The 54,224-nt window shown below is 72.1% G+C and carries 59 protein-coding genes and 1 pseudogene (1 of these 60 cut by a window edge); 24 read left to right on the top strand and 36 right to left on the bottom strand.

The window, feature by feature from the left end:
* The 4 genes from ACIRSS_RS00595 to ACIRSS_RS00580 all read right to left on the bottom strand — a co-directional run.
* Positions 1–135, bottom strand: partial view of a DUF1330 domain-containing protein gene (locus ACIRSS_RS00595; protein ID WP_400888972.1) — the 5' portion only. It extends 207 nt beyond the left edge of the window; the window shows 135 of its 342 coding nt (coding positions 1–135); the start codon lies at positions 133–135; its stop codon lies off the left edge, out of view.
* Between the two features lie 74 nt (positions 136–209).
* A complete protein-coding gene (priA, locus tag ACIRSS_RS00590; protein ID WP_400888969.1) occupies positions 210–947 on the bottom strand; it encodes a bifunctional 1-(5-phosphoribosyl)-5-((5-phosphoribosylamino)methylideneamino)imidazole-4-carboxamide isomerase/phosphoribosylanthranilate isomerase PriA in 738 nt (245 codons plus the stop codon).
* Between the two features lie 36 nt (positions 948–983).
* Positions 984–1,601 (bottom strand): imidazole glycerol phosphate synthase subunit HisH, encoded by a 618-nt coding sequence (gene hisH / locus ACIRSS_RS00585; RefSeq protein ID WP_400893307.1) that lies wholly within the window; start codon positions 1,599–1,601, stop codon positions 984–986.
* 32 nt (positions 1,602–1,633) lie between these two features.
* The gene (locus ACIRSS_RS00580; protein ID WP_400888967.1) at positions 1,634–2,488 is read right to left on the bottom strand and encodes a hypothetical protein; all 855 of its coding nucleotides are present in this window, start codon (positions 2,486–2,488) and stop codon (positions 1,634–1,636) included.
* Between the two features lie 170 nt (positions 2,489–2,658).
* On the opposite strand from ACIRSS_RS00580, the gene ACIRSS_RS00575 reads away from it, so the two are divergent.
* From ACIRSS_RS00575 to ACIRSS_RS00565, 3 genes are read left to right on the top strand one after another with little or no spacing between them, the layout of a single operon-like run.
* Entirely contained in the window at positions 2,659–2,835 is a 177-nt protein-coding gene (locus ACIRSS_RS00575; RefSeq protein ID WP_400888964.1) for a hypothetical protein, read from the top strand.
* A 48-nt stretch (positions 2,836–2,883) separates the two neighbouring features.
* The gene (locus ACIRSS_RS00570) at positions 2,884–4,059 is read left to right on the top strand and encodes an acyl-CoA dehydrogenase family protein (protein ID WP_400888962.1); all 1,176 of its coding nucleotides are present in this window, start codon (positions 2,884–2,886) and stop codon (positions 4,057–4,059) included.
* Between the two features lie 24 nt (positions 4,060–4,083).
* A complete protein-coding gene (locus ACIRSS_RS00565) occupies positions 4,084–4,623 on the top strand; it encodes an NIPSNAP family protein (protein WP_400888960.1) in 540 nt (179 codons plus the stop codon).
* Here the strand turns inward: ACIRSS_RS00565 and ACIRSS_RS00560 are convergent.
* Positions 4,609–5,208 (bottom strand): NUDIX hydrolase, encoded by a 600-nt coding sequence (locus ACIRSS_RS00560; protein WP_400888957.1) that lies wholly within the window; start codon positions 5,206–5,208, stop codon positions 4,609–4,611. The two genes, ACIRSS_RS00565 and ACIRSS_RS00560, sit on opposite strands and share 15 nt — an antisense overlap.
* A 282-nt stretch (positions 5,209–5,490) precedes the next feature.
* Between ACIRSS_RS00560 and ACIRSS_RS00555 the strand changes: the two genes are divergently transcribed.
* Both ACIRSS_RS00555 and ACIRSS_RS00550 read left to right on the top strand, forming a co-directional pair.
* Positions 5,491–6,468 carry a hypothetical protein gene (locus tag ACIRSS_RS00555; RefSeq protein ID WP_400888955.1) on the top strand — a complete coding sequence of 326 codons (978 nt, stop codon included), beginning with the start codon at positions 5,491–5,493 and terminating at the stop codon, positions 6,466–6,468.
* Positions 6,414–6,614: a hypothetical protein gene (locus tag ACIRSS_RS00550; protein WP_400888952.1), complete on the top strand. Its 201-nt coding sequence runs from the start codon at positions 6,414–6,416 to the stop codon at positions 6,612–6,614. Before ACIRSS_RS00555 ends, ACIRSS_RS00550 begins: the two co-directional genes overlap by 55 nt.
* Here the strand turns inward: ACIRSS_RS00550 and ACIRSS_RS00545 are convergent.
* Together ACIRSS_RS00545 and ACIRSS_RS00540 are read right to left on the bottom strand one after the other, a co-directional pair.
* A complete protein-coding gene (locus ACIRSS_RS00545) occupies positions 6,592–7,476 on the bottom strand; it encodes a transketolase family protein (protein ID WP_400888950.1) in 885 nt (294 codons plus the stop codon). The two genes, ACIRSS_RS00550 and ACIRSS_RS00545, sit on opposite strands and share 23 nt — an antisense overlap.
* The gene (locus ACIRSS_RS00540; protein ID WP_400888947.1) at positions 7,476–8,168 is read right to left on the bottom strand and encodes a thiamine pyrophosphate-dependent enzyme; all 693 of its coding nucleotides are present in this window, start codon (positions 8,166–8,168) and stop codon (positions 7,476–7,478) included. The genes ACIRSS_RS00545 and ACIRSS_RS00540 overlap by 1 nt, the downstream gene beginning before the upstream one ends.
* A 53-nt stretch (positions 8,169–8,221) precedes the next feature.
* Between ACIRSS_RS00540 and soxR the strand changes: the two genes are divergently transcribed.
* Entirely contained in the window at positions 8,222–8,683 is a 462-nt protein-coding gene (gene soxR / locus ACIRSS_RS00535) for a redox-sensitive transcriptional activator SoxR (protein WP_400881227.1), read from the top strand.
* Positions 8,684–8,716: 33 nt separating this feature from the next.
* Positions 8,717–9,250, top strand: a complete 534-nt coding sequence (locus ACIRSS_RS00530; RefSeq protein WP_400888944.1) for an RNA 2'-phosphotransferase — start codon at positions 8,717–8,719, stop codon at positions 9,248–9,250.
* A gap of 3 nt (positions 9,251–9,253) precedes the next feature.
* Here ACIRSS_RS00530 and ACIRSS_RS00525 read toward each other — a convergent pair whose 3' ends face one another.
* Positions 9,254–9,844 (bottom strand): TetR/AcrR family transcriptional regulator, encoded by a 591-nt coding sequence (locus tag ACIRSS_RS00525; RefSeq protein WP_400888941.1) that lies wholly within the window; start codon positions 9,842–9,844, stop codon positions 9,254–9,256.
* A gap of 205 nt (positions 9,845–10,049) precedes the next feature.
* On the opposite strand from ACIRSS_RS00525, the gene ACIRSS_RS00520 reads away from it, so the two are divergent.
* On the top strand, positions 10,050–12,245 hold the full coding sequence (locus ACIRSS_RS00520; protein ID WP_400888938.1) for an MMPL family transporter: 2,196 nt from the start codon (positions 10,050–10,052) through the stop codon (positions 12,243–12,245).
* Here the strand turns inward: ACIRSS_RS00520 and ACIRSS_RS00515 are convergent.
* Genes ACIRSS_RS00515 through hisD form a run of 5 tightly spaced genes read right to left on the bottom strand, consistent with a single transcriptional unit; the run spans position 12,242 to position 16,831 of the window.
* Positions 12,242–13,621, bottom strand: a complete 1,380-nt coding sequence (locus ACIRSS_RS00515) for an RNA polymerase subunit sigma-70 (RefSeq protein ID WP_400888935.1) — start codon at positions 13,619–13,621, stop codon at positions 12,242–12,244. The genes ACIRSS_RS00520 and ACIRSS_RS00515 overlap by 4 nt on opposite strands.
* Positions 13,622–13,657: 36 nt before the next feature.
* Positions 13,658–13,816 carry a hypothetical protein gene (locus tag ACIRSS_RS00510; protein ID WP_400888932.1) on the bottom strand — a complete coding sequence of 53 codons (159 nt, stop codon included), beginning with the start codon at positions 13,814–13,816 and terminating at the stop codon, positions 13,658–13,660.
* On the bottom strand, positions 13,813–14,412 hold the full coding sequence (gene hisB, locus ACIRSS_RS00505) for an imidazoleglycerol-phosphate dehydratase HisB (protein ID WP_400888929.1): 600 nt from the start codon (positions 14,410–14,412) through the stop codon (positions 13,813–13,815). Before hisB ends, ACIRSS_RS00510 begins: the two co-directional genes overlap by 4 nt.
* Complete coding sequence (locus ACIRSS_RS00500) at positions 14,409–15,509, bottom strand: histidinol-phosphate transaminase (RefSeq protein WP_400888927.1); 1,101 nt, start codon at positions 15,507–15,509, stop codon at positions 14,409–14,411. Before ACIRSS_RS00500 ends, hisB begins: the two co-directional genes overlap by 4 nt.
* On the bottom strand, positions 15,506–16,831 hold the full coding sequence (gene hisD / locus ACIRSS_RS00495; protein WP_400888924.1) for a histidinol dehydrogenase: 1,326 nt from the start codon (positions 16,829–16,831) through the stop codon (positions 15,506–15,508). The genes ACIRSS_RS00500 and hisD overlap by 4 nt, the downstream gene beginning before the upstream one ends.
* 84 nt (positions 16,832–16,915) lie before the next feature.
* Between hisD and ACIRSS_RS00490 the strand changes: the two genes are divergently transcribed.
* From ACIRSS_RS00490 to ACIRSS_RS00480, 3 genes and pseudogenes are all read left to right on the top strand, one after another.
* Positions 16,916–17,710 carry a carbon-nitrogen hydrolase family protein gene (locus ACIRSS_RS00490; protein WP_400888921.1) on the top strand — a complete coding sequence of 265 codons (795 nt, stop codon included), beginning with the start codon at positions 16,916–16,918 and terminating at the stop codon, positions 17,708–17,710.
* Positions 17,711–17,712: 2 nt separating this feature from the next.
* Positions 17,713–17,895: a leucine zipper domain-containing protein gene (locus tag ACIRSS_RS00485; protein WP_400888918.1), complete on the top strand. Its 183-nt coding sequence runs from the start codon at positions 17,713–17,715 to the stop codon at positions 17,893–17,895.
* A 47-nt stretch (positions 17,896–17,942) separates the two neighbouring features.
* Positions 17,943–18,299, top strand: a pseudogene (locus ACIRSS_RS00480) (DDE-type integrase/transposase/recombinase); the annotation flags it as partial.
* Between the two features lie 9 nt (positions 18,300–18,308).
* Here the strand turns inward: ACIRSS_RS00480 and ACIRSS_RS00475 are convergent.
* The 3 genes from ACIRSS_RS00475 to eccB are packed head-to-tail and all read right to left on the bottom strand — an operon-like array spanning position 18,309 to position 21,096.
* Positions 18,309–18,971 carry a response regulator gene (locus tag ACIRSS_RS00475; RefSeq protein WP_400888915.1) on the bottom strand — a complete coding sequence of 221 codons (663 nt, stop codon included), beginning with the start codon at positions 18,969–18,971 and terminating at the stop codon, positions 18,309–18,311.
* Positions 18,968–19,663: a response regulator gene (locus ACIRSS_RS00470; protein WP_400888912.1), complete on the bottom strand. Its 696-nt coding sequence runs from the start codon at positions 19,661–19,663 to the stop codon at positions 18,968–18,970. Before ACIRSS_RS00470 ends, ACIRSS_RS00475 begins: the two co-directional genes overlap by 4 nt.
* A gap of 11 nt (positions 19,664–19,674) precedes the next feature.
* Positions 19,675–21,096: a type VII secretion protein EccB gene (gene eccB / locus ACIRSS_RS00465; protein ID WP_400888909.1), complete on the bottom strand. Its 1,422-nt coding sequence runs from the start codon at positions 21,094–21,096 to the stop codon at positions 19,675–19,677.
* A gap of 140 nt (positions 21,097–21,236) precedes the next feature.
* Here eccB and ACIRSS_RS00460 point away from each other — a divergent pair, with 140 nt between their 5' ends.
* Entirely contained in the window at positions 21,237–22,283 is a 1,047-nt protein-coding gene (locus tag ACIRSS_RS00460; protein ID WP_400888906.1) for a type VII secretion protein EccE, read from the top strand.
* A gap of 161 nt (positions 22,284–22,444) precedes the next feature.
* Here the strand turns inward: ACIRSS_RS00460 and eccD are convergent, their stop codons facing one another.
* The 6 genes from eccD to ACIRSS_RS00430 are packed head-to-tail and all read right to left on the bottom strand — an operon-like array spanning position 22,445 to position 27,834.
* Positions 22,445–23,815, bottom strand: coding sequence for a type VII secretion integral membrane protein EccD (gene eccD / locus ACIRSS_RS00455; protein ID WP_400888903.1), 1,371 nt, complete (start codon positions 23,813–23,815; stop codon positions 22,445–22,447).
* Positions 23,815–24,135 carry a YbaB/EbfC family nucleoid-associated protein gene (locus ACIRSS_RS00450; RefSeq protein WP_086674669.1) on the bottom strand — a complete coding sequence of 107 codons (321 nt, stop codon included), beginning with the start codon at positions 24,133–24,135 and terminating at the stop codon, positions 23,815–23,817. Before ACIRSS_RS00450 ends, eccD begins: the two co-directional genes overlap by 1 nt.
* Complete coding sequence (locus ACIRSS_RS00445) at positions 24,132–24,602, bottom strand: hypothetical protein (RefSeq protein ID WP_400888900.1); 471 nt, start codon at positions 24,600–24,602, stop codon at positions 24,132–24,134. The genes ACIRSS_RS00450 and ACIRSS_RS00445 overlap by 4 nt, the downstream gene beginning before the upstream one ends.
* Complete coding sequence (locus tag ACIRSS_RS00440; protein ID WP_400888897.1) at positions 24,602–25,963, bottom strand: WXG100 family type VII secretion target; 1,362 nt, start codon at positions 25,961–25,963, stop codon at positions 24,602–24,604. The genes ACIRSS_RS00445 and ACIRSS_RS00440 overlap by 1 nt, the downstream gene beginning before the upstream one ends.
* Before the next feature lie 2 nt (positions 25,964–25,965).
* Positions 25,966–27,027, bottom strand: a complete 1,062-nt coding sequence (locus ACIRSS_RS00435; RefSeq protein ID WP_400888894.1) for a hypothetical protein — start codon at positions 27,025–27,027, stop codon at positions 25,966–25,968.
* A gap of 30 nt (positions 27,028–27,057) precedes the next feature.
* Positions 27,058–27,834 (bottom strand): WXG100 family type VII secretion target, encoded by a 777-nt coding sequence (locus ACIRSS_RS00430; RefSeq protein ID WP_400888891.1) that lies wholly within the window; start codon positions 27,832–27,834, stop codon positions 27,058–27,060.
* A gap of 143 nt (positions 27,835–27,977) precedes the next feature.
* Between ACIRSS_RS00430 and eccCa the strand changes: the two genes are divergently transcribed.
* Positions 27,978–31,904, top strand: a complete 3,927-nt coding sequence (gene eccCa, locus ACIRSS_RS00425) for a type VII secretion protein EccCa (protein WP_400888888.1) — start codon at positions 27,978–27,980, stop codon at positions 31,902–31,904.
* Here the strand turns inward: eccCa and ACIRSS_RS00420 are convergent.
* Positions 31,901–32,206 (bottom strand): hypothetical protein, encoded by a 306-nt coding sequence (locus ACIRSS_RS00420; RefSeq protein WP_400888885.1) that lies wholly within the window; start codon positions 32,204–32,206, stop codon positions 31,901–31,903. The two genes, eccCa and ACIRSS_RS00420, sit on opposite strands and share 4 nt — an antisense overlap.
* 10 nt (positions 32,207–32,216) lie before the next feature.
* Positions 32,217–32,849 carry a hypothetical protein gene (locus ACIRSS_RS00415; RefSeq protein ID WP_400888882.1) on the bottom strand — a complete coding sequence of 211 codons (633 nt, stop codon included), beginning with the start codon at positions 32,847–32,849 and terminating at the stop codon, positions 32,217–32,219.
* Positions 32,850–33,032: 183 nt separating this feature from the next.
* Between ACIRSS_RS00415 and ACIRSS_RS00410 the strand changes: the two genes are divergently transcribed.
* From ACIRSS_RS00410 to ACIRSS_RS00400, 3 genes are read left to right on the top strand one after another with little or no spacing between them, the layout of a single operon-like run.
* On the top strand, positions 33,033–33,737 hold the full coding sequence (locus tag ACIRSS_RS00410) for a S1 family peptidase (protein ID WP_400888879.1): 705 nt from the start codon (positions 33,033–33,035) through the stop codon (positions 33,735–33,737).
* Positions 33,738–33,792: 55 nt separating this feature from the next.
* Positions 33,793–34,104 carry a YdeI/OmpD-associated family protein gene (locus tag ACIRSS_RS00405; protein WP_400888877.1) on the top strand — a complete coding sequence of 104 codons (312 nt, stop codon included), beginning with the start codon at positions 33,793–33,795 and terminating at the stop codon, positions 34,102–34,104.
* On the top strand, positions 34,101–34,586 hold the full coding sequence (locus tag ACIRSS_RS00400; RefSeq protein WP_400888874.1) for a nucleotidyltransferase domain-containing protein: 486 nt from the start codon (positions 34,101–34,103) through the stop codon (positions 34,584–34,586). Before ACIRSS_RS00405 ends, ACIRSS_RS00400 begins: the two co-directional genes overlap by 4 nt.
* Here ACIRSS_RS00400 and ACIRSS_RS00395 read toward each other — a convergent pair.
* Both ACIRSS_RS00395 and ACIRSS_RS00390 read right to left on the bottom strand, forming a co-directional pair.
* Positions 34,583–36,013 (bottom strand): AMP-binding protein, encoded by a 1,431-nt coding sequence (locus ACIRSS_RS00395; protein WP_400888871.1) that lies wholly within the window; start codon positions 36,011–36,013, stop codon positions 34,583–34,585. The genes ACIRSS_RS00400 and ACIRSS_RS00395 overlap by 4 nt on opposite strands.
* Positions 36,014–36,044: 31 nt before the next feature.
* Positions 36,045–37,013: a hypothetical protein gene (locus ACIRSS_RS00390; RefSeq protein ID WP_400888869.1), complete on the bottom strand. Its 969-nt coding sequence runs from the start codon at positions 37,011–37,013 to the stop codon at positions 36,045–36,047.
* 216 nt (positions 37,014–37,229) lie between these two features.
* On the opposite strand from ACIRSS_RS00390, the gene ACIRSS_RS00385 reads away from it, so the two are divergent.
* The 6 genes from ACIRSS_RS00385 to ACIRSS_RS00360 all read left to right on the top strand — a co-directional run bounded on the left by ACIRSS_RS00385 (position 37,230) and on the right by ACIRSS_RS00360 (position 41,423).
* A complete protein-coding gene (locus ACIRSS_RS00385) occupies positions 37,230–37,574 on the top strand; it encodes a WXG100 family type VII secretion target (protein ID WP_086856673.1) in 345 nt (114 codons plus the stop codon).
* A gap of 18 nt (positions 37,575–37,592) precedes the next feature.
* Positions 37,593–37,895: a hypothetical protein gene (locus ACIRSS_RS00380; RefSeq protein ID WP_020644701.1), complete on the top strand. Its 303-nt coding sequence runs from the start codon at positions 37,593–37,595 to the stop codon at positions 37,893–37,895.
* A 100-nt stretch (positions 37,896–37,995) separates the two neighbouring features.
* A complete protein-coding gene (locus ACIRSS_RS00375; protein ID WP_086678248.1) occupies positions 37,996–38,382 on the top strand; it encodes a hypothetical protein in 387 nt (128 codons plus the stop codon).
* Positions 38,379–39,689, top strand: coding sequence for a WXG100 family type VII secretion target (locus ACIRSS_RS00370; RefSeq protein ID WP_400888866.1), 1,311 nt, complete (start codon positions 38,379–38,381; stop codon positions 39,687–39,689). Before ACIRSS_RS00375 ends, ACIRSS_RS00370 begins: the two co-directional genes overlap by 4 nt.
* A gap of 25 nt (positions 39,690–39,714) precedes the next feature.
* Positions 39,715–41,055, top strand: coding sequence for an alpha/beta hydrolase (locus ACIRSS_RS00365; protein WP_400888864.1), 1,341 nt, complete (start codon positions 39,715–39,717; stop codon positions 41,053–41,055).
* Positions 41,052–41,423 carry a hypothetical protein gene (locus tag ACIRSS_RS00360; RefSeq protein WP_400888862.1) on the top strand — a complete coding sequence of 124 codons (372 nt, stop codon included), beginning with the start codon at positions 41,052–41,054 and terminating at the stop codon, positions 41,421–41,423. The genes ACIRSS_RS00365 and ACIRSS_RS00360 overlap by 4 nt, the downstream gene beginning before the upstream one ends.
* 255 nt (positions 41,424–41,678) lie before the next feature.
* Here ACIRSS_RS00360 and ACIRSS_RS00355 read toward each other — a convergent pair whose 3' ends face one another.
* From ACIRSS_RS00355 to nadA, 4 genes are all read right to left on the bottom strand, one after another.
* Entirely contained in the window at positions 41,679–42,839 is a 1,161-nt protein-coding gene (locus tag ACIRSS_RS00355; RefSeq protein ID WP_400888859.1) for a S8 family serine peptidase, read from the bottom strand.
* Positions 42,840–42,912: 73 nt separating this feature from the next.
* A complete protein-coding gene (nadC, locus tag ACIRSS_RS00350) occupies positions 42,913–43,806 on the bottom strand; it encodes a carboxylating nicotinate-nucleotide diphosphorylase (protein WP_400888856.1) in 894 nt (297 codons plus the stop codon).
* The gene (locus ACIRSS_RS00345; RefSeq protein WP_400888853.1) at positions 43,803–45,446 is read right to left on the bottom strand and encodes an L-aspartate oxidase; all 1,644 of its coding nucleotides are present in this window, start codon (positions 45,444–45,446) and stop codon (positions 43,803–43,805) included. Before ACIRSS_RS00345 ends, nadC begins: the two co-directional genes overlap by 4 nt.
* Complete coding sequence (nadA, locus tag ACIRSS_RS00340) at positions 45,443–46,453, bottom strand: quinolinate synthase NadA (RefSeq protein WP_400888850.1); 1,011 nt, start codon at positions 46,451–46,453, stop codon at positions 45,443–45,445. Before nadA ends, ACIRSS_RS00345 begins: the two co-directional genes overlap by 4 nt.
* A 112-nt stretch (positions 46,454–46,565) precedes the next feature.
* Here nadA and ACIRSS_RS00335 point away from each other — a divergent pair, with 112 nt between their 5' ends.
* Positions 46,566–47,198, top strand: a complete 633-nt coding sequence (locus ACIRSS_RS00335) for an NUDIX domain-containing protein (RefSeq protein ID WP_372668903.1) — start codon at positions 46,566–46,568, stop codon at positions 47,196–47,198.
* 40 nt (positions 47,199–47,238) lie between these two features.
* Entirely contained in the window at positions 47,239–47,955 is a 717-nt protein-coding gene (locus ACIRSS_RS00330; RefSeq protein WP_400888847.1) for an LON peptidase substrate-binding domain-containing protein, read from the top strand.
* A gap of 1 nt (position 47,956) precedes the next feature.
* On the opposite strand, the gene ACIRSS_RS00325 is transcribed toward ACIRSS_RS00330, so the two are convergent.
* The 6 genes from ACIRSS_RS00325 to ACIRSS_RS00300 form a co-directional block, all read right to left on the bottom strand.
* Complete coding sequence (locus ACIRSS_RS00325) at positions 47,957–48,997, bottom strand: M48 family metallopeptidase (RefSeq protein ID WP_400888844.1); 1,041 nt, start codon at positions 48,995–48,997, stop codon at positions 47,957–47,959.
* Positions 48,998–49,063: 66 nt separating this feature from the next.
* Complete coding sequence (locus ACIRSS_RS00320; protein WP_400888841.1) at positions 49,064–49,660, bottom strand: DUF2567 domain-containing protein; 597 nt, start codon at positions 49,658–49,660, stop codon at positions 49,064–49,066.
* 109 nt (positions 49,661–49,769) lie between these two features.
* A complete protein-coding gene (locus tag ACIRSS_RS00315; protein WP_400888839.1) occupies positions 49,770–49,973 on the bottom strand; it encodes a hypothetical protein in 204 nt (67 codons plus the stop codon).
* Complete coding sequence (bioB, locus tag ACIRSS_RS00310) at positions 49,960–50,973, bottom strand: biotin synthase BioB (protein ID WP_400888836.1); 1,014 nt, start codon at positions 50,971–50,973, stop codon at positions 49,960–49,962. The genes ACIRSS_RS00315 and bioB overlap by 14 nt, the downstream gene beginning before the upstream one ends.
* A 72-nt stretch (positions 50,974–51,045) precedes the next feature.
* Positions 51,046–51,765, bottom strand: a complete 720-nt coding sequence (bioD, locus tag ACIRSS_RS00305) for a dethiobiotin synthase (RefSeq protein WP_400893306.1) — start codon at positions 51,763–51,765, stop codon at positions 51,046–51,048.
* A 171-nt stretch (positions 51,766–51,936) separates the two neighbouring features.
* Positions 51,937–54,114, bottom strand: a complete 2,178-nt coding sequence (locus tag ACIRSS_RS00300) for a SulP family inorganic anion transporter (RefSeq protein ID WP_400888833.1) — start codon at positions 54,112–54,114, stop codon at positions 51,937–51,939.
* Between the last annotated feature and the right edge of the window lie 110 nt (positions 54,115–54,224).

Here is a 54,224-nt window from a genome sequence, read left to right as displayed (position 1 = left end):
CTCGACGGGCGAGCCGTGCACGACGAACTTGCCGCCGTAGGGGTCGAGCGTCGCCTGGATGCGTTCCAGGTACTGGAAGACCTCTTCGTGGAGCACGGCGGGCGGGCGCAGGTGGGCGAGTCCGTAGGCGGTCATGGTGATCCTTTCGTTGTCGTGAAAGGAATCCTGCCGCCTGGCGTGCGTGGCGTCGATTACGCCGGAGGTAATGCTCAGACCTTCGCGACCGCGGCAAGAGCCTCCGGCAACGTGAACGCCCCCGCGTACAGCGCCTTACCCACGATGGACCCCTCGACCCCATCGGCAGCCAGCCCCGCCAGCGAGACGAGGTCGTCCACACTGGACACCCCGCCCGAAGCGATCACCGGCGCGTCCGTGCGCGCGACGACGTCGCGCAGCAGGTCGAGGTTCGGGCCCTTCAACGTGCCGTCCTTGCTCACGTCCGTCACCACGTAGCGGGACGCGCCGTCGCGGTCCAGGCGCTCCAGGACCTCCCACAGGTCGCCGCCGTCCGAGGTCCAGCCGCGGGCCGACAGGCGGTGGCCCGCCTCGGTGATCCGCACGTCCAGGCCGATCGCCACGCGGTCGCCGTACTCGCCGATCACGCGCGCGGTCCACTCCGGGTCCTCGAGCGCGGCCGTGCCGAGGTTGACGCGGCGGGCGCCGGTCGCCAGCGCGGCCTTCAGCGACGCGTCGTCGCGGATGCCGCCCGAGAGCTCCACCTGCACGTCGAGCCGGCCGACGACGTCGGCGAGCAGCTCGCGGTTGCTGCCCTTGCCGAACGCGGCGTCGAGGTCGACCAGGTGGATCCACTCGGCGCCGTCGCGCTCCCAGGCGAGCGCCGCTTCGAGCGGGCTGCCATAGGAGGTCTCGGTGCCGGCCTCGCCCTGGACGAGTCGCACGGCCTGGCCATCGGCCACATCAACGGCGGGAAGCAGCGTGAAAGTCACGCCGGTAACTCTAAAGCGGAGACCCGCGTCACCCGGTCAGAGGGTCGCGAGCCAGTTCTTCAGCAGCTTCGCGCCCGCGTCGCCGGACTTCTCGGGGTGGAACTGCGTGGCCCAGAGCGGCCCGTTCTCGACCGCCGCGACGAAGTCTTCGCCGTGGTTGGCCCAGGTCACCTTCGGCTCCTGGCCGATGCCTGATTCCAGCTCCCACTTGCGCGCGGCGTAGGAGTGCACGAAGTAGAACCGCTCGTCCGGGTCGAGCCCGGCGAACAGCTGCGAGTCCGCGGGCGCGCGCACGGTGTTCCAGCCCATGTGCGGCAGGACGTCGGCGTGAAGCCGGTCGACGACCCCCGGCCACTCCCCCGTGCCCTCGGTCTCCTCGCCGTGCTCGACACCGCGGGAGAACAGGATCTGCATGCCGACGCAGATGCCGAGCACCGGACGGCCGCCGGCGAGGCGCTTGCCGATGATCCGGTGGCCCTTGACGTCGAGGAGCCCCGCCATGCACGCCGAGTAGGCGCCGACGCCGGGCACGACCAGGCCGTCGGCCTCGATCGCGGCATGCGGGTCGGCGGTGACCTCGACTTCGGCCCCGGCGCGCGCCACAGCGCGTTCGGCGGAGCGGAGGTTGCCGGAACCGTAGTCGAGGATCACCACACGAGACACGCCACCCAGCGTAGCCGGAGGGCTCAGCGGCGCTCGAACGAATAGACGTCCGTCACGGTGTTGCACGGCGCCGGCGGCACGACCTCGACGCGCAGCACGCCGGCGTCGTAGTCGACGCCCTCCGGCGTGAACGTGCCGGTGCAGGTGCTGACCAGCGGGACCTGGCTGACTTCGCGCACCTTCGCGGTGACGTCGTGGCCGTTCAGGGGCCGCGGGAGGTCGATCTGCAGGAGCTGCAGGTTGGTCGGGAACAGGTCGTTGTACGGGTCGCTCGTCGCGCAGATCAGGCGCGTCGGGCTCACGAAGTCGCAGCCCTGGGCGCTGCGGATGTGGTGGTCGAGGTGGATGCGGGCGGCGACGGGCAGGTCGCCGGCGGTCTTCGGGCCGCGGGGGTTGAGGAACGGCGTCGGGGAGACGTAGAGGCGGTCGATCTCGCCGAGCGGGCCGGAGACGAGCCACTGGCCGTCGGGGGTGGCCGCGACCTGGGCGTTGGCGTTCACGGCGGGCTCGTCGGGCAGCAACGGGTGGACGAACTCCGTCGTCGTGCCGTCGGGCTTCGTGACCAGGTACATCTTCTTGGTGGGCGTCGGGGTGACGGTGTCCTGGTAGACGTCGAAGACGTAGCCGCGCAGCGAGTCCGGGTCGCCGACGTGGCCCCAGCCCTCGTCCTTGAGCGGCTGCGGGATGGTGGCGCCGTTGCGGTAGACGATCTCCGGCGCGTGGCCGGGCAGGCGCAGCGTGGTGAGGCCCTCGCCGCTGACCCGGTTCTCGGCGGTCGTGTGGCCGACCTGGCGCCAGGCGGACTCGTGCGCCGTGGCGACGCCGGTGGCGGTGAGCAGGGCGGCGGTGGTGAGGGCGAGCAGACTGGCCGCGCGCATGTGCGCTCCTCGGGAGTTGAGGCGGTGGCGGCGGCGACGCGATTCTGCCACGGGGCGGTCACGCGCCGGAAGAATCTTGGAGAAGGACGTTTCATCGTCCCGCTCGCCGGGTATCAAGTCACCCGATCGTGTGGGCTGAGCCCGCGCGACCGGACGCCAGGGAGGCGAAGATGGCCGAGGACGATCTGCTGTCCCAGATGCTGCACGCCTGGCGTGACGACATCGAGAGCGTGCCGTTTCCGCAGTTCGGCGAGCTGCTGATCCCGCGCCAGCAGGTCCGCCCGCGGTGCACGCCGTCGACGTCTGCTGTCCGCGTGACGAACGCCACGCACAAGACAGACGCCTGACTGTGGTTTCCTGCGGGGGCCGCATCGACGCGTCCCCCGGGAGCCCTCATGAGCAGCCGCACCCCTGACCCGCACGACTTCCTCGACCTCGAAGCCGGGCTCGCCGAAGAGGAGCGCGGCATCCGCGACGCCGTCCGCGCGTACGCGAAGGACAACCTGCTGGACCAGGTCGCGGACTGGTACGAGTCGGGCTCGCTGCCGGCCGCCGAGCTGGCCAAGGGCTTCGGCTCGCTGGGGCTGCTGGGCATGCACCTGGAGGGCTACGGCTGCGCCGGCACCAGCGCGGTCGCGTACGGGATCGCGTGCCGGGAGCTCGAAGCCGTCGACTCGGGGTTGCGGAGCTTCGTATCGGTGCAGGGGTCGCTGGCGATGTACGCGATCCACAAGTGGGGCAGCGAGGAGCAGCGGCAGGAGTGGCTGCCGCGGATGGCCACGGGCGACGCGCTGGGCTGCTTCGGCCTGACCGAGCCGGACGCGGGCAGCGACCCGGGCTCGATGCGGACGCGCGCGGTGCGCGACGGGTCCGACTGGGTGCTGTCGGGCACGAAGATGTGGATCACCAACGGAACGGTCGCGGACGTCGCGGTGGTCTGGGCCCAGACCGACGACGGGATCCGCGGCTTCGTCGTCCCGACGTCGACCCCGGGGTTCACGGCCAACGAGGTCAAGCACAAGCTGTCGCTGCGGGCGTCCTTGACGGCGGAGCTGGTCCTGGACGGCGTCCGGCTGCCGTCGTCGGCGGCGTTCCCCGAGGTCCGGGGCTTGCGCGGGCCGCTGTCGTGCCTGAACGAAGCGCGCTACGGGATCTTGTTCGGCGTGGTCGGCGCGGCGCGCGCGTGTTACGAGGCGGCGCTGGAGTACACGCTGTCGCGGTCGCAGTTCGGCAAGCCGCTGGCGGGGTTCCAGCTGACGCAGCGCAAGCTGGCGGACCTGCTGGTGGAGGTCAACCGGGCCGGCCTGGTGGCGTTGCAGATCGGGCGGTTGAAGGACGCGGGGACGTTGCACCACAACCACGTGAGCTTCGGCAAGATGGCGAACGTGCGATCGGCTCTTGACGCGGCCCGCTCGGCACGTTCGATGCTGGGTGCGAACGGGATTTCGCTGGAGTACCCGGTGATGCGCCACATGGCGAACCTGGAGACGGTCCTGACGTACGAGGGCACGGAGGAGATGCACGCGCTGTCGCTCGGCCAGGCGGTGACGGGCCTGGCGGCGTTCCGCTGATTTTTGTCGGTGGTGGTCTCTAGTGTGCGGGTCGTGGACTTTTCATCGTTCGAGACGGTGCTGGAGCTGCGCCGCTACACCCTGCACCCGGGGCGCCGGGATGAGTTGATCGCGCTGTTCGAGCGCGAGTTCGTGGAGCCGCAGGAGGCGGTCGGGGCGCATCTGTTCGGGCTGTTCCGGAGTTCGGTTTCGCCGGACGAGTTCGTGTGGCTGCGGGGGTTCTCTTCTCTTGCTGCTCGCGCTGATGCGCTTTCCGCGTTCTACTTCGGGCCGGTGTGGCGTCGCTTCCGGGCCGAAGCCAACGCGACGATGGTGGACTCGGACAATGTGATGCTGCTGCGTCCGGTCGTGCGCGGGTTGGCTTCGCCTCCACCAGGGTCGGGCGTGCACGTCTCCTTGGAGGCATCGCCGTCGGCTTTCGCGGTGTTCGAGACGGAGCCTGGGCCGAACAACTTCCCGCAGCTGCCGGTGCGCACGGACGGGCCGTTCACGGTGTCGTTCAGCCGTTCGCCTTCTCCCGGCTCCGAGTTCCTGGAGCCGACTTCGCGGTCATTGCTCCGATGAGAGCAGTTCGGTGAGCCCGTTGGGGTAGAGGATCTTGCGGCCGTCCCGGAAGTCGGCCAGCGGCACCCAGATCGCGGTGGCGGGATCGTCGAGGATCTTCATCTCGTCGTTGGCGTAGACGGCGGGGTCGACGAACTCGGCTTCGTAGACGAAGGCGATCTCGTGCCCGGGGTTGCCCCGCCAGGTGAAGACGTTCTCGAGGACGCCTCGGAGTTCACCGACCTTGATCTCGGCGTCGAGTTCCTCGCGAAACTCACGCTTGAGGGCTTCATCGCTGCGTTCGCCGAACTCGACCCCACCCCCGAGGGGCCGGTAGTAGGTCTCGCCTTTGACGTCATCGCGCCCTTCGAAGACAAGGATGTGATCACGCCGCCGAACCAGGCCGAGCGCGATCGGCCGAATACTGGACCCCATACCGGCCACGCTATCGGCCCGCGGCTCGCGAAGCACCACCCAGCCGAGCCAGCCGATCCCAGCGGCGAGGAGGGCCCCGAAGGCAACCCAGGCCCAGCCGGCCCCGAACACCCCGGCCACGGCGATCACGACGATCCCGACAGCGGGCACCGCCCAGGGCGAGAAGCCCATCACCACCTCGTCCCGACTTGTCGACTAGGCCTGAATGCTGACCTAACATGGTCGAATCCTGGAGGGCGGGGTGAGGCGGATGCGGACTCTGCGGCTCGTCCTCGCCCTAGCTCGCGTGCAGTCCAGGCTCGGAACGACCAACGCTCCCCTGACTCCCCCCGGCGAAGGTCCGCGCAAGGGGCCGGGCCGATGCCCAAAGCACCGCACCATCCTCGAGAAGCACATCAGGGGTTACTGGTGTTCGGAATGTGAGCGCTACATACCGAAGAATTCGCGCCTGCCATGACCTCGCCGTCCATGCCGGATGCCGCGGTCGGGCTGGGTGCCCGAATCGGCCGCTACTTCAGCGTGGTGAGCATGCTGCCCGCGCTGTTCCTGAACGCCTGGACCTTCGCGCTCGTCGCGAGCGGCGCTTGGTCCGGCGTCCCGGACCTCGGGAAGATGGTTCGGGGACTGACCACCGTGAGCCTCGGTGGGGTTGCGTGGCTCATCTTGTCCACCGTGATCATGGCACTGTTCCTGCACCCGCTCCAGCTCGCGATGACCCGCCTGTTCGAGGGCTACTGGGGAAGCTCCCGGTTGGCGACCTCACTGCTGCGGAACCGCATCACGCACTACCGGAAGCGCGTCGAACGGATCAAGCGCCGGCAGGAGCGCCTGCGGCAACGGCGCGACAAGGTACTGACGAAGGCGGTCGCCGCCAGGTATCTCCGCGAACTGGCCGACGACCCGTCGACTGCCGACGATCCGGCGAAGTGGGACCAAGCTCGGCTGGAAACCGAACTGGAAGACATCGTGTCCAGCCGCAACGCTCACGCGGCGAGTGGCGCGCACGCCGCGCTGGCGTCGATCCCGCACTACCTGGCGCGCTATCCGGAGCCAGGTCGCATGATGCCCACCCGGCTCGGCAACGCGCTGCGCACCGCCGAGGACTCGATAGGCCGGCAATATGCGCTCGACGCGATCCGGACGACTCCGTACATCGCCCTGATCGCATCGGATTCGCACCTGAACTACCTCCAGGACACCAGGCAGCAGATGGACACGTCCGTTCGGCTGTGCGTGGTCGCACTCCTGGCCACCACGAAACGTTCGGGTTCCTCTTCACGGACGGCTGGTGGCTGCTCGTCGCGCTGGGGCCGTACTTTCTCGCCTACGTCGCGTATCGCGCCTCCGTGGCCGCGGCCGACGAGTACATGGGGATCGTGCGCACGGTGCTGGACCTCAACCGGTTCAAGCTGTATGAAAGCCTCCACCTGAAGGCACCGCGGAGTTCCAAGGCCGAGCGCAAGAACAACGCGAAGCTGATGAACCTGCTGAGTGGCGACGAAGAAGTCGATCTACGGTACGAACATCCCGCTGCCGATACCGCCGCCGCTCCTGCTAATCCCCCAGGAAATCCCTGATCGACAGCCTCAACGATCCCGCGTCCAGCCCATGAGCCAAGTCGTGGTCTGGGATTTCTCCGTATGTTCGGACCTCCGCATCCCTCCGCACCCCCAACGACTTCAACCGGTGCGGCACGTCCGACAGAGCCTCCGACACCCAATGAGCCGAAGTCCCCGCTAGGTAAGGCTCGACGAGCACCACCGAAGGCGAAGCCGAAAGCACCGCAGACCGAAGGCCAGCCGAGTCGAAAGGCCGGATCGTCGACGCATACAACACCGTCACATCCAGCCCGGCGCAAGCCCGAAGCACCCGGTCCAACACCGGGCCCACAGCAACAACCACACCCGAAGAACCGAACCGCAGCCGAGTGAAACCAACGCCGAGATGCGGCGCAGCATTCGTCTGCGCCGACAACCGCAGATAAACACGGCCGTCTCCAGGGATCGACTCCAATAACAACCGACGGACCTCGGAAGCATGCCCCGGCACGTGAACCGTCCACCCCGGCAACGAATCGATCAAAGCAACGTCCCCAGGTGACTGATGCGTCCGCCCCGCGGCCGACATGTCGTACGAAGCCCCGTACGACACCAGCACCCCTCCCACCTCCTGGTGCGAAAAGTCCAGCTTGATCTGCTCGAACGCACGCTCCACCAAAAACGACGGAAAAGTGTGCACAATCGGCCGCAACCCGGCCAACGCCAGCCCCGCCCCCGTGCTCACCAGCAACTGCTCGCGGATCCCGACGTTGACGACTCGATCAGGGTGACGCTGGGCCGCACCCGACAACTGGGCCACCGAAATGTCCGCCAACACCACCGCCACGTCCGGGTCCGCGTCCAAGATCTCCTCCGTGACGCGGAGAAACGTCTCCCTCATCAAAGCTCCTTCGGCTCGACGACGGCGACCACGGCCAACGGCCGGCCGGGATGCGGCGCGGTGAACGCCGTGTACAGCGAAGCGTGGTCGCGGCCGGATACCGTGCGCGTCTCCCAGCCCTCCAGCTCGAAGCGGCGTCCTATTCCTCCCGGCCACCCTCGCGTCGACGACTGGTTGTCGATCACCACCGTTGTCAAGTTTTCCAAGCCCGAACGCGCCGCGACCACGATCGCCTCGTGGTTGGAACCCTCGTCCAGCTCCGCGTCACCCACCAGCGTCACCACCTTCGACACCAGGCCGCGGGCTCGCAGGCCCAGCGCCGTTCCCAAAGCGAGAGGCAGGCCGTGGCCCAAGGAGCCACTCGAGATCTCGACGCCCGGGACGCGGCGGCGGTCCGGGTGGCGGCCCAAGCGGGACAGCGCGTTCGACCACGTCGGCAGCTCCGCCTCCTCCAGGAAGCCCTTCACCGTCAGCACCGCGTAGTACGCCATCGGGCCGTGTCCTTTGGACAGCAGGAACCGGTCGCGGTTCGGTGACCGGAAATTGGCCGGCGTGATGTCGAGCACGCGGTCGTAGAGCACCCACAAAACGTCCACAGTGGACTCCGCGGCGGCTTGGTGCTTGTCGTCGCCGGTCATCAGGGAAATCAGGCGGGGCAGGTCCGCGTAGCCCGGTTCGGTCGCAGTGGTCATGTCTCCGACCATGCAACCTCGACTAAACTCGAAGTCAAGGATAGCCTGAGCAGGTGACGAGGCTCGCTGAACATCTCAGCATCGGACAGGTCGCCGACCGCAGCGGGGTGCCGCACACGGCACTGCGGTTCTACGAGGAAAAGGGGCTGATCAGCTCGGAGCGGTCGGCGGGCAACCAGCGCCGCTACCCGCGCTCGGTGCTGCGCCGGATCGCGTTCATCCGCGCCGCGCAACGCGTCGGGCTCTCCCTCGAAGACATCAGTTCCGCGCTGAAGACGCTGCCCGCCGACCACGCCCCGACGAAGGCCGACTGGGCACGGCTGTCCCGCGACTGGCAGCACGAGCTCGACGCCCGCATCGACGCCCTGCAACGCCTCCGCGACCGGCTCACCGGCTGCGTCGGCTGCGGGTGCCTGTCCCTGCGCAGCTGCGCGCTCTACAACAACGACGACGCGCTGGCCCGCTTCGGGCCGGGAGCGAGCAAGCTGCGTCCCGCGGTCGAGGGCGGCATCTAAATCGCTTGCCCGCCGCGGGATCCTGAGCAGGAAATGAACGAGAAAGAAACGACCCGCATCTCCAAGCGGCTGTCACTGCACCTGCGCCACGATCCCGCCGCCATCGGCCTCACGCTCAGCCCGGACGGCTGGGCCCCGGTGGACGCGCTCCTGCGCGCGCTCGCGATCACCCGCGAGCAACTCGACGAAGTCGTCGAGACGAACAACAAGCGCCGTTTCGCCTTCGACGAGACCGGCACGCGCATCCGCGCCAGCCAGGGCCACAGCGTCGACGTCGACCTCGGGCTGGCGGACGCCGTCCCGCCGGAAGTCCTCTACCACGGGACCGTCGCGAAGTTCCTCGACGCGATCCTGCGCGAGGGCCTGCGTCCGATGAAGCGCCACGCCGTCCACCTCTCGGCGACGGTCGACACCGCGCGCACCGTCGGCGCCCGGCGCGGAAAGCCGGTGATCCTGCGCGTCGACGCCGCGGGGATGACCGCCGCGGGACACGCGTTCCAGGTGAGCGCGAACGACGTGTGGCTGACGGCCGCGGTGCCGCCGGAGTACCTGTACCGCGTCGGCTGAAAGCTAGGGCGTCACCGAAACGAGGCCGCGGCGGCGCGGCCGGCCCAGCAGGCGGCGGCCCACGTCCAGCAGCTCCGTGCGCAGCTCGTCGTCGCTCAGCCGGGCCAGGTCGGGGGAACCGCCGGCCATCGCGATGCCCGTCAGCGTCACCATCGCGTTGACCCGGGCCGCCGGCGTCGGGTCCGGGCCGGACAGGATGCCGAGCAGCGCCTGGCCGAAGCCCTCCATGCCGCCGTGCGCCGACTTCTCGATCGCGCGGGCGATCCCGGGGTCGCTGGAGAACAGCGCCACCAGCGCGCGGTGCCGGATCACCAGGTCGACGAACCCCTCCAGCAGCAGGTCCACCTGCGCGCCGCGGCGCTTCTGCGCGGCCGCGCGCAGCACCAGCTCGTCCAGGTCGCGCACACCGGGCTCGGCCACCGCCTCGGTGATCTCCGCCTTCGTCTTGAAGTGGTAGTAGACCGCGGCCTTGGTGACCCCCAGCGCGTCGGCGATCATCTGCAGCGACGTGCCCTCGACGCCGTGTTCGGTGAACAGCCGCAGCGCGGTCTGCAGCAGTCGGGTCCGGGTGTCCCCGTCCGGGCCGGCGGTCATTCTTCCTCCTCAGCGAGCCGTCGGAGCGTACGTCACGCCCTGTCGATCGGCAAACCGACTACTAGCCGATCGGCTGGGATAAACCTTGCTGTTCGGCAAGTCACATACTTGCCGATCGGCTTGGAGGTGTCCTTGCCGATCGGCTAGCTTGGTCAGTAATCATTTGGAGTGAACCGACCCCGTTCGGGCGAAACGGAGCTGACTCGTGGCGACCTTCCTGTACCGGCTCGGCCGGGCGTCCTTCCGACGGCGAGCGCTGGTCGCCGCCGTCTGGGCGGCCGTCCTCGTGGCGCTCGGGCTCGGCGCCCTCACGCTGTCCGGCCAGCTGTCGAACTCGGTGACGATCCCCGGCACCGAGTCGCAGCGGGCCGTCGACCAGCTGACCGCGAAGTTCCCGCAGGCCAACGCCGGTGGCGCCACCGCGCGCGTCGTCATCGAAGCCCCGGCGGGCACCACGGTCACCGACGCCAAGGGCAAGGCCGCGGTCGAGGCCCTGGTCGGGCAGCTGAAGACGGCGTCGAAGGTCTCCGCCGTCGTCGACCCGTTCCAGGCGCAGTCGATCTCGCCCGACAAGCGCGTCGCGCTCGCCCAGGTCAGCTACGGCGCGAAGGCGTACGAACTCACCGAGAGCGACCGCGCCGCCCTCCAAAAACCCGCCGAAGAGGCCCGCGCGGCCGGGTTCACCGTCGAGTTCGGCGGCGACGCCGTGCAGGGCGTCCCCGAAACCGGCGCGACCGAGGGCTTGGGCGTCGCGGTAGCGGCCGTCGTGCTGATCATCACCTTCGGCTCGCTGGTCGCCGCCGGGATCCCGCTGCTCACCGCGCTGATCGGCGTCGGCACCGGGATGGCGGGCATCTTCCTCGCGTCCGGGTTCCTGGAGCTGAACTCGAACACGCCGATCCTCGCGCTGATGATCGGGCTGGCCGTCGGCATCGACTACGCGCTGTTCATCGTCTCGCGCTACCGGCACGAGCTGAGCCTCGGCCGCGAGCCCGAGGAAGCCGCCGGCCGCGCGGTCGGCACGGCCGGATCGGCCGTCGTGTTCGCCGGGCTGACCGTCATCATCGCGCTGGCCGGGCTGACCGTCGTCGGCATCCCGTTCCTCGGCCAGATGGGCGTCGCCGCGGCCGTGACCGTCGCGGTCGCCGTGCTCATCGCCCTGACGCTGCTGCCCGCCGTCCTCGGCTTCGCCGGTGCCCGGGTGGCCGGGGGCCGCATCCGGCTGCGCCGCAAGCCGGTCGAAACGACGCACGGCGAGCGCTGGGCGCGGTTCGTCGCCCGCCACCGGATCCCCGTGCTGCTCGTCGCGCTGGCCGGGATGGCCGTCGTCGCGCTGCCCGCGCTCGGCATGCAGCTCGGCCTGCCCAACGACAGCACCGCCGCACCCGAGTCGACGCAGAAGAAGGCGTACGACATCGCCAGCCGCAGCTTCGGCGAAGGCTCCAACGGGCCGCTGCTGGTCGTCGTCGACACCGGCGCGAGCACCAACCGCCAGGCCGCGCTCGGCCAGGCCGCGGCCGACATCCAGAAGCTGCCCGACGTCGCCGCCGTCACCCCGGCGCGGGTCAACCAGACCGGTGACACGGCGTTGCTCACGGTGATCCCGAAGAGCGGGCCGAGCAGCACCCAGACCGAGGACCTGGTCGCCGCGATCCGCGGCGAATCCGGCGTCTTGGAGAACGCGACGGGCGCGAAGCTGGCCGTCACCGGGCAGACCGCGGCGAACATCGACGTCTCGGCGAAGCTGTCCGACGCGATGCTCCCCTACCTGGCGCTGATCGTCGGGCTGGCGTTCGTGCTGCTGATGCTGGTGTTCCGGTCGGTGGTGGTGCCGCTGAAGGCGACGATCGGCTTCCTCGGCTCGGTCGCGGCGACGTTCGGCGCGGTGGTCGCGGTGTTCCAGTGGGGCTGGCTGACGGACCTGCTGGGCGTCACGTCGACCGGGCCGATCATGAGCATGCTGCCGATCCTGCTGATCGGTGTCCTCTTCGGACTGGCGATGGACTACCAGGTGTTCCTGGTGACGCGGATGCGCGAGGAGCACGTGCACGGCGCGGAGCCGCAGGAAGCGATGGTGACCGGCTTCCGCCACGGCGCGCGGGTGGTCGTCGCGGCGGCGCTGATCATGATCAGCGTGTTCGCCGGGTTCATCCTGGCCGAGTCGGCGCTGATCCAGTCGATCGGCTTCGCGCTGGCGTTCGGCGTGCTGGTGGACGCGTTCGTGGTCCGGATGACGCTGGTGCCGGCGGTGATGTCCCTGCTGGGCCGCGGCGCGTGGTGGCTGCCGAAGTGGCTGGACCGGATCCTGCCGGACGTGGACGTCGAGGGCGAGAAGCTCACGAAGCACCTGGACGCCGCGCCCGATGACGACGAGCGCGAGCTGGTCGGCGCGAGCCACTAGCCCGTGGCCGGTGCGGGAACGCCGTCGAGGAGGATCACCGGGAACACCCGGTCGGTGTTCCGCTCGTAGGCGGACGCGCCGTCGGAAACCGTGCGGTAGAGGCGGTCGCGTTCTTCGCCGGTCGTCACGACGGCCCGGGCCTGGTAAGTGCCGTCGCCGAGCTCGACCGTCACCGCCGGGTCGGCGCGGAGGTTGTGGAACCAGGCCGGGTGCCGGGGAGCGCCCGCCTTGGAACCGACCACGAAGACGCGGCCCCGGTCGTCGACCGCGAAGCCGAGCGGCACCGTCGTCCGCCGTCCGGTGCGCGCCCCCGTCGTGGTCAGCAGCAGGATCGGGAACGGTGGCCGGGCGACCGTGCCGTGGTTGGCGCGGAACTCGCTGATGACGCTTTCGTTGTACGCCCGGAACTCCTCGTCGGCCGGCACAGGGGTTCTCGTGGCGGGAAGGCCGAAGCTCGCGACCAGGGCGGGACCGCCGGGGAAGACGGTGATCCGGGCGATCCCGGCCGGGGTGGCCTCGAGCACGGCGACCCCGAGGGCCTCGTGGGTTCCGTCGGCGGTGCGGTGGTAGGTGGCCGCGGCGGGGTGGCCGTTCGCGCGGGTCGGGGTCATCAGCCAGTCGCCGGGCGTGCCGAGCACGTGCGCCAGGTAGCGCAGGCAGCGCACCTTGCCGGAGAACCAGGTCCGCGTGCCCACCAGCTCGATCGCGGCGTCGGTGCGCAGCGCTTTCTCGAGGGCGGCCAGATCGGCGTTTTCGAACCCCGCGATGTACTGGCGCAGCAGCTCCCGGGCGCGCGGGTCGGCCGGTTCGACGACGTCGTCGGGCGACGGCGAGATCTCGTCGAGCCGGGCGCGGGCGCGTTGCAGGGTGCTCTTGACCGCGGCGACCGAGACGTCGAGCATGGCCGCGACCTCGGCGGCGCTGAACCCCAGCACCTCCCGGAGCAGGAGGACGGCTCGCTGCCGGGCGGGCAGGTACTGCAGAGCGGCGACGAGCGCGAGCCGCACGCCGTCCCGCGCGGCGGGGTCGCTCACCAGGGCGTCCGGGACCGGCCCCAGCCAGGCCACCTCCAGCGCCGCCGGGATCGGGGCGTCGGGATCGTCGGCCGGACCGCCCAGACCGGACGGCAACGCCCGCCTGCCGCTTCGGTCGAGCGCCGACAGGCAGGCGTTGGTCGCGATCCGGTGGAGCCAGGTGCGCAGCGACGAGCGGCCCTGGAAGGTGCCGTACGCCTGCCAGGCCCGCAGGTACGTCTCCTGCACCAGGTCCGCCGCGTCGTCGGCCGAGCCGACCATGCGGTAGCAGTGCGCGAGCAGCTCACGCCGGAACGGTTCGGCCCGCCGGGCGAACTCGTCCGGCCACTCCGTCGTCGTCATGCAGTGCAGACTGCCGGCGACGGCGAAAGGAACCGGTCAGCTCATGAACCAGAAGATGGCGCCGCCGATGGCGAGCAGGGCCGCGACGCCGAGCACCACCGCCATGAACTTGGCCGTCTTCCACGTCGAATAGACGCCGCCCACCAGGAAGCCACCCAGGGCGAGCAACAGGACGCCCACCACTCCGTTGTTCACAGAACGCCCTTCGTGGACGGGATGCCGCCCGCCCTCGGGTCCGGCTCCGTCGCCGCCCGCAACGCGCGGGCCACCGCCTTGTACTCCGCTTCCGCGATGTGGTGCGGGTCGCGGCCGTGGATCACCCGCACGTGCAGGGCGATCTGCGCGTGGAACGACAGCGAGTCGAACACGTGCCGCGTCAGCACGAACGGGTAGTTGCCGCCGATCGTGAACGTGTTGAACTGCTCCGGCTCGCCGGTGTGCACGCAGTACGGCCGCCCCGAGACGTCGATCGCCGCGTGGGCCAGCGTTTCGTCCATCGGGATCCACGCGTCGCCGAAGCGGCGGATCCCGCTCTTGTCGCCCAGCGCCTGGCGGATCGCCTGGCCCAGCACGATCGCCGTGTCCTCGACCGTGTGGTGCGCGTCGATGTGGATGTCGCCCGTCGCCTCGACCTTCAGGTCCAGCGAGCCGTGGACGCCGAACGCCGTCAGCATGTGGTCGTAGAACGGCACGCCGGTCGAGATCTCGACCTCGCCCGTGCCGTCGAGGTCCAGCTGGACGGCGATCGAGGACTCCTTGGTGGTCCGTTCGACCTTGCCGATGCGGGTCATCGCGAGACTTCCTTACTCGCCTCGAGGAAGGCGTCGTTCTCCTCCGGGGTGCCGATGCTCACGCGCAGGTGGCCCGGGATACCCGGGTCGCGGACCAGCACCCCCTTGTCCAAATAGGACTGCCAAGCCGCGTGCGGGTCGCTGAACCGTCCGAAGAGGACGAAGTTCGAGTCGCTCGGCACCGGGTCGTACCCCAGTCCCGCCAACGCTTCCACGACGCGGTCGCGTTCGGCCGCCAGCTTGTGCACACTGTCCAAAGTGGCGTCCGCGTGCCGCAGCGCCGCCCGCGCCGCGGCCTGCGTCAGCCGCGACAGGTGGTACGGCAGCCGCACGAGCTGCAGCGCGTCGACCACCGCCGGGGCCGCCGCCAGGTAACCGAGCCGGCCGCCCGCGAACGCGAACGCCTTGCTCATCGTGCGCGAGACGATCAAGCGCGCCGGGTAGTCCGCCAGCAGCTCCACCGCGCTCGGCTGCGAGGAAAACTCCGCGTACGCCTCGTCGACGACCACGATCCCGGTGGCCACGTCCAACAGCGCACGCAGCTCGGAAAGCGGGATCGAACCGCCCGTCGGGTTGTTCGGGCTCGTGACGAACACGATGTCCGGACGACGGTCCGAGATGACCGCGGCCGCCGCGGCCGTGTCGAGCGTGAAGTCGTCCCGGCGCGGCGCCGGGACCCACTCGGTGCGCGTGCCGGACGCGATGATCGGGTGCATCGAGTACGACGGCTCGAACCCCAGCGCGCTGCGCCCCGGCCCGCCGAAAGCCTGCAGGATCTGCTGCAGCACCTCGTTCGACCCGTTGGCGGCCCACACGTTCGCCTCCGACAGCACCACCCGCGTCGACACGCTCAGGTAGTCGGCCAGGTCCTGGCGCAGCGCCAGGGCGTCGCGGTCCGGGTAGCGGTGCAGCTCGGCGGCCTCCGCACGGACGGCTTCGGCCACGTCCGCGACCAGCTCGGGCGGCGGCGGGTACGGGTTTTCGTTGGTGTTGAGCCGGACCGGGACGTCCAGCTGCGGCGCCCCGTACGGCGTCTTGCCGCGCAGGTCGTCGCGCAGCGGCAGCGCGTCCAGCGTGACCTCTTCGCCGATCGTCATCGGACCGAACCTCCGAAGCGCGCGGTGACGGCCTCGCCGTGCGCGGGCAGATCCTCGGCATTCGCCAGCGCGACGACGCGGCCGGCGACCTCGCGCAGCGCGTCCTCGGAGTAGTCCACGACGTGGATGCCCTTGAGGAAGCTCTGCACGGACAGGCCCGAGGAGTGGCGGGCGAACCCGCCGGTGGGCAGGACGTGGTTGGAGCCGGCGCAGTAGTCGCCCAGCGACACCGGGGCGTACGCGCCGACGAAGATCGCGCCCGCGTTGCGGACCCGGGCGGCGACCGCGCGCGCGTCCGCCGTCTGGATCTCCAGGTGCTCGGCGGCGTAGGCGTCGACGACGCGCAGCCCGTCGTCCACTGTGGACACCAGGATGACGCCGGACTGCTTGCCCGCCAGCGCTTCGGCGACGCGCTCGGTGTGCTTCGTCGCGGCGACGCGGTTCACCAGCTCCTTGTCGACGGCGTCGGCCAGCTCGACCGAGGTCGTGACCAGCACGCTCGCCGCGAGGGGGTCGTGCTCGGCCTGGCTGATCAGGTCGGCGGCCACGTGCACCGGGTCGGCCGTCTCGTCGGCGAGGATCGCGATCTCGGTGGGGCCCGCCTCGGCGTCGATGCCGATCAGGCCGCGCAGGAGCCGCTTGGCCGCGGTGAGGTAGATGTTGCCGGGGCCGGTGACGATGTCGACGGGGGCGAGCTCGGCGCCGTCGGTGTCCGTGCCGCCGTACGCGAGCAGCGCGACGGCCTGCGCGCCGCCGGCCGCCCACACCTCGTCGACGCCGAGCAGCTCGGCCGCGGCGAGGATGGTCGGGTGCGGCAAGCCGTCGAAGGCGGCCTGCGGCGGCGAGCAGACGACCAGGGAGCCGACGCCGGCGATCTGCGCCGGGACGACGTTCATCACGACGGTCGAGGGGTACACGGCCAGGCCGCCCGGCGCGTACAGCCCGACGCGCTCGACCGGGACCCACTTCTCGGTGACCGTGCCGCCGTCGACGACCGTGGTCGTGACGTCGGTGCGGCGCTGCTCGGCGTGCACCTTCCGGGCGCGGGCGATCGACTCCTCCAGCGCGGCGCGCACGGCCGGGTCCAGCTCCGCCAGCGCCTTCGTCAGCGCAGCGCGCGGCACCCGCACGGATGCGGGCCGCACCTTGTCGAACTTCTCGGTGTACTCGAGGACGGCTTCGACACCGCGGTCACGGACCGCCTCGACCACCGGGCGCACGTGGTGCAGCGCCGCGTCCACGTCGTATTCGGCGCGTGGGAGCGTGGTGCGCAGTTCGGCGGCGGTCGGGACCTGCCCGCGCAGGTCGGTGCGGTTCAACATGCCCCCCAGGGTACGAGGTCACGCCCAGCGGCTTTTCAGCGATACTCCCCGGTGACGGCCGATCCCAGCATGCAGGAGGCAGCGGTGGCGCGAATCGCGTTGTGCCAGGTCAACTCGGGTGACGATCCGGAGGCGAACCTGAAGCTGATTCGCTCCGGCGTCGAGGCCGCGGTGGCCGACGGCGCGCGGATCGTCGTGTTCCCGGAGGCGACGATGGCGCGGTTCGGCCGTCCCCTGGCGCCGGTCGCGGAGGAGCTCGACGGGCCGTGGGCGTCGGCGGTGGCCGCGGTGGCGGCCGAGCACGACGTCGTGGTCGTCGCCGGCATGTTCACCCCGGCCGACGAGGGCCGGGTGCGCAACACGCTGCTGGTCACCGGCCGCGGGCAGCACCGCGGCTACGACAAGATCCACCTCTACGACGCGTTCGGCTTCGCGGAGTCGGACACGGTCGCGCCCGGTGCTTCGGTGACCACCTTCGAGCTGGACGGCGTCGTCTACGGCGTCGCGACCTGCTACGACGTGCGCTTCCCGGAGCTGTTCCGCGCGCTGGCCGACGACGGCGCCGACGTCGTGCTGCTGCCGGCGTCCTGGGGCGCGGGCGAGGGCAAGCGCGAGCAGTGGGAGGTGCTGGTGCGGGCGCGGGCCCTCGACTCGGGCTGCTGGGTGCTGGCGTGCGGCCAGGCCGACCCGGCGGCGACGGGGCTCTCGGTGAACCCGAAGGCGCCGACCGGGATCGGGTACTCACTGGTCGCGGACGGCTTCGGCCGGGTGCGGGCCGCCGCGGGCGCGGGCCCGGAGACGCTGGTGGTGGACGTGGACCCGGCCGTGTCGGCCAAGGCCCGCACGGCGACGGGAGCCCTGGCCAACCGCCGGCTCTAGCTGTGGTGTCCGGCGTCGAGCAAGGCTGGACCTGCACCGCAGCGGCGAAGATATTCATGATCGCCGCTCAGACCGCCGCGAAACAGGCCCAACGCGGCCGCGCCGAAGGCTTGGCCGCGATGACCGGCCGCAGCTGCCGTCCGCACCACAGCCCTGCCCGCACACCGAGCGCCTGGTCCGGGTGATCGTGCGGCTGCGGTGGCGGCAACGGCCGGGCCCGGTCCGGATCGGCGGCCGGCTCGGCCGCTACCGCAATCCCAAGGTCGAGACTGCCTTCGTGCACACGGTGCTCGACGACCACTCCCGCGTCGCCGACGCCGAGACCCATTCCGACGAGACCGCTGTCACTGCCGTCGCGGTGCCGCGCCGGGCGGTGGCCTGGTTCACCGCCCGCGGCATCAGCGTCGAGCGGGTCCTGCCGGACAACGGGTCGGCCTACCGGTCTCACGCCTGGCGCGGCAGCTGCGCCGAGCTGGGCATCACCCCGAAACGGACCCGGCCTCACCGGTCGCAGACCAACGGCAAGATCGCCCCCCACAGCTCAACCGGCGGCAAGCCGCCAGTCACCCGGCTGACCAACCTCCCCGGACATCAACCCCTAGCGGAGCAGGCCTTCGCGGATCGCGACCCGGACGAACCCCGCGCGCCGGCGTTCGCCCGTCTTGTCGCGGATGCGGTCCAGGTAGGAGCGGACCGTCCGGACGCTGATGTTCAGGATCTCCGCCACGTCGACGTCGCGCTCGCCGGCCGCCACCAGCCGGAGGACCTGCTTCTCGCGCTCCGACAGCACGATCTTCGGGCCCGCGTGGCGCTCTTCGCTGTCCTGGATGATCATTCCGGCGAGCGTCGGCGACACGTACGCGTTGTCGTCGGCGATCGTGCGGATCGCGCGCAGGAGCTCGTCGCCGTCGACGTCCTTCGACAGGAACCCCTTCGCGCCCGCCTGCATCGCCCCCAGGACCTCCGGCTGTTCCGCGTGCGCGGACACCACCAGCACCTTGTGCCCCATCTGCCCCACTTCCAGGACCGCGGCCGCGTCCTGGACGCCCCGGAGCTTGAGGTCGAGGACCACGACGCTGCCCGCCGGCTGGTCCTGCACCGCGAACCGGGCCACCGAGTCGGCGACCGCGCCGAGCTCGATGTCCGGCGCTTCGGTGAGCACGCGCGTGAGCGCGTACCGGTAGAGCGGGTGGTCCTCGATGACCCCGACGGCGATGCGGCGCGGCGCCGGGGCCGGGGCGTCGCCGGCCGGTTCGCTCATTTGCGGCCGCCGCGCCGGGGCCCGGAGCCGCCGATCAGGCCGCGCCGGATGGCCTCCTTGACCAGCCCCGGCCGCCGCCGTTCGCCGGTCTTGTCGCGGATGCGGTCCAGGTAGCCCCGCACGGTCCGGACGCCGATGCCCAGGATCAGCGCGATGTCGACGTCCCGCTCCCCCGCCGCCACCAGCCGCAGCACCTGTTCCTCGCGCGGCGACAGCTCGACGTCCGCGGAGACGGCCGGCCGGTCCGCGTTGTCCTTCATGATCATCCCGGCGACCACGGCGGAGACGTACGCACCGCCGTCGGCCACCGTCTTGATCGCGATCAGCAGTTCGTCCGCGTCGACGTCCTTGGAGAGGAACCCCCGCGCCCCCGCGGCGATCGCCCCCAGCACGACCTCGGGTTCGGCCTGCGCGGAGACCACGAGCACGTGGTGCCCGAGCTCGCAGACCTCCAGCACCGCCGCCGCCCCCGCGACGCCGGGCAGGCCCAGGTCCAGCAGCACCACGCTGCCGGGTGGCTGCCGGTGGACGTGGAACCGCGCGACCGAGTCCACCACCGCCCCGAGCTCGATGAACTCCGCTTCGGCCAGCACCCGCTCCACGGAGACGCGGTACAGCGGGTGGTCTTCGATCACCGCGACCCGGACCCGGCCGGAGTCCAGGTCGTCCTCGGCCGAGCGCTCTTGTGTCATGTGCACGACTTTCACCCCGTTCCACCCGACGGAGCCGGCCGCCCGGCCGTGGCCGGGTCCAGCGCGGGGCCCGTCGGCACCAATGCCAGCAAACTACCTGCGACCGGTGACTTCGCCACGCTTCCGTAGCCGAGCGAGGCCAGAGCCTGCGCGTTCACCACCGGGTACTTCCGGCCCGTATCGGTCACCAGGTACGTGGTGGCCGAGCCGGATTCGACGACGACGGCTCCCCCCGACGGGGGTACGAACACCTCGTCCGCCACCCGTGCTTCGGTCCTCGTGGCGACCTGGATTGCCTTGGCACCAGGGGAAAGCGGGAATTCGGCCGAAACGAGCAACCGGCTGCCCTGAACGCACAACGCGACCGAGCCGCCGGTGATCGGCGCCTTGCCGGGGATGCGGTCGGGGAAGGCCGCGGGGTCGGCGCCCCCGGCGCGGGGCGCGGCGACCTTCGGCACGGCGGCGACGTCGGCCGCGCGGACCTCGACCGGCTTCGGCGTCCCTTCGTAGGCGGCCGCGTTGGCCGCGGTGTTCACCAGGAGGCTCGCCTCGGTCTGCCCGACCGGCTCGAGCCCGTCCCGGCGGACGAGGTAGTACGACGTCGCGGAGCCGGGCGCGGCCATCGCGTCCACGACGGCGAGGACCTGGCCGACGCGGGTGTCGCGCCCGCCCACCGCGGGGCCGCGGTCGCCGGCGCCGTCGACGGGCAGCGCGGTCAGGTCGCGGCCGGCCGGGACCGTGTCGATCCAGCGCGCGGAGACCGCGATCGTCGGGTAGCTGTCGAACTGCAGCGCGGTGGCGGCCTCGTCGGAGAGCTTGTACCGGCGGCCGCCGGCGAGCAGGAACCGGTCGCCCCCCGGCAGCCGGACGATCACGCCCTGGTCGCGCGGCAGTTCGACGCCGGACGCCGGCGCGGCGAGCAGCACGGCGGTGCGCGGTTCGGCCGACGCGGGCGCGTCCTGGGTGGTGCGGCTGCAGCTCGTCCACGGCGTGGTGACGAGCGCGCTCGCGGCGGGCAGCGAGTCGGGCGCGCCCGGGATGCCGATCTGCGTGCCGCGGCCGGCCTTGCCGAGGTTCTCCGAGGAGACGGACACGGTGGCGTCACCGGCGCCGCCGGCCAGCAGCCGCGCGGAGGCGTAGTTGAGGACGGGGTGCAGGACGCCGTCGGCGCCGAGCACGAACCGGGCGCCGGTGCCCTCCTCGACGATCACCTTGCCGCCGGCCAGCCAGTCCTTGCCGCCGGAGGGGTTGAGCAGGCCGATGATGCCGAAGACGGCGGTGACCAGCAGGGCGGCGACGAGCCCCAGCACGGTGGCGAGGACGAGCCGGCGGCTGGGCGAGACGGGGTGGTTGGCGTCGGCGGCGACGAGTGCGGAGACGAGCCTGCGCCGGAGGAACTGGTACGCCTGGATCTGGTCCCGCTGCGTCCACACGCTGACTGGCCCCCGGCTGTGCGTCGTCCTCCCGAGTGCCCGACGCTAGGCACCCGGACGGCGGATGGGGAGGGTAATTTTTACGCCCACGCGGCATCTGGGGAGGCAGTAGCGTCGGGGACCCGGGGAAAGGGGAGCCCGTGTCCGTCGAAACCGCCGGCGCCGTGCGCCCGGCACCGCCGCGGCCCGCGTCGACGCCGCTGCCCTGGCTGCTGCCGATCCGGCCGCTGCAGGCCGCGCTGTGGGAGATCGCGGGGATCGCCGTCCTGCTCGCGTGGCTGGTCGACGGCGTCACGCAGCCTGTGCAGCTAGGCGTCAGCGTGGCGGCCGGCTTGGTCGTGCTGCTGACGTCGGTGCGGTTCGCCGGGCGGCACCTGGCGGGCTGGGCGCTGACGTGGACGGCGTACCGGCTGCGGCGCCACGACACGCGCCACGACAGCCCCGATCCGCTGCTGCGGGTCGCCGGGCCGGTGAAGGTCCGCCAGCACGTCGACCGCGCGGGCAACCGCTTCGGCGTCGCCGAGGTCGACGGCGGCTGGAGCGCCCTGGTCCGGCTGACGCAGGGACCGGGCGCGCCGGGCCCGCTGGTGGAGGCGTTGCGTTCGGCTTATGCGCGCACAGACGTGCCGTTGGCATCGGCCCAGCTGCTGACGTGGGCCATCCCCCGCGGCGACCAGGTGCTGCGGGTCCGCTGGCTGGCGGTGCGCTACCGCCCGGACCTGGCCCCGATCGCGGCGTTGGCCCGCGGCGGCGGCGACCTCGGGGCGTTGCGCAGCACGGCATCGGCGGCGCTGAGCCTGATGGGCGCGCTGGCCGAGGCGGGGTACCAGAGCACCGTGCTAGAGGCCGGCGAGCTGGCGAAGGAGCTTCGGGTGGCGTTGGGAGTGCAGGGGACGTCTTCCGGGCCGCCGGACCGCTGGAAGTCCTGGGTGTGGGGCAACGGGAGCCAGGTGTGCTTCCGGCCGCGGTCGTCCCGGGTGGTGGACTTTTCGGTGCCAGGAGCGGCTTTCACGGCGACGTCGTACACGCTGACGCGGACGCCGGGCGGGCGCGAGAAGGCGGAAGTGACGGTGCGGGTGGGGGCTCGGCCTGGTGCCGCGGTGCCGGTCTTGGCGGCGGCGATTCCGCTGCACGGGCGCCACGGGGCCGCGGTGCGTCAGACGCTTCCGCTGGCGTTGGATTCCTGAAAGCCACTGTGCATCGCGGGAGAAACCCCTAGCGCTGAACTCGCTCGCGCGCGAACTGCCGCGCCCGAGGTCGAAAGGCTCCTCACGGAAGGAAGCTCGTGTCGGCCGTCCGGTTGGACAGCCGACACGAGCGATTTCCTTTCATGCTCGACCGCTGAGGCTCAGCCGCGGACGGCCTCGTAAACCCCCGCGATCATGCCCACGAACGGCACCAGCGACAACAGCACGAGAAACTCCGACACGTCCAAAAGCCGCGACCAGTAAGGCGAACGCAGCCCACGCGCCACCCGCGTCGCGTACACCAAGCACACCACCGCCGCCAAGATCACCGTGCCGCCGGCCGCGAACACCACCGTGCGGTTGCCCGACACCACCAGCCACACGCCCGCGCAGACCAACGCGAGAATGCCGAAACCCACCAGCACCAGCCGTTGGACCCGGCCCGCGTACGAACGGGACCGCAAGATCCACGCCACGCCCAGCAACCCCGCCAAACCCGCGTCCCACGGGCCGCCCGAAGACAGCACCACCGACGATGCCAGCACCACCAAGCCGAGGCCGACCAGCAACCCCGTCAACACCGCCTGCGCGCGGGATGTTCGGCCGATCATCTCCGTGCCCAGGGACGGCTGCTCGTCCGCGCGGAACGCCTCCATGTCGTCCGGGACGCGCGGCAACGGCAACCGGGCCAGGCGCAGCGCCAGCATCGGGGCCACCGCCGCCAGGGCGGTGGCCAGCACCGCGACCACCGCCGCCGCCGACAGAGGAGCGACGCCCGCCAGCAGCACCACGCCCGTCGTGATCGCGCCGAAGCCCGCCGCGCTCGTGATCGCCACGAACCACGGCAAGCGGTCGGCCACCGAGACCGCCGCCAGGACGCCGTACACCGTCACCGCCGCCAGACCCGCGGCCAGCGGGCCCGCCGACAGCGAGAACAACGGGTGCGGTGGCAGCACGGACATCCCCGCCAGCAACGCGACGCCGACTCCCGCCAAGGAACCGGCCGCGCCCGCTTCGGCGTCGCCGTACGCGCGGCTCAGCGCGCCGCCGCCGAGGAGCAGCACCAGGGCCAGCAGCCCGGTCCCGATCGGAGCCAGCACGCTGCCGGACGCCGCCGCCTGCACCAGCAGACCGCCGGCCAGCAGCAGAACGACCGCCGCGACCAGCCCGGACCGCCGCGCGACGGCCGGGCTCCAGCCCCCGGAAGAGTCGGCGACGCTGGCGATCGAGTCGATGACGTCGTCGAACAGCAGCGGACCCCGCGGGCGTTCCCGCGGGGTCAGGTGGAGCACTTCGCCGTCGCGGATCTGGGCGGCCGCGACGCTCAAGCCCAGGGCGAGCGGCGCGCCGCCGAGCCGGGACAGCACCCAGCCCGGGTGTTCGGCCGACGCCTGCCCGGCGGCCCCGGCCAGCCGCACGAGCTGCGGCACCAGCTCGGCGAACGTCGACTGCTGCGGCAGGGCGACGTCGACGCGGGCCCGCGGTGTCACCACCGTGACCCGGCGCGTCGTCCCGGTCAGAGAAGCGGTCATCAGACGTTCTTGGCGGCCGAGATGACCGGGGCGAACTTCGCGTTCGACGCCTCGGCGAGCTTCTGCAGCCCGGCGTTCACCGCTTCGAGGACGATCTCCGACAGGTTGCGGGCGTCGTACTCGCGGATCGCGCGGGGGTCGATGTCGATCGAGGTGAAGCGCCCGTCGCCGCGGAGGGTGACGGTGACCTCGTTCTGCCGCGAGTGCGCCTTGACCTCCATCGCCTCGACCGTGCGCTGGATCCGCTGGACCTCTTCGGTCTGCTTGCGCACCTGAGCGAGCAGCTCGTCCATGTCCGGCACCGCGTACGGATCGGTCACTGTTGCGTCCCTTCGTGCTGGCGGACGCGGACACTGCCCACGAACCGCTGGAAACCGGGTGAGAGCCGCCGCGCGGTCGCGGGCGCGGCCGTGCAGGCGAGCTCGAGCACCAGCCGCTCCTCCGGCGTGGCGCCGGGGACGGTCAGGTGCACCTGGGTCTGGATCAGCTCCTCGCCTTCGCCGGTGCGCAGGCGCAGCAGCTGCATGACGCCGGGCGCGGCCGGTTCGCCGACGTCGCGGCGGCTCACCACCTCGAGTCCGGCCGAGACCAGCGAAAGCCGTTCGACGGCTTCCTCCGCGATGGCGTCGATCGACGCGTCGTCCGGCCGCTGCTGGACGCTCACCGTGATGTTCGGGACGAACTCGCCCGGTGCGGCGTCGTGCACGGCGACGAACACCGCGCCGGAGCCGCCCGGGTCGACGGCGGTCCACCCGTCCGGGATGACGAAGTCGAGGGGAAGCGTCATCACAGCCCCACGTACGAAACGGCGTCGTCCCAAGCGGATCCGACGGCGTCGGCCGCGTCGGTTGCCGCGTGGCCGACCGCGTCGACGGCCGCGCCGCCGTACTCGCCGATGGTGTGGCCGAGCTTCGGCAGGTCGATGTCGATCTTCGCGCCGACGCCGAGCCCGAGCCCCAGCGCCGCGCCCGCCTTGAAGTTGACCTTGATGTGCCCGGCGTCGTAGACGGCTTGGGCGTCGAGCTGCGCGCCGAGGCCGTACTGCAGCGTGCCGTTCGCGCCGACGCCGATGCCGGCGACGTCCGCGGCGACCTCGCCCTCGACCTTCCCGCCCACGAAGGCGTTCGCGTGCGCGCCGACGCCGTGCGCGCCGATCGTGCCGGACCCGCTGACCTCGCCGCCGGCGAACACCGTGCCCTTGGCGTGGGCTTCGGCCACGCCCCACTCCTTCTTGAGCTCGGCCTCGCCGTGCACCGCAGCCAGTTCCGCGTGCCCGGACGCGCCGGCGTCCCAGCCTTTCGACGTGATCTTCCCGTCGTACTCCGGGGTGAGCCCGTCCTGCTCGTGCTGGAACTTGTAGTACGTGATCTCGGTGTTGCGGCCGATCTTGTCCTTGAGGCCCTCGGCTTCCGGCTGCCCGAACGGCGTGTCCGCCTTCTTCGGCGCGCGCGTGCCTTCGAGGCCGTCCCAGGTGAGCTTCTTCCAGCCGGAGTTGCCGAACCACGACGGCACGGTCCGCGGCCGCTTCCGGCCGTCCAGCGGTTCGCCGTTGAGCCAGTGCAGCGGGCCGCGGGCCCACTTGCCCAGCTCGTGTTCGAGCCGGCCGACGCCCTCGGGCGGGAACAGCTCGGCGAGCGCGTCGGAGAACTCGTCGACGACCTGGCGGGCGGCCTGCACGCTCTGCTCCCCGAGCTGGCGCGCGGCCTGGATGAACGCGCCGACCGAGCCGGAGTTCACCGCGCGGGCCTGGGCGGTCAGCTGCTGGGCGTACTGGTCGAACTGGGCGATGATCGAGTCGACGGCGGCCTTCGCCGACTGCACGAGCTGCGAGGCCGTCGAGAGCCGTTTCGCCTGGTCGTCGAGCTTCGTGGCCGCTTCGGTGAGCTCGTCGCCGAGCTTCCCGGCGGCCGTCGCGAACGCGGTGTAGGCGTCGCCGTCCCAGTCCGCGTGCAGGGTCTTCGCGGACTCGTCGATCTCCTTCGCCTTGCCCGAAACCGTCGTGGCCTGGGTGGCGACCCGCTGCGACGCGGCACTGAGCGCACCGGGGTCACCGGTGACGCGTCTCTGGCACTCCACCAGGACGCGCCGGTACCCGGACAGCACGGAGCTGACCACTCCCGACGCGTCGACGACCCCCGAGGACCACATGGCTAGTTCCCGGCGGCGTCGTAGCCGACGTGCTGGCTGAAGTGCTTGCCGTTGTAGTCCATCGCGATGTCGATGTCGAAGTCCTGGCCGCCCGGAGCCTCCACAGTAGACTCACCGGTGGTGAGGTTGGTGTGGATGACCACCTCATCGGCGCTGTGCACCGGCGCCGGCTGCGTGACCGGGGCGGGCTGGGTGACCGGCGCCGGCTGGGTCGGCACGGTCGCGCCGTGCTGCGCCGGGTCCACGGCGATCCAGCTGTTCGCCGGGTTCAGCGGGGAGCCGTTGCCGGACACCGCCGTCCCGCCGCCGGTGCTGGAACCGCCGCCGGTGGCGAGCGCGGGCGGGGTGTAGTCGGTGAACGAAGGCTGCTGCGGGATCCCCCCGCCGCTCCCGCCCGCCACCGCCTGCTGCCCCGACGGGCTCGCCACCGGCGACGGGGCCTGGGGCGCCGTGACCGGGGTGTTCCCGATCGACGGCGTCGTCGCGCCCGCGCTGCCGGAGTCGTGGTGGAAGAGCTTCTCGATCTGGCCGATGACCTGCGCCAGCTGGGTGATCTGCTGGGCGAGGTCGACCGCGCCGAGCGCCTTGAGCAGCGCGCCGATCGCCGTGATGAACGCCCGCAGCGACGCGCTGGTCGCGGTCGACAAAGCGACCGCCGCGCCGTAGGTCCACCAGTTCGACATCAACGCGGCGACCGTCGGGTTCACCGCCGAGACCACCGCGCGGTAGGCCTCCTGCGCGGTCTTGATCAGCGTGCCGGAGACGCCGAGCAGCTCGGCGCCCTTCTGCACGACACCGATGATCTTCGTGAGCTGGTCGAGGGAGTCGGAGATCTTCTTCAGCGCCGACTCGCTCGCCGCGCCGGACCAGATCTTGCCGAGCTGGTCGGCGGCCTTCGTCAGCTCGTTGTACATGCTGAGGAACTGCTCGGCCTTGCGGACCAGGTCCGCCACGTGCTTCGCGATCTGCTCGGGCTGGCCCGTGACGATCTGCGGCAGGATGGTGATCGGCCCGCCCGAGGACGCGGTCGCGTCCATCGCGCTGGAGTTCGGGAAAGTCAGCATCGGACCTCACAGAGATTCAAGGACGGACGATCAGGCGACGACGGACGCGGGCCGGTACACGCTGACCTTGGCCAGCCCGCTGATGCGGGCGTCGAGGAGCCCGTGGTTGTAGAGGCGGCCGCCGTCGCCGGCGACGCCGATGACCGGCTGGCGGTCGGAGAACAGCAGCGGCTCCACGACCACGACGTCCCCGCTGTGCACGCCGCCGGGGACGTCGGAGAAGGTGCGCGCGGTGCCGGCGTAGACCTCGATCAGCCCGACGCGGGCCTGGTTGTCGGCGTCGCCGGCCAGCCAGTCGTTGAAGTCGGCGACGCCGTGGAAGCGCGTGTCGGTGATCGGGTGGTCGCCGAGCCTGCCGAGCCGCGCGTCCCCCAGGTAGCGCAGCACGTTCCCGACCGACGACGGCTCGCCGTGGGCGCCCGCGCTGTCGTTGATCGCCAGGGTGGCGAGCTCCGAGGCGTGCGGGCTCCCCCAGATCGACGACGTGGGCGCCGCGGACCCGTCGTGGCCCCCGCCGTAGCCGGCCGCGGTGGCCTGGTCGGCCGCCTGGTAGGCGTCGGCGCTGGCCTTGACCAGGCCGTTGATCTGCTGCAGCAGCTGCAGGAGCGTGCGGACGGCGGTGACCTGGCTGGAGTGCAGGGCGGCGTTCGCGGCGGCGACGGCGCTGCCCAGCCCCGCGAACGACAGCGGCTGCACGACCAGGCGCTCGAGGTCGGACACCGCGTTGATGCCGTGGGCGATGATGCCTCCGACGTTGCCGACGGAAGAGCGCATCGCCTCGGGCTCAGCCCGGTACTCGCCGGCCATGGCTCTCCTTCCGCGGGTGGCTGCTCGGCAGAGCGTAGGTTCGGCCCCGGAAGCGGGCGGACGGCAAAAGTACCCACCGCGCCGTGTCGGCGAGTGGCCAAAATACCGGTCAGCGCCCTTCCGATCTGCTGGAGCCTTGACGCATGAGCCTCACGCCCGAGCGACCTTCCGAGATCGTGCTGCAGTCGCCGCCGATGCTCCCGAAGAGCTCGTCCGGCGGCATGGTGCAGCTGATGATGTTCCTGCCGATGATGCTCGGCATGGGCGCGATGTCGTTCGTCTACATCGGACGCGACGGCGGCGTGATGACCTACATCTTCGGCGCCCTGTTCATCTGCGCGATGGGCGGCATGGTCGTGATGTCGCTCGGCCGCGGCGGCATGGCGAAGAAGGCGCAGATCAACGACGAGCGCCGCGACTACCAGCGGTACCTGTCCGGGCTGCGGTCCCAGGTCCGGGACATCGCCGACGGCCAGCGCGCGGCGATGGTCGCCGTCCAGCCCGACCCCGCCGACCTGTGGGCCTACGTCGAGTCCGGGAAGCTGTGGGACCGGCGGCGCACCGACGGGCAGTTCGCGCAGGTCCGCGCGGGCACCGGCCCGCAGCGGCTCGCGACGCCGTTGAAGGCGCCGCAGACCGTGCCGCTGGAGGACCTGGACCCGGTGTCCTCCACCAGCCTCAAGCACTTCATCCGCACCTACTCCACGGTCGACGGGCTGCCGGTGGCGCTGTCGCTGCGCTCGTTCGCCGCGGTCACCGTCGCGGGACGGCGCCCCGACGTGCTCGGCTTGACGCGGGCGCTGCTGTGCCAGCTCGTCACCTTCCACTCGCCGTCCGACCTGCGGGTCGCGCTGTGCGTCCCGGCAGACCGGCAGCACGACTGGGAATGGGCGAAGTGGCTGCCGCACGCGACGGCGGCCGGCGCGACCGACGCCGTGGGGTCCCGCCGGCTGGCGGCCGACTCGGCGGCCGGCCTGGCCGAGCTGCTCGGCGCCGACCTCGGCGAACGCCCCGCGTTCAGCCGCCGCGCCGCGGCCGAGCTGGACCTGCCGCACCTGATCGTCGTCGTCGACGGCGGCAACGCCCACGGCGAGCCCCGGCTGATCGGCGAGGACGGCCGGCTCGGCGTCACGGTCATCGAGGTCGGGCAGGAGCACCCGCGGACGTTCTCGACCGAGCGGCTGCTGAGCCTGCACACCGCGCCCGACTCGCTCGGCATGGTCGTCGGCGACGCCACCGAGCAGCGGCTCGGGTTCCTCGGCCGCCCGGACGTCCTCGACCGCGGTGCCGCCGAAGCCCTGGCGCGGATGCTGACGCCGTTGCACACCCCCGCCGCCGTCGTCGGCGAGAAGCCGATGTCGTCGACGTTCGGGCTCGCCGGGCTGCTCGGCATCGGCGACCCGCGCGACACCGACACGACCGTGACGTGGGCGCCGCGCGCGGCCCGCGACCGGCTGCGGATCCCGCTGGGCGTCAACCCCGAGGGGCGGCCGGTGGACCTGGACCTCAAGGAGTCGGCCGAGGGCGGGATGGGCCCGCACGGCCTGGTCATCGGCGCGACCGGCTCGGGCAAGAGCGAGCTGCTGCGGACGCTGGTGACCGCGCTGGCCGTGATGCACTCGTCGGAGACGCTGAACCTGGCGCTCATCGACTTCAAGGGCGGCGCGACCTTCGCCGGGATGACCGGCCTGCCGCACACCTGCGCCGTCATCACGAACCTGTCCGACGACCTCGCGCTGGTCGACCGCATGGCCGACGCGCTCAACGGCGAACTGCTGCGGCGCCAGGAACTCCTGCACGCGGCGGGGAACTACGCGTCGGTGCGCGACTACGAGAAGGCGCGCGCGGACGGCACGCCGCTCGAGCCGCTGCCGTCGCTGCTGGTCATCATCGACGAGTTCAGCGAGCTGCTGTCCGCGCGGCCGGAGTTCATCGACCTGTTCGTCGCGATCGGCCGGCTCGGGCGGTCGCTGGGCATCCACCTGCTGCTGGCGTCCCAGCGGCTGGAGGAAGGCCGGTTGCGCGGGCTCGACTCCCACCTGTCGTACCGGATCGGCCTGCGGACGTTCTCCGCCGCCGAAAGCCGGGCGGTGCTGGGTGTCGCCGACGCCTACCACCTGCCGCCGGTGCCGGGGTCGGCGTACCTGAAGGCCGACACCGACTCGCTGATCCGGCTCAAGGCCGCGTACGTCTCCGGGGAGCTGCCGCCGCGCAGCACGGTCGTGCGCGAGGACGGGCAGGAGCTCGGTGTGCTGCCGTTCTCCCTGGCACCGGTGGAGATCCCGGTGACGACCGAGATCGAAGACGCCCCGAAGGCCGACGGCACCGGCGAGACGATCATCCACGCGATGCTGTCGCGGCTGGAGGGCCGCGGCCCGGCCGCGCACCAGATCTGGCTGCCGCCGCTGAACGAGCCGCCGACGCTGGAGCAGCTGCTGCCACCGCTGGGCGAGGACGCCGCACGCGGCCTGTGCCCGCTGGGCTGGGGCGGCAACGGCAAGCTGACGATCCCGGTCGCGCTGGTGGACAAGCCGTTCGAGCAGCGCCGCGACATGCTGTGGGCCGACTTCTCCGGCGCGGGCGGGCACGCGCTGATCGTCGGCGCGCCGCAGAGCGGGAAGTCGACGCTGATGAAGGACATCGCGGGCATGCTCGCGCTGACCCACACCCCGGCCGAGGTGCAGCTGTTCATCCTCGACATGGGCGGCGGCGCGCTCGCCCCGATCGCCGGACTGCCGCACACGTCCGGCTACGCCACCCGCCGGGACGCGCAGCGCTGCCGCCGGGTCGTCGCCGAGCTGACGACGTTGCTGGAACAGCGCGAGGAGTTCTTCTCCGCGCACGGGATCGAGTCGATCACGACGTTCCGCCAGCGGCGGGCGGAGTTCACCGAGAGCACCGACGGCCGCGAGTTCGGCGACGTGTTCCTGTTCGTGGACAACTGGACCACGATCCGGCAGGAGTACGAGCAGCTGGAGGAGCAGATCACCGGGCTGGCCGCGCGCGGGCTCGGGTTCGGCATCCACGTGATCGTCTCGCTCAACCAGTGGATCGGCGTGCGCGCGCAGCTGCGCGACGCGATCGGCACGCGGTTCGAGCTGCGCCTCGGCGACCCGATGGACTCCTCGATCGACCGCAAGGTCGCGGTCAACGTCCCCGCCGACCGGCCCGGCCGCGGCATCACGGCGGAGAAGCTGCACTTCCTGGCGGCGCTGCCCCGTATCGACGGCGACCAGCGCCCGGAGACGGTCGGCGCGGGCGGCGTCGACCTCGTGCGCCGGATTTCCGACGCGTGGAAGGGCCCGCGCGCGCCGCAGGTCCGGCTGCTGCCGCCCGAGGTGCCTCTCGATGGGTTGCCGGCAGCGCCCGCGCGCCAGGTCACGTTGGGGATCGCGGAGTCGACGCTGCGGCCGGTACACCTGGACTTCGCGGCGGACCCGCACTTCGTGGCGTTCGGCGACGTGGAGTCGGGGAAGTCGTCGCTGCTGCGTGCTCTGGCGCAGGGCATCACGTCGAAGTACAGCCCGGAAGAGGCGGCGATCATCGTCGCGGACTACCGCCGCGGCCTGCTGGGCGCGGTGTCCGAGCCGCACTTGCTGGGGTACGCGGGTGCGGAGGGCAAGCTGACGGACCTGATCGCGGAGTGCGCCACCGCGATGCGCAACCGCCTGCCGGGGCCGTCGGTGACGCCGGAGCAGCTGCGCAACCGCTCGTGGTGGCGCGGGCCGGAGCTGTTCGTGCTCGTGGACGACTACGAGCTGGTGGCGACGGTCGGCCGGAACCCGTTGCAGCCGTTGCTGGAGTTCTTGCCGCAGGCGCGGGACATCGGCTTGCACGTGATCATCGTGCGGGGGTCGGGCGGCGCCGGGCGGGCGTTGTTCGAGCCGGTCCTGCAGCGGCTGCGGGAGCTGGGTTCGCCGGGGCTGATCATGTCGGGCACGAAGGACGAAGGGGCGCTGCTGGCGGACGTCAAGCCGTCACCCCAGCCGCCGGGCCGGGGAACACTGGTGTCACGCCGGCACGGGACGGGGCTGGTCCAGGTGGCGTGGACCAAGCCGGCGGAGTCCTAGGGACCCGCGAGCTCCCTCAGCTCGGCGACGAACCGGCGCACGGCGTCGCCGTCCGGTCCGGGGAACCGCGCCTCCACGGCCGCCGCCAGCGGACCCCGCAGCAGCGCCAGCACTTCCTCGCGCGCGGCCGCCGGGAGGTCGCCCAGGTCGATGGTGCGGAAGCCGTGCTCCGAGGCCAGCCGGAACTGCTCGGCGACCGCCGGATCGGTGACAGCGCCCGCAAGGTGGTCGACGACCCGGTAGTAGACGCCGCTGGAGGCGGTCCAGCACCGCCCGTCCGGCAGCACGAGGTTTCCGGACATCGCTCCCCCTTCACCGCACCGGCGAGGTCATCTCGGCGGAGAAGCGGTAGTAGCAGACCGCGCGGTGCTTGCCCTGGGCCCAGGTGTCCGACGTCGGCGTAATGACCTGGACGCGGGCGCCGGGCAGTTGCTTCGCGTCTGCCTCGCACCGGGCCAGCGACCGGTGGTAGACGTCGACGATGTCGGGCATCGGGCCGTCCTCCAGCGCGACGACTTCGAACGCCTCGCCGGTGTGCGCCTCGGTGCACGACCGCTGCACGACGTCGGTGTTGCCCGAAGCCGGTGGCGACCAGAAGCAGTCGCCGGCCGCGAGGTCGAGCCCGTGGGCCACGCCTTCGGGCAGCCGTTCCCCTGACGCCACCGCGGCCCGCTGCTGCCACCACGTCGTCCCGGTGGCGAGCTGGTACCCGAGGAACCCCATCCACCCGGCGAAGGCGACCAGGCCGCAGATCACCAGGACCAAGCCGCGCTGGTGCTGCTTGCGGATCCGGACGATCGCGACGACGGCGAACACCGGCGCGAGCCACCCGCCGAGCAGGCCCGAAACGAGCGTCGCGATGGCGTAGCGGCTGACCGGCTGGTTGCGCAGTTCCTCGCGCATCAGCTCGTCGAACAGCTCGGGATCGTGCGATGGCGCGGACATGGTTCCCCCTCGTGCGGTTGCCCGGGGAACTCTAGCCCGCGCCTTTCGGCGGGACGGAACGCTTTTCACCGTCAGCGACTTACCGACTTCGGTAGGTTCCGGAAAATTCCCGCGCAACTTACGTTGGGCGAGTCGTCCCGTTCGGGACTGATCATCCGGATCACCTGGCCGAAGGGCATTTTCATGCGAATGTCGAGGGCTGTTGCCGCGGTGGGTGCCGCCGCCGCGGCGCTGAGCTTGGTCTCAGCGGGGGTTGCGGACGCCCAGCAGGACATCATCGGCGGGAGCACCGTCTCCTCCGCGCCGTGGGGCGCCCAGATCTACTGGAACAACGTCACCACCTACGGCGGGTTCGAGTGCTCTGGGACGATCATCGCCCCGCAGTGGGTGCTCACCGCCCAGCACTGCCTGAACTCGCCGGGCATGCACGTCAAGGTCGGCAACGTGACGCTCCAGCAGGGCACGAACGCCAACGTCGACCAGCAGAAGGCTTCGCCCAACGGCGACATCGCCCTGCTGCACCTGACGACCGCGGTGAACACGACCTTCATGAAGCTCGGCACCGGGAACCCGCCGACCGGCTCGACCAACCAGATCTACGGCTGGGGCCGCACCCAGGGCACCAGCCCGCCGTCGAGCACCCTCAAGACCGCCAACGTGCGCGTCACCGGCACCAGCACGGACGCGTTCGGCGGCACGGCCATCGCCAGCCAGGGCGTCAACGGCTCGGCGTGGCACGGCGACTCGGGCGGGCCGGAGCTCTACAACGGCGTCCAGGTCGGGGTGTGCTCGACGGGGAACAACTCCGGGTCGAACCCGCAGGGCACGCAGAACTACGCGAGCATCGCGTCGAGCCGCAGCTGGATCCGCACCACGGCCGGCGTCTGACCCACCCGTGCCGGCCTCCCCGCCCGGGAGGCCGGCACGCGGCATACTCGCCGCCATGGAGTTCCGCACGCAGGTCCTGCTCGGCGGCAAGACGGCGACCGGGCTGCCGGTGCCCGACGCCGTCGTCGAGGCGCTGGGCGCCGGCAAGAAGCCCGCGGTGACCGTGACGCTCGGCGGGCACACCTACCGCACGACCGCGGGCGACGAGGTCGACGTCAAGATCCCCGCGGACCTCGTGGAAGCGCTTGCCGCCGACGACACCGCGCGCGCCCGGTTCGAAAGCCTGTCCTACAGCGCGAAGCAGTCGGCCGAGACCCGGCAGCGGCGCGTCGCCAAGGTGATCACCGACCTGCGCGCCGGCAAGTGACCGACGCCGCCACGGTCCTGCGCGTCCTCGACGCCGTGCGCCCGGCCGGGGTGTGGCTGGCGGGCGGCTGGGGCATCGACGCGCTCCTCGGCCACCGGACGCGCGACCACCGCGACCTCGACCTGCTCCACTGCTCGGACGCCGAAGACGCCGTCCTCGAGGCACTGACCGCCCTCGGCTACCGCGAGACGCTCGACCTGCGCCCGGTCCGGTTCGTCCTCTCCGACGGCTCTGGCGAACTCGATCTCCACCCGCTGGTCTTCGCCGAAGACGGCTCCGCCGTCCAGGCCGCCGACGACCACGGCGGGACCTTCCACTACCCCGCGGACTGCTTCGTCACCGGGCGCGTCCTCGGCGTCCCGGTGCCGTGCATTTCGGTGGCCCAGCAGGTCTTCTTCCACCAGGGCTACGAGCCACGGCCGCACGACCTCGCGGACATGCGCCACCTCCGCGAGGCCTTCGGCGTCGAAACCCACTTCTAGTCCACAATAGACCGTCGCAACGCGGCTTTGTCCGGTTTCCCCGACGGGGCGACGGGAACCGCGCCCACGAAGCTGAACCGCGCCGGCACCGCCGCCTCCCCCAGCTCCGCCGCCACCGCCTTGCCCACCGCGTCGAGGTCCGGCTCGCGGCCGGGGACCGGCACCACGAACGCGTGCGCCGCCTCGCCCGTCACCGGGTCCGGCACCGCCACGACGTACGCCTGGTCGACGTCCGGGTGCGCGGCGATCGCCCGCTCGATCGGGCCGGTGTAGTGGATGACCGCGTTCACGATCACGACGTCGCGGGCGCGTCCGGACAGGTGCAGGTACCCGGCTTCGTCCACGAACCCGAGGTCCTGGGTGCGCACCCAGCCGTCGCGCAGCACCTCCGCCGTCGTCGCGGGATCGCGCCAGTACCCGGCGAACGCCGAGGGCGTGCGCACCCAGATCTCGCCGTCGCGGCTCTCGACCTCCACCGTGTCGCAGGCCTTGCCGACCGACCCGAGGCCCTCGCCGGCCGGGCAGATCGTCAGCATCCCGGTCTCGGTCTGGCCGTACGCGTGGTGCATCGCGGGCCCGATCCGCTCGGCTGCCTCGGCGAGCTGGTGCGGCGGGACCGGCGACCCGGCCACGATCAGCACCCGCAGCGAGCTCAGGTCGACGTCCTCTTCGCGCAGCACCTCGAGCACCTGGTGCAGGCGCGGCACGGTCATCAGCGCCGCGGTGATCCGCAGCCGCGGCAGCACCCACGGGAAGTCCGGCAGCTCCTCCGGCACCACCGCCGTCCCGCCGGCGAGCAGGCACACCCCCAGCTGTTCGAGCATCACCGCGCTGCTGAGCGTGCCGAACAGCAGGTACCGGCCGAACCCCGCGCCGAGCCGTTCGTGGGCCGAGCCGGGCACCGGCGGCCGCCACACCCGGCCCTCGGTCAGCGCGCGGTAGTCGTAGGCGACGCCCTTCGGCACGCCGGTGCTGCCGCTGGTGAACACGACCGTCGCGACGTCTTCCGGGCGCCCCCGCGGCACCGGTTCTTCGTACGCGGCGAGCAGTTCGGGCCCGACGCGCAGGATCGGCACGCCGACGACGGTGCCCAGCAGCTCCGGCGACTCGGACGCGGCGTCGACGACCAGCGCGTCGACGTCGCCGACGACGTGCCGCAGCTGCGGCACCGGCAGGCCGGGCCGGACCCCGACGACCCGGCAGCCCAGCACGTGCGCGGCGACGATCGCGGCGAACCCCTCCGGCGTGACGGCGGTGGCGATGCCGACGCCGTCCCCCGGCCCGAGCCCGGCCGCCCGCAGGCCCGCGGCGAACCGGCCGACCAGCTCCCGCAGCTCGCCGCGCGACGTGACGCGCGAGCCGTGTTCGAACGCGGGAGTGTCCGGGGCGCGCCCCAGCTCGTCCAGCAGTGCCTGCGGGTGGACCATCTCGACCGCCTTTCGCCCGGGGCGTCCCGGTCTACCGGGTGGATCTCAGAATTTCGGCAGAAGGCCGCAGGACCACGGCCGCCGCGACCGCGACGGCTCCCACCAGGACGGCGGCCGCGGTGAGCGTCGTGAAGTCCGGGTGCACGATCGACTGGCCGCGCTGCGCCTGCCAGGTGAGCAGCACCAGCAGCCCGGCGTAGCCCGCACCGGTGATCCGGACGAGCCGGCGCCGGACGACGTCGGAGGCGAGCGCCGGGTTCCGCCGGGCGAGCAGCAACAGCCCGAACGCGACCAGCGGCAGCACCTGCAGGCCGTGGATGCCGACGAAGTGCGGGATGCGCAGGTCCCCGCCCACCGTGCTCCAGCCCAGCACCGGCAGGCCGGGGCCGCCGTCCTCGACGCCGACCGAGTGCGCGCCGAACGTCGCGGGCTTGCCGCCCGCGTCGAGCACCGCCTGCTGCGCCGGCGACGGCGAGAACATCAGCATCGCGACGCCCATCCCGGCCAGCGCCAGGCCGGTCCCCCAGCGCAGCGCGGAGGTCAGCGCGCGGTCCGGCAGGCGCTGGAAGAGCAGCAGGACGACGACCGCGGCGGTCATCAGCCACGCCGCGTACGCCCCGCCGGCGACGACGTTGTTGATCGCGACGTCGGCCGGCGTCGTCTTGTTGAAGTGCAGCGTGTGGTCGCGGAAGATCATCTGCACCACGATGAGCCCGACGTCCACGCCGATGCCCGCGGCGAACACCGTGCCGAACCACCAGCCGGCGCGCCGGCCGCGGCGCACGTGCGTCAGCAGCCAGGCCAGCGTCAGCGCGTACGTGCCGACCGAAATCGAGAACTTGAACGGCTTGAGCCAGATCGGTGCGTTGACGAGCGTGCGATCATCGACGAGCAGCCCCAGCAGCGAAGCCGCGCAGAGCACCCCCATCACCCCGGCGAGCACCACCAGCGGACGGTGCCACGACCGGAGCGTGACCAGCGGATTTCCCTTGTCTGCCATGGCATACAGCCTGGCCGGGACCACCCCTGCGGGCACTGGAGCACGCCCCCGTCCGAAGGTGGGGCGGCCCCCACCGGCCCCCTGTGGGTAATAGTGCCGTCACCACGACCGGCAGTTGTGCCGTTTGACCACACAGGCCTCTTTTCTAGCGTGACTTTCACACCGCGCGGACCACCGCGCCAGGGGAATTCGCTTCAGGAAGGAGGTGGCCCGTCGATGTCCAGTCCGGGATTCCAGGCAGATTCCGCTGCCATGACGCGCGCCGTCCAGGGTTTCGAGGAAACCGCGACGAACGCCAAGTCCACGATGGCCAGCTTGGAGTCCGAGCTGACCGAGGCCCTGCGCAACTACAAGGGTGACCAGGCCGTGGCGTTCTGGGACCTCCAGCGCCGGCTCCAGGAGAAGATGACCGTGGCGGTGAAGGAGCTCGACACCATGTCGCAGCTCGTCCACACCAGCCACCAGAACTACGGCCGCGGCGACGCCGACGTCCACCAGAGCTTCCAGGGGGTCGGCAACTCCCTCGAGGGCTCGGGCGTGATCCCCCGCCTCAACCCCTGACCCGAGAGGACGCCCACCATGGCCGACGTCGTCGAAATCAACTTCGCCGCGCTGCAGCACAGCTCGGCATCCCTGGCCGCCAAGGCCAAGGCGCTCACGTCGCAGCTGGAGCAGCTGCACCAGAACCTGCAGCCGATCACCGCGACCTGGTACGCCTCCGGCAGCTCCGCCGGTGACGCGGCCCGCCAGTCGGAGACCCGGCTGCGCCAGGCCACCGCGGACATCGTCGCCATCATCGCCCAGTTCGGCGGCAAGGTCGGCGAGGCCCACGACCTCCAGCAGTCGCTGGAGAACCGCAACCAGGGACTGTTCGCGGGCTGATCCGCGCCCAGACGTCGGTCGGCCGGTGCGGGAAACCCCCCGCTCGCACCGGTCGACCGGCTTTCCCCATGTCCGCCGCGCGCCCAGAGAGCCGGGACCGATGCCAGACCAGTCGTACTACGTCCACCTGGAATCGCTGAAGGACTTCGTGCGGGAGCTGGAGACCCAGATCCACGCGATGTCGAAACCGAACGACTTCCTGCTCACCCTCGGCCAGGAGCCGCTGCTGTTCGGCGAGTTCGGCGAGGCCGGGTCACTGGCCGACGCCCACCGCGCCGCGGTGTCGGAGATGCAGGGCCTGCTCGACCAGGTCCGCAGCGCGATCGGGTTCGCCCAGGACGTCACCACCACGGTCGCCGACGGCTACCAGAACGCCGACCAGGCGGTGGCCGGGGACCTCCACCACTCGGGCGCGGTCACGAACCTGCTCGACCCCGTGCTGGGCCTGCTGGGCCTCGGTGACTCGGACGGGAGCCGCAAGGGATGACGAAGCACAACACCGCGCACACGAACTTCGCCGCGTACAGCCACCAGCAGCTCTACGCGATGCTCCAGGCCGGCGACCCGAACAGCGCGCGGCACGCCGCCGACAAGTGGAAGTCCGCCGCGCTGCACCTGCACGAGCAGGCCCACAACCTCAACTCGGAGCTCACCGAGTTCAAGGACCAGTGGACGGGCGGCGCGGCCGACCAGTACCAGCACATGATCATCGACCTCGCGAACGGCATCTCCAAGGTGGCGCAGACCGCCGAGGCGATGAACGTGATGCTCGACGACGCCGCCGACGCGCTGGTCAAGGCCAAGAAGGAGATGCCGCCGCCCGTGTCGGTGCCGGACGTCTCCCCCGCCGACGTCGCGCTCGCGGTCAACCCGCCGCTGCTGCCGCCGGACTCCTCCCCCGCCGTCCTCCAGGCCGCGGCGCAGCAGCGCCAGCAGGCCATCGCGAACGTCGAGGCGCAGCAGTCCGCCGCCAACGCCGCGGGCAACGCGCACGGCAAGGCGATCGCCGTGATGACCGAACTGGCCGGTGAGTACACCGTGGCCGAGGACTCGATCCCGGCGTCGCCGAACGCCGTGCAGACGCCCACCGCGCCGCCCGCCGGCGGTGGCGCGGGTGGTGTGGGTGCGCCCGGCCTGGTCGGCAACGGCGTCACCGATCCCGGCGTCGTGGTCACCCCGACCGACGGGCACCCGCTGCCCTCGACCGGCACGCCGCAGCAGCCGGGAACGACCGTGCCGACCTCGAACCCGCTGTTCGGCGACATGTTCACCGCCGGGCTCGCCGCGGCCTCGGCCGCCGCGTTCGGCCGGTTCGGCTCGATCATGCCGAAGGTGCCGTCGTGGGCGTCGGGCAAGGACCCCAAGGACAACAAGGAAGAAGCGCCCGGCACGAAGCTCGGTGGCGGCGGTGCGGGCGTCGAGGGCGGCGCCGGCGGCGGCATCCCGATCGGCGGCGGTGACGCGCCTTCGCTGGGTGGCGCCGGCGGCATCCCCGGCGGCGCCGGCATCGGCGGCGGGGGCGACGGCCCGGCGGCGCACTCCGGCCTGGCCGGCGACGGCGGCGCGGGCAACGCACTCAGCGGCCTCGCGGGCGGCGCGGCCGGAGCCGTGGGCGCGGCGGCGGCCAAGAGCGCGATGCCGATGATGCCCATGATGCCGATGGGCATGGGCGGGGGCGGCGACATGGGCTCCGGGCGCCGGATCCCCGCGTGGCTGGTGGAAACCGAGAACGTCTGGGGCCAGTCGGCCCCGGTCGCGCCGCCGGTCATCGGCGAAGAGCCCGAAGCGTACTGATCACCCGACGAAACGGAGGCGGGCCGTGACGGCTGCCGGCTATCGCGTCGCCCCGGCCCGCCTCGACACCGTGGCCGGCGAGTTCGGTTCCCGCGCCGATTCCCTGGGTACGGCGCAACAGGCGGTCGCGGGCGAGAAGGTGCCCGCGACCGCGTTCGGCCAGGTCAGCGAGTCCGCGGCCGCGGCCAAGACGTTCGAGAAGACCATGACGGAGCTGGGTTCGAAGCTCGAATCGAGCGTGTCCCGGCTCCGGACGCTCCAAAATGGACTGACCGCGTCCGCGGCGGCCTACCGCCGCACCGACGCGCAGATCGCCGCGATGTACCGCGCGCTCCTGCCCGAAGAACCCCTCCCGAAGGCCGGGAACCCCGCGGGCATCGGCGGTTCGGCCGACACCGGGGCGTGGGCGCAGGCGATCGAGCGGAACCGCGCGAAGGTCGCCGACGCGCTGACCGCCGAACGCTCCCGGCTGGCGTCGCTCACCGACGCCGACGAGATCAAGCGGTCGCAGGCGCGGATTTCGCTGTACGAAGACATCCTCGCGAACAACCGGCAGATCCTGAAGTTCGACCCGGCGGGCAACGGCCGGATCGCCGAGCTGGTCGGGCACATCGAGCCGGGGACGCGGAACGTCGGGTTGTTCGTCCCCGGCGTCAACACGCAGATGTCCAACTTCGACGCGTACGCCGGCCTCGGGCGCAGCCTGGTGGCGGCGGACCCGACCGGCCGCACGGCGATGGTCGTCTGGGCCGACGGCGTGTTCCCGCAGAACCCGGTGGTCCAGGGCCCGGACGCGAGCTACGCGCAGGCGATGGCGCCGGACCTCAAGCACTTCACCGACGACCTGCGCGGCGAGATCGCGAGCCACGCCGGCTCCGACGTCACGCTGACGGCGATCGGGCACAGCTACGGCGGCGCGACGGTCGGGCTGGCCGAGACGCAGGGTCTCGACGTCGACCGCGTGCTGCACGTCGAGTCGGCGGGCATGGGCCACGGCGTGTGGTCGCCGGCGGACCTGCCGGCGAGCCAGGCGGGCGTCCAGCGGTACTCGATGACGGCGCCGCTCGACCCGATCGAGGTCGCCCAGGGCAACGCGTGGGGCCTGGAGTGGACCGGCATCGGGCACGGCGCGGACCCGGACACGTTCCCGGGCGTCACGGAGCTGGAGACCGGGCGGTCCGCCGACGGTTCGCAGTTGTGGGGCTTGTCTTCGCACAGTGACGTGCTGAAGCCGGGTTCGGAGTCGTGGACGAACATCTACCGGGTGATCACGGCCGGACCGGTGTCGCCGGACGGGACGTTCCAGCCGGATGGCATCCTCGAGCACGGCGTGGAGTTCTTGAACGACGGAGGTGTGCTGCGATGAGGCCTCCGGAACTGGACCGCTTGGCGGGCGAGCTGACGGACGTGATCGACAGCGTCGCGGAGGCGTTCGGCAGTTCGGCGGACCGAACGGTGAACGGCGAGCTGGACTGCGACCCGACCCAGCCGGGCAATTTGCTGTGCTGGCAGTACGGCGTGCGGCTGGAGCACGCGGGCGAGCCGGAAAGGCGGCTGGCGGAGGTGGTCCTGCCGACCCTGGAGCAACGCGGCTGGCAGGCGCACGACCGGAGCACGCCGCGAGAGTTGATCGCACGGTTCAGCCGCGACGGGGCAGATTTCACGGTGCACGTGGCTCGGGCGAGCCACGCGGTGGCGATCATCGGTTCGACCCGCCCGGTCCCGGCAGCCTGACGCGACTCCCGGGGCCGCCGGCGCCCTTGCGCAAGCTCGCTACGGCCTGACAGCCGCCAGATCCGGGCCTGCCGCACCGCCACCGCAGCCAGCCCCGCGGCCACCGCCAGTTCCGCTGCCAGCCCCGCCGGACCGCCACCACCATCGCCCCGGCCGCCGCCAAGGCCACTCCCCGCCAGTCCCGCCAGCCCTGCGGCTGCCGCCAGTTCCGCTTCCACCCACGCCGGACCGCCACCGCCGCCCGCCCCCAGCGGGCTACGGCGTGAACCGCGACGCCCGCCAGTTCCGCTTCCGCCCCCGCCGGACCGCCGCCACCGTCACCCCGGCCGCCGCGGCCAAAGCGACTCCCGCCAACGCGATCGTCCCCGCCGGCACGTCCGCGCGGTGCTCGGCCGGGGGCGCCGCCGGGATCACCGCCGGCTCCGCGGCCGCCGGCACCACCGAGCCCGGGGCCGCGATGTCCGCCGGCAGCGTCGAAGACACCGCCGCGTACGCGTCCAGCACTCCCCAGCCCAGCCGCGGGTCGTGGCCGCCGGAGGCCGGGCGGTGGGCCGTCAGCTCGAGCCGCGTCACGACCTGGTCGCCGGTCAGGTTCGGGTGGTACGCCCGGACCAGCGCCGCGACGCCGGCGACGTACGCCGCCGCCAGGCCCGGGTCGGTCACCGGCCAGCGGTGCGCCACCGCGCCGCCCGCCCCGGCCGACGTGCTGACCAGCTCCGCCCCCGGCGCGGCGACGCCGACGTAGTCCCCCGCCTCCGTCTGCACCGGCTCGCCCGCGGGGTTCACCGACCCGACCGACAGCACGCCGGACGTCGCCGTCGGGTACGACCGCGCGCCCTGCTGCGTCGCCGACGCCGCCGAAACCACCACGGCGCCGGAAGAACGCGCCCGCGCGACGGCGCCGGACAACGCCGGGCTGTCGAACGCCGCGGGCACCGCGACCAGGATGACGCCCGCGTGCCGGTCCAGCGCCGTGTCGATCGCGCCGGCCAGCGCTCCCGGGTCGCCGCCGTCGCGCGAAGCACCGTCGGTGTAGCGGATCGGCAGCAGGTGCGCGCCGGGGGCGACGCCGGCGAACGTCGTCGCCGAGTCCGGCTGCGCGCCGACGATCCCGGCCGCGATCGTCCCGCGGCCGTCGCAGTCCGTGCGCTCGGTGCCGGTGCCGCCTTCGAGCTGGCCGGGCGCGAACTGCGCGTTCTGCCCGTCGACGCCGGTGCCGACGACGGCCACCAGCTGCCCCTCGCCCCGCGTCAACGGCCAGAGCCGCGCCGGGTCGACCACCCGCTGCCCCCACGGGACGTCGCCGGTGTAGGTGCCGGACGGGTTCGCGCACTGAGCTCCGGGCGCCGCGACGGCGAACGCGGGCGAGCCGAGCGTCACCAGGCCCGCGACCGCCAGAACCGCCGGTATCCGCACCCGATCCCCCCGCAACGAAAGACGGTGGCGGAAAAGAACTTCCGCCACCGCCAGCTTACCCGGGAAAGGCCCGTCAGCGAAGGTCCATGCCGAGATCCAACGCGGGCGAGGAGTGGGTCAACCCGCCCACCGACAGATAGTCCACACCGGACTCGGCGTAGGCCCTACCACGGTCGAGGGTGAGCCCACCAGAGGATTCCAGCCGCGTCTTCGGCGAAACCTCGTCGCGGCGCGCCACCGCACGACGGCACTCCTCCGGCGTGAAGTTGTCCAGCAGCACCTCGTCCGCTCCGGCGGCCAACGCCTCCTCCAGCTGCGCGAGCGTGTCGACCTCCACCTCGCAAGCCAGTTCCGGCGCGTGCGCGCGTGCCGCTTCCAGCGCCGCGGTCACCGAACCCGCGGCGACGACGTGGTTGTCCTTGATCAGCACCGCGTCGCCCAGCCCGAGCCGGTGGTTCACCCCGCCGCCGCACCGGACGGCGTACTTCTGCAGCAGCCGCAGCCCCGGCAACGTCTTGCGGGAGTCGCGGATCGCGCAGCCGGTACCGTCCACTTCGGACACCCAGGCGGCGGTCGCCGTGGCGACGCCGGAGAGGTGGCACAGCAGGTTCAGCGCGGTGCGCTCGGCGGTCAGCAGCCCGCGCACCGGGCCGCGCAGCACCAGCGCGGGCTCGCCCGCGACCAGCCGCTCACCGTCCTCGCGCCCGGCCAGGACCTCGTAACCGTCGCCCAGCACCATGTCGAACACCGCGAGCGCCACCGGCAGCCCGGCGACGACGCCGTCCACGCGCGGGGTCAGCTCGGCCACCGCGACCGCGGAGGCGGGCACCGTGGACGCCGTGGTCGCGTCGGGCCCGTACCGCAGGTCCTCGCCGAGGGCCGTGGAAACCACCCGCGTCACGTCGTCGACGTCGAGGCCGGACGCGGCGATCAGCTTGCGGGCCGGTTCGGAGATCGGGAACGTCATGCCACGCCCTCCAAGGGGATCGGGTCGGCCAGCACGGGCTGGCCGGACGGGCTGAGCCGGATGAGCTGGCTGCGGCGCCAGTGCTCGTCGAGCGCCGGGAAGTCGGACCGCACGTGGCAGCCGCGCGACTCGGTGCGCCGGACGGCCGCGGCGAGCAACGCCTGCGCCACCACCGTCAACGCCGCGTCTTCGACCGCCGCGTGCGTCCACAACGGACTGTCCTGAGCCGACAAGTCGAGCACGGAACCCGCCGCGGCGAGCCCGTCGGCGTCGCGGCCGATCGCCGCGTACCGGCTCATCACGCGCTGCAGCGAATCACGCGACGCGGCCGGCGCGGTGGTCCACGACGGCAGCCGCCCGCGCGCCGGGTCGGCCAGCAGCCCGGCGGCGAGGTCCGCCGCGACGGCCTCCGCGACGCGCTGCCCGACGACCAGGCCTTCGAGCAAGCTGTTGGACGCCAACCGGTTCGCGCCGTGCAGCCCGGTCCGCGCGACCTCGCCCGCGGCGTACAGCCCCGGCACCGACGAGCGACCGTCCACAGTGGTCACGACGCCGCCGCACGAGAAGTGCGCCGCCGGCGTCACCGGGATCGGGTCGGAAGCCGGGTCGAGGCCCAGCTTCGCGCACGCCGCGGACACCGTCGGGAACCGCGCCGCGAACCCCGGGACACCGGTCGCGTCGAGGAAGACGTGGTCGTCGACGCCGCCCGGCGCAGTCGCCATCCGGCGCGTGATCGCCGCCGCGACGACGTCGCGGGGCGCCAGGTCGCCGAGCGGGTGCACGCCCGCCATGACCGGCACGCCGGCGGCGTCGACCAGCGTCGCGCCCTCGCCGCGCACGGCCTCGGTGACCAACGGGCAGCGTCCCCGCGCGCCCGGGGTGTAGAGGACGGTCGGGTGGAACTGGACGAACTCGATGTCCGCGACGGCCGCCCCGGCCCGCAACGCGAGCGCGAGGCCGTCGCCGGTGGCGATCTCCGGGTTCGACGTCGCCTGGTAGAGCTGCCCGATGCCGCCGCTCGCCAGCAGCACGGCCGAGGCCCGGACGACGCCGGGCACGCCGTTGCGGTCGAGCACCGTGACCCCGGCGACGCGGCCGCCCGGCGTGCGCAGCGCGTCGACGGCGATGTGGTGCTCCAGCACCGGCACCCGCGCCTGCCCGGCCTGCGCGACCAGGGCGCGTTCGACCTCGGCACCGGTGGCGTCGCCGCCCGCGTGGATGACGCGGAACGCGCTGTGCCCGCCTTCGCGGGTCCGCGCGAGCAGGCCACCCCCCGCCGAGTCGAACTTCGCGCCGTCCGCCCGCAGCCGGGCGACGGCCGCGGGGCCGCCGTCGAGGATCGACCGGGCGGCCACCTCGTCGACCAGCCCGGCGCCCGCGGTGAACGTGTCCTCCGCGTGCTTCGCGACCGAGTCGTCGAGGTCGTGCTCGTCTTCCAGGACGACGGCGACGCCGCCCTGGGCCCAGCGCGTGTTGCCGTCCTCGACCGCCGCCTTGGTGATCACCAGGACGTGCAGCCCGAGCGCCTGCGCCCGCAGCGCCGCGGTCAGCCCCGCGACGCCGCTGCCGACCACGACGAGGTCCGCGCGGGCTTCCCAGACCGGGGTTTTCGCCTGTGAATCATTAACCGGCGGCGTCATTCTCCGCCGCCAGGCTGCCCGATCTCGATCATCCGCTGCACCGACGCACGCGCCTTCGAAGCCGTTTCGAGGTCGACGTGGACCTCGTCGAGGCCGTCGCGCAGGCAGCGCAGCAGGGCCGCCGGGGTGATCATCTTCATGTACCGGCAGGACGCCCGGTCGTTCACCGCGCGGAAGTCGATGCCCGGCGCGGCCTTGCGGAGCTGGTGGATCATGCCGATCTCGGTGGCCACCAGGACCGACTTGGCCTTCGTGTCGCGGGCCTCGTGAACCATGTCGCCGGTCGAGAGGATCTTGACCCGCTCCGGCGCCACGGCACCCTCGCCGGCCAGGTAGAGCGCCGACGTCGCGCAGCCGCACTCGGGGTGGATGAACAGGTCGGCGTCCGGGTTCTCGGCCGCCCGCTCGGCCAGCTCGGCACCGTTGATGCCGGCGTGGACGTGGCACTCCCCCGCCCAGATGTGCATGTTCTCCCGGCCGGTCACGCGCTTGACGTGCGCCCCGAGGAACTGGTCCGGCAGGAAGAGAACCTCCTGGTCAGCGGGGATGGAGGCGACGACGTCGACCGCGTTCGACGACGTGCAGCAGATGTCGGTTTCGGCCTTCACCTCGGCCGTGGTGTTGACGTAGGAGACGACCACCGCGCCCGGGTGCTCGGCCTTCCAGGCGCGCAGCTCGGCGCCGGAAATGGAGTCGGCGAGCGAGCAGCCGGCCCGCGCGTCCGGGATCAGGACGGTCTTCTCCGGGGAGAGGATCTTCGCGGTCTCGGCCATGAAGTGCACGCCGCAGAAGACGATGGTGGACGCGTCACTGCTCGCCGCGATGCGGCTGAGCGCGAGGGAGTCGCCGGTGTGGTCGGCGATGTCCTGGATCTCCGGGACCTGGTAGTTGTGCGCGAGCAGCACCGCGTCGCGCTGTTTCGCCAGGCGCCGCACCTCCTCGGCCCAGGCCGCGTTCGCCTCCACGCCGCCGTAGGGGGTGAGGTCTTGTTCGAGCGTCGAAGTCATGCTGGCCCTCCTGGACCCGTCTCCGGTTTTCGCCTTACAATCGAAAACCGTGCGAAGTCATCTTAACACCCAGGCCCCCCTCGCCCACGAGGTTTTGGGAGCGGTCCTCCAAGTGCGCTCGGACACACTGCGGGTGCTGCTGTGGCGCCGCGCGCTCGACCCGCACCTCGGCCGCTGGTCGCTGCCGGGTGGCCGGCTGCGCCCCGACGAGGACGTCGAGACGTCGGTCCGGCGCCAGCTCAAGGAGAAGGTCGACGTCCGGCAGCTGAAGCACGTCGAGCAGCTCGCGGTGTTCAGCGACCCGCACCGGGTGCCCGGCCCGCGCGTGGTGGCGACGGCGTTCCTGGCCTTGGTGCCGTCCGACGTCGACCCGGAGGTGCCGGAGGACACCGAGTGGCACGACGTCGCGAAGCTGCCGCGCACGGCGTTCGACCACGAGGCGATCGTGCTGCGCGCCCGCGACCGGCTGCGCTCGAAGCTCTCCTACACCAACCTCGGGTTCGCGCTGGCGCCCGACCAGTTCACGATTTCGGCGTTGCGCGGGCTGTATTCGGCGGCGCTGGGCTACCGCGTCTCGGCGACGAACCTGCAGCGCGTGCTCTCCCGGCGCGGCTTGCTCGTTCCCACTGGTCACACGGCGCCGCCGGGCCGCGCGGGCGGGCGTCCCGCGGCCCTGTTCTCCTTCGCGGGCAAGGGCATGCAGATCACGGATCCGTTCGCGGTGTTCAAGCCGCCGAACCGGTGACCATCCTGCGGCGGAGGCGTTCTCCCCTTACCGTGGAGCCGTGACCGAGCCGGAATCGGAAAGCGACGCGACGACGACCTTGCTGCCGTTGTTCCCGTTGCAGACCGTTCTGCTCCCGGGGACCAAGCTGCCGCTGCACATCTTCGAGCCGCGGTACCGCCAGCTGACGGCGGACCTCGTGAGCGGGACGGTGCCGGGGCGCGAGTTCGGCGTGGTGGCCCTGCGGTCGTCGCTGACCCGCGAAGTACGTGGTCTGGACCAGCTGTTCGAGATCGGCTGCAGCACGGTGCTGCGCGAGGCGAAACGCCTGCCGGACGGCCGGTTCGACGTCGTGACGCAGGCCCAGCGCCGCTTCCGCCTGACCGACCTCGACTGCGTGTCGGCGCCGTACCTGATCGCCTCGGTGGAGTGGGTCGACGACGACCCGGTGGCCCCGTCCGGCGACATGGCCGAGCGCCTGGCGGTGGTCGCCCGCACGGCGCACCGGCGGTACTGCGAAACGGCGTGGCGCAGCGACGACTGGCACACCCCGGACGCGGACACGGAACTGGCCGAGCTGGCCTACCAGCTGGCGGCGGACTGCCTGCTGCCCCTGGACGACCGCCAGCGGCTGCTGGAGGAACGCCACCCCCTGCGCCGGCTGCGCATCGCGTGCCGCCTGCTGACGCGGGAGGCGGGGTTCCTGGACACCCTCGGCGCGGTGCCGCTGCCGCCGGGCGAGCTCACCGATCTCAGCCGCCCGGCCAGCCTGAACTGACTCAGTCCGCGGACCCGTTGCCGTTGCCGTTGCCGAACTTGGTCCACACCTTGCCCGCGGCGTCCGAAACTGCCTCGCCGACGTCGCTGAACGCCTTGGTCAGCGGGTCCGTGGACGAGTTCCACGACTCCTTGTACGACTTGGCGGCCGACTTGAGGTCGTCCTTCCAGTCGGACGTCGGCGTGTCGTCGTCGCGGCGCGGGTAGTCGCCCGCCAGGATCGCGCGGTACTCCTCCGACGCCGCCCACTTCTGCAGCTGGGCCGCGCGGACCACCGCGAAGGGGTGCGACTCCGTCTCGACGAACTTGAGCTTGAGGAAGCTGTCGCGGACGTCTTCGACCGACTCGTACTCGGTCGCCTGCTGCAGGAACGACGGGATGTCGATGCGGGCCGGGTCGATGCCGCCCGCGATCTGGATCTGGGCGCGCAGCGCCGCCGTCGGGTCCTGGCCGCAGAGCAGGCCGGCGCGGTCGCACGACAGTTCCGCCTTGCGGAACCACTCGCGCAGCGCCGCGATCACCGCCCGGATGCCGAGCGCGCTCACCGGCGTCCACGACAGCGACATCTGCAGCATGATCAGCCGCACCATGATCGTGCGGTAGACCGCGTGGCCGGACAGCACGTGGCCCATCTCGTGCCCGAGCACGAACCGCAGCGACTCGTGGCTCATCAGCTCGACGAGCCCGGTGCTGACCCGGATGAACGGCTCGTCCATGCCGACCGCCTCCGCGGTGACGCGCGGGTCCTGGTGGACGAACACGTTCGGCACCGACGGCAGGTCGAGCGTCTCGGCGCACTCGTGGCGCAGGCGGTCGAGCTCGGGGTACTGCTTCGGCCCCACGCGGATCGACGAGGCCAGCGCCATCAGCCGCTCGCCGCGCTCGTTGTAGAAGCCAGAAATGGCCTTGACGACCTGCGCGAACCCGGGCACGGCGCGCAGCGTGGCGAGCGCGCCGCGGTTCACGGGGTGCTCGTAGGCGCGCGGGCTGATGCCCGGGAAGCGGACGGCGTGGTGGCGCGAAACTTCGATGTCTTCGGTCACTGCTGGAATCCCCCTGTGGTCGAGGGGGCACAGCTTAGGGGAAAACGTTCACCTGGTGGGAAGCATTCAGCCGAGGCGGCGGCCTAGGTCGTCGCGGCCGTTCCAGGTGACGAGCAGGCCGTAGGCGATGGTCACCCCGAGCGGGCCGGTGAGCAGCACCCACCACGATTCGAGGCGGGGCGCGAGCTCGATCACCGAGCCGAGCGCGGGCGCGCTGGCGATGGCGTAGTGGCTGTTCGCCCAGCCGACGCCGAGCAACATGGCCAGCGCGCCGGCGAGGGCGACCCCCAGCACGGCGGCGAGGAAGACGACCGGCCCGCGGCGTTCGCGCAGCAGCCAGGCGACGACGCCGACGACGATCCCCAGCCCGAGCGTCATGAGCCCGAAGACGGCGAGGTCGTCGAAGCGGTGCCAGCTCTCCAGTTCGAGGGCGGCCTGGGTGCCGTCGGCGGAGACGATGCGGACGCGCTCCGGCGGCGCGAGGCGGGACCAGGCGAAGGCGAGCGGGAAGCTCAGCAGGCTGAGGGTGCCGAGCACGCTCACGGCGGGCAGCAGGTCGGCCTTGACGACGACGCGCGGCCGCCGTTCGCGGACCAGCACGGGCACCGACCACGGACCGGCCACGGCCGACGGCCGGTGCGCGGGCCCCGACGACTCACTCACCCGGACTCCCTCCTGCTGCGTGCGACTGAGGGTAACCGGTCGGTGCTCGGACGCGGTGAGCCGCCGGTCGTGTCGCCCGGGCCGGCAGCCGGCGAGCGCCGCCCGTGGGTCAGCCGCTCGCCGTCTCGCCGTGGCGGCTGCAGCGGGCCGTCCAGCCGAGCGGGCTCACCTGGACCACCAGCCGCCGGGCGCAGACCGTGCAGTACCGCGGCGGCTCGAGCGCCGTCCGGGGGTTGTGGCACGCCGGGTGGTCCGCCCCACCCGGCGACTCCTGTCCACAATGGACGCAGAAGGCAGCGTCAGAGGCTGTCACTGAGCGCCTTGATGGGCATCTTGAGCTCGTCCAGCATCTCCAGGTCCGCACTGGCCGGGCGGCCCAGGTTCGTCAGGTAGTTGCCGACGATGATCGCGTTGATGCCGCCGAGCATGCCCTGCTCCGCGCCGAGGTCGCCGAGCGTCAGCTCGCGGCCGCCGGCGAAGCGCAGCATCGTGCGCGGCATCGCCAAGCGGAACGCCGCGACCGTCCGCAGCGCGTCCTTGCCCTCGACGATTTCGTAGTGCTCGTACGGCGTCCCCGGCTGCGGGATGAGGAAGTTCATCGGCACCTCGTGCGGGCTCAGCTCGGCCAGCTGCACCGCGAACTCCGCGCGCTGCTCGACCGTCTCCCCCATGCCGATGATGCCGCCGCAGCAGACCTCCATGCCCGCCTCGGCGACCATCCGCAGCGTGTCCCAGCGCTCTTCCCACGTGTGCGTGGTGACGACCGACGGGAAGTGCGAGCGCGCCGTCTCGAGGTTGTGGTTGTAGCGGTGCACGCCCATCTCGACGAGCTCGTCGACCTGCTCCTGGGTGAGCATGCCGAGGGAGCAGGCGATCTGGATGTCGTTGCCGTCCTCGCGGATGGCCTTCACGCCCTCGCGGACCTGCGAGAGCAGCCGCTGGTCCGGACCGCGGACGGCGGCGACGATGCAGAACTCCGTCGCGCCGGTCTCGGCTGTCTGCCGGGCGGCCTTGACCAGGTTCGGGATGTCGAGCCACGCCGAGCGCACCGGCGTCGGGAAGCGGCCGGACTGCGAGCAGAAGTGGCAGTCCTCCGGGCAGCCGCCGGTCTTCAGGCTGATGATGCCCTCGACCTCGACCTCGGGCCCGCACCAGCGCATCCGGACGTCGTGCGCCAGGGCGAGCAGGTCGGGCAGCCGGTCGTCGGGCAGCCGCAGCACCTCGAGGACTTCGGCTTCACCCAGGCCGACGCCGTTTTCGAGGACGTGCTCGCGCGCGTAGGCGAGGACATCGGTGTCCGGGACTGCGGTCACGGCGGCTCCTTGGTCGTGGTGGAAGCGTCCCTCATCGTGCACGAAGGCACGCCGGGACGACAGCGACGCAGGTCACTTCCCGGCGGAAGCGCATCCCGCGAACAGCTCGGGGTCGAACTCGCCGCCGAACCACGGCGAGAGCCCGGCCCGGGCGGCGGACAGGAACTCCTCGGGCGAGGCGTCCCCGAGCCCGGCGGGCAGCGCGCCGAGCAGCGGCGCCCCGGCGGCGACGGGCAGGTCTTCGAGGTTCGACAGGGCGGCGAGGTCCGGTTCGGCGGGCCACGACCCGATGATGACGCCGGCGACGGTCAGGCCCCGCTTGGTGGCGACCTCGGCGGTGAGCGCGGTGGCGTTGAGCGTGCCGAGCCCCGCCTCGGCGACGACGATCACGAGCGACCCGAGCGACCAGGCGACGTCGGCGAGGCTGGAGCCGGCCTTGTCGAAGCGCACCAGCAGCCCACCGGCCCCTTCGATGAGGGTGAGGTCGTGCTCGGTGTCGAGGTCGGACGCGGCCCGCGCGATCTCCCCGGGATCGAGGGAGGGAAGTCCACTGCGCCGCGCGGCGGCTTCGGGCGAGAGGGGGTCGGGGTAGCGCCGCAGCTCCCGGGTGGTGACGTCCCGGCCCGCGAGCCGCCGGACATCGGCGAGATCCCCGGGCTCATCGGGCCCGACACCGGTCTGCGCGGGTTTCAGGACGGCGACGCGCTGCCCACCGGCCACCGCCAGGGCGGCGATGGCCGCCGTGGTGATCGTCTTGCCGACCCCGGTCCCGGTCCCCGTCATCACCAGCATGGTCACGGACCATCAACTTAGTGACCCGGGAGGGGAGTCCGCACCGCGGGCACCGGATGCCCAGGTCGAGGCCGGGTTCGGCGACCGGCGCCGCGACACGGGGACGGGTGACGAATCTCCGACCGGGCGGCTCGGCCCGGGCCGAGCCCACCCGGGCCCGGCCCACCCACCTCAAGCCCCCGGCACCACCGCCGCCGCGCCCGCGGGCCGGAACGTCCGCTCCGCCGCGTCGAACAGGTACACCTGCGCCGTCCCGACCGCGAAGTACATCCCCGTCAGCTGGACCTTCCCCGCCGCCTCGGCCGCCGCCACCGACGGGTACTCCCGCAGGTGCTCCAGCTGCTGCAGCACGTTGTGCAACGCCAGCCGATCGCCCTCGCGCTCCGGGACCCCGCCGTCCAGCGTGGCCGAGCCCGTCCGGTGCGCGCTCGGCTCCGCGTGGCGCAACCACACCGACAACGGCCCCGGGGGCGGTCCCTCGGCCAGCGCCGCCATCGCGCCGCAGCCCGAATGGCCGCACACCACGATCTCCTCGACCCCCAGCACCCCGACCGCGTACTCGATCGACGCGTTCATCGACGGGTCCGCCTGCCCCGGCGGCACCAGGTTGCCGATGTTGCGGATCGTGAACAGGTCGCCCGGGCCGCTGGTCGTGATCAGGTTCGGCACGATCCGGGAGTCGCCGCAGGTGATGAACAGCGTACGGGGGCGCTGGCCGTCCGCGAGGCCGGACAGCGTGTCGCGCAGCAGCGGGGCCGCGCGGCGGTGGAACTCCGTCGCGCCGCGGCGGGTCTGCTGGGCCGGGATCCCTTCCACCGCTTGCCATTCCGACCACGGCGCAAGCCAGCGCGGTACCGCCCGGCTCGCGGCCAGCCGCGACCTCGTCGGCCGCCCGGCCTTGCCCTCGCCGAACCACGGGTGGCCGACCTCGTCGACGTCGACCGTGCCGCCGGCCCGCTCGTGCGCCTGCTGCCAGGTGTGCAGGCTCTCGAACGCGGCGTGGTCGAGGTAGTCGACGACCAGCTCCAGCCGCACCGGCACCCCGGCCGGGATGCCGCCGAGGATCTTCGACAGCCGGGGCACCGACAGGAACGTCAGGACACCTTCGACGACCACGCGCCAGGCGTCCCCCTCGTGTTCGACGTGGATGCCCGACCACAACGTCCGGCGCAGCATCAGCACCAGCGAGAGCCCGATCCCGGCGAGCACGCCGGTGAGCAGGTCGAACACCACGACGCCGCCCAGGGTGAGCAGGTAGACGGGCAGGTCGCCGTGGGCGAGGACGGTCCGCATGTGCCCGGGGTTGACCAGCTTCGCGCCGACGTGCACGAGCAGTCCCGCCAGCGCGGCCAACGGAATGCTCTGGATCAGCCCGGCGAGCAGGACGACGAACAGCAGCACCCAGACGCCGTGCAGCACCGCCGACGCCCGGCTCGTCGCGCCGGCCGCCACGTTGGTGGAGCTGCGGACGATGACGCCGGTGACCGGCAGCCCGCCCAGCGCGCCGGAGACCATGTTGGCCGCGCCCTGGCCGACGAGCTCGCGGTCCAGGTTGGTGCGCGGGCCGGTGTGCAGGCGGTCGACCGCGACCGCCGACAGCAGGCTTTCCACGCTGGCGATCAGCGCGATGGTGACGACGGCGAGGGCGAAGCCGCCCCAGCCGCCGTCCGGCAGCTGGGGGACGAGGTGGACGTTCAGCAGGTCGCCGGGCAGTTCGACGCGCGGCAGCGTCATCCCGGTGACGATGGACAGGACAGTCGCGACGGCGATCGCCGCCAGGGGCCCGGGGACGCGTTGGACGGCCTTCGGCAGCCGCGGCCAGACGAGCAGGATCGCGATGGTGAGCAGGCCGACCAGCGCGGCCGAGTCGTGGTGGGCGATGATCTGGCCGGGCAGTTCGGCGATGTTTTCGAGCGCGGAGCTCTGGGCCTTGCCGCCGAGGATGACGTGCAGCTGGCCGAGCACGATCGTGACGCCGATGCCGGCCAGCATGCCGTGCACGATGGCCGGCGAGATGGCCAGCGCGGCACGCGCGATGCGGCTCAGCCCCAGCAGGATCTGGAGCGCCCCGGCGGCGACCGTGATCGCGCAGGTGACGACCCAGCCGAACGTCTGGATGGTTTCGGCCATGACGACGGTCAGGCCGGCGGCGGGACCGCTCACCTGGAGCGCGGAGCCGCCGAGCGCGCCGGCGACGATGCCGCCGACGACGGCGGCGACGAGCCCGGCGGCGACCGGCGCGCCCGAGGCGAGGGCGATGCCGAGGGACAGGGGAACTGCGACGAGGAAGACGACCAGTGAGGCCGGCAGGTCGTGGCGGAGCACGGCGAGGGGTCTCATGATCACCATGCAACCGGAAATCGTGTGAAATGTCCGCTATGCACCACTCGATCGGGTGAATAACTGGCCACATTTAGCCTGAACGTCACAAATCGGGCAGACCGTTAACCCGCACGTCA

Origin of the sequence: Amycolatopsis sp. NPDC101161, from assembly GCF_044768185.1 — a bacterium.
Lineage (GTDB): Bacteria > Actinomycetota > Actinomycetes > Mycobacteriales > Pseudonocardiaceae > Amycolatopsis.
Note: the sequence above shows the minus strand (reverse complement) of the source record. Positions and strands in the feature narration are given on the sequence as shown.

Bases quoted from the DNA above. Each gene is read 5' to 3' on its own strand.
- ACIRSS_RS00580 (WP_400888967.1), bottom strand. From the start codon at position 2,488: ATGCGCGCGGCCAGTCTGCTCGCCCTCACCACCGCCGCCCTGCTCACC.
- ACIRSS_RS00575 (WP_400888964.1), top strand. From the start codon at position 2,659: ATGGCCGAGGACGATCTGCTGTCCCAGATGCTGCACGCCTGGCGTGAC.
- ACIRSS_RS00570 (WP_400888962.1), top strand. From the start codon at position 2,884: ATGAGCAGCCGCACCCCTGACCCGCACGACTTCCTCGACCTCGAAGCC.
- ACIRSS_RS00560 (WP_400888957.1), bottom strand. From the start codon at position 5,208: ATGGGCTTCTCGCCCTGGGCGGTGCCCGCTGTCGGGATCGTCGTGATC.
- ACIRSS_RS00555 (WP_400888955.1), top strand. From the start codon at position 5,491: ATGACCTCGCCGTCCATGCCGGATGCCGCGGTCGGGCTGGGTGCCCGA.
- ACIRSS_RS00545 (WP_400888950.1), bottom strand. From the start codon at position 7,476: ATGAGGGAGACGTTTCTCCGCGTCACGGAGGAGATCTTGGACGCGGAC.
- ACIRSS_RS00540 (WP_400888947.1), bottom strand. From the start codon at position 8,168: ATGACCACTGCGACCGAACCGGGCTACGCGGACCTGCCCCGCCTGATT.
- ACIRSS_RS00530 (WP_400888944.1), top strand. From the start codon at position 8,717: ATGAACGAGAAAGAAACGACCCGCATCTCCAAGCGGCTGTCACTGCAC.
- ACIRSS_RS00525 (WP_400888941.1), bottom strand. From the start codon at position 9,844: ATGACCGCCGGCCCGGACGGGGACACCCGGACCCGACTGCTGCAGACC.
- ACIRSS_RS00515 (WP_400888935.1), bottom strand. From the start codon at position 13,621: ATGACGACGACGGAGTGGCCGGACGAGTTCGCCCGGCGGGCCGAACCG.
- hisB (WP_400888929.1), bottom strand. From the start codon at position 14,412: ATGACCCGCATCGGCAAGGTCGAACGGACCACCAAGGAGTCCTCGATC.
- ACIRSS_RS00500 (WP_400888927.1), bottom strand. From the start codon at position 15,509: ATGACGATCGGCGAAGAGGTCACGCTGGACGCGCTGCCGCTGCGCGAC.
- hisD (WP_400888924.1), bottom strand. From the start codon at position 16,831: ATGTTGAACCGCACCGACCTGCGCGGGCAGGTCCCGACCGCCGCCGAA.
- ACIRSS_RS00475 (WP_400888915.1), bottom strand. From the start codon at position 18,971: ATGAGCGAACCGGCCGGCGACGCCCCGGCCCCGGCGCCGCGCCGCATC.
- ACIRSS_RS00470 (WP_400888912.1), bottom strand. From the start codon at position 19,663: ATGACACAAGAGCGCTCGGCCGAGGACGACCTGGACTCCGGCCGGGTC.
- eccD (WP_400888903.1), bottom strand. From the start codon at position 23,815: ATGACCGCTTCTCTGACCGGGACGACGCGCCGGGTCACGGTGGTGACA.
- ACIRSS_RS00445 (WP_400888900.1), bottom strand. From the start codon at position 24,602: ATGACGCTTCCCCTCGACTTCGTCATCCCGGACGGGTGGACCGCCGTC.
- ACIRSS_RS00440 (WP_400888897.1), bottom strand. From the start codon at position 25,963: ATGTGGTCCTCGGGGGTCGTCGACGCGTCGGGAGTGGTCAGCTCCGTG.
- ACIRSS_RS00435 (WP_400888894.1), bottom strand. From the start codon at position 27,027: ATGCTGACTTTCCCGAACTCCAGCGCGATGGACGCGACCGCGTCCTCG.
- ACIRSS_RS00430 (WP_400888891.1), bottom strand. From the start codon at position 27,834: ATGGCCGGCGAGTACCGGGCTGAGCCCGAGGCGATGCGCTCTTCCGTC.
- eccCa (WP_400888888.1), top strand. From the start codon at position 27,978: ATGAGCCTCACGCCCGAGCGACCTTCCGAGATCGTGCTGCAGTCGCCG.
- ACIRSS_RS00420 (WP_400888885.1), bottom strand. From the start codon at position 32,206: ATGTCCGGAAACCTCGTGCTGCCGGACGGGCGGTGCTGGACCGCCTCC.
- ACIRSS_RS00415 (WP_400888882.1), bottom strand. From the start codon at position 32,849: ATGTCCGCGCCATCGCACGATCCCGAGCTGTTCGACGAGCTGATGCGC.
- ACIRSS_RS00410 (WP_400888879.1), top strand. From the start codon at position 33,033: ATGCGAATGTCGAGGGCTGTTGCCGCGGTGGGTGCCGCCGCCGCGGCG.
- ACIRSS_RS00405 (WP_400888877.1), top strand. From the start codon at position 33,793: ATGGAGTTCCGCACGCAGGTCCTGCTCGGCGGCAAGACGGCGACCGGG.
- ACIRSS_RS00395 (WP_400888871.1), bottom strand. From the start codon at position 36,013: ATGGTCCACCCGCAGGCACTGCTGGACGAGCTGGGGCGCGCCCCGGAC.
- ACIRSS_RS00390 (WP_400888869.1), bottom strand. From the start codon at position 37,013: ATGGCAGACAAGGGAAATCCGCTGGTCACGCTCCGGTCGTGGCACCGT.
- ACIRSS_RS00385 (WP_086856673.1), top strand. From the start codon at position 37,230: ATGTCCAGTCCGGGATTCCAGGCAGATTCCGCTGCCATGACGCGCGCC.
- ACIRSS_RS00380 (WP_020644701.1), top strand. From the start codon at position 37,593: ATGGCCGACGTCGTCGAAATCAACTTCGCCGCGCTGCAGCACAGCTCG.
- ACIRSS_RS00375 (WP_086678248.1), top strand. From the start codon at position 37,996: ATGCCAGACCAGTCGTACTACGTCCACCTGGAATCGCTGAAGGACTTC.
- ACIRSS_RS00370 (WP_400888866.1), top strand. From the start codon at position 38,379: ATGACGAAGCACAACACCGCGCACACGAACTTCGCCGCGTACAGCCAC.
- ACIRSS_RS00360 (WP_400888862.1), top strand. From the start codon at position 41,052: ATGAGGCCTCCGGAACTGGACCGCTTGGCGGGCGAGCTGACGGACGTG.
- nadC (WP_400888856.1), bottom strand. From the start codon at position 43,806: ATGACGTTCCCGATCTCCGAACCGGCCCGCAAGCTGATCGCCGCGTCC.
- ACIRSS_RS00345 (WP_400888853.1), bottom strand. From the start codon at position 45,446: ATGACGCCGCCGGTTAATGATTCACAGGCGAAAACCCCGGTCTGGGAA.
- nadA (WP_400888850.1), bottom strand. From the start codon at position 46,453: ATGACTTCGACGCTCGAACAAGACCTCACCCCCTACGGCGGCGTGGAG.
- bioD (WP_400893306.1), bottom strand. From the start codon at position 51,765: ATGCTGGTGATGACGGGGACCGGGACCGGGGTCGGCAAGACGATCACC.
- ACIRSS_RS00300 (WP_400888833.1), bottom strand. From the start codon at position 54,114: ATGGTGATCATGAGACCCCTCGCCGTGCTCCGCCACGACCTGCCGGCC.